The sequence below is a fragment of the Mycobacterium asiaticum DSM 44297 genome (genome assembly GCF_000613245.1).
Lineage (GTDB): Bacteria > Actinomycetota > Actinomycetes > Mycobacteriales > Mycobacteriaceae > Mycobacterium > Mycobacterium asiaticum.
Window position 1 is genome coordinate 553,055 of the sequence record NZ_HG964936.1, and the last position, 57,412, is coordinate 610,466.

Here is a 57,412-nt window from a genome sequence, read left to right on the forward strand (position 1 = left end):
CAAGGAGCTGGCCGACGCGGCTTCGGCGGGAGATGCGTTGGCGCTGCGCGCATTCGAGCGCGGGGCGCGAGCGCTGGCCGCGATGATCGCCTCAGTGGCGGCGGTATGCGACCTGGACTTAGTAGTGATCGGCGGGGGTGTGGCGAAGTCGGGGAACCTGCTCTTCGACCCGGTGCGGGCGGCGCTGGCCGACCATGCCCGGCTGGACTTTCTCGCCGGCCTGCGGGTAGAGCCGGCCCGGTTGGGCGGTGACGCGGGATTGGTCGGCGCGGCCCGGTTGGCCGGCTTCGGGTAGGCCCGGGCTAGGGGCGCAGGCCGTCCGCGCCCTGGTAACCGAGCAGTAGTCCGCCGACTCCGCCGAGTCCCGGGGTGCCGACGGGCACATTGGTCGCCACATTGCCGCCGTTGCCGCCGTTGCCGATCAGCACGGCGTTACCGCCGTTGCCGCCGTGACCGAGAGCGCCGAAGTGGCCGCCGGCGCCGCCGTTGCCTCCGTCGCCGATCAGGCCGGCGGTGCCGCCGGCACCGCCGTTGCCGCTGACGCCACCGCCGCCGACGCCGCTGCCTCCGTCACCGCCGGAACCGCCGAACCCGGCGAGCAGCCCGCCGTTGCCGCCCTGTCCGCCGTCGCCGCCGCGGGAGCTGCCTTGGCCGCCCGTGCCGCCGTCACCGCCGTCACCAAAGATTCCGGCTGCTCCACCGGCCCCGCCGGCACCGCCTTGGCCGGTGGTGCTGAACCCACCCGCGCCACCGGCGCCGCCGGAAGTGAACAGTCCGCCGTGGCCACCCGCGCCGCCGGCACCGGCGGTCGCTCCACCGTTGGCGGTTCCGCCGACCCCGCCCACACCCGCGGCGCCGAACAGACCACCAGTTCCACCAACCCCACCGGCGCCGCCGGTCACCGACGCGCCCAAGCCCCCGGCGCCACCGGCTCCGCCCAACCCGAACAGCAGGCCACCGGCGCCACCGTTTCCGCCCGCGCCGCCACTGGTCGCAACGCCGTTCAGCCCATATCCGCCGGTGCCTCCTGTGCCGCCATTGCCGAAGAGTCCCGCAGCGCCGCCGCTACCGCCGCGCCCGCCGGTTCCGGTGGTCGAGGTAGCCGAGCCGCCATTGCCCCCGTTGCCGATCAGCCATCCGCCGGGTGCACCGTTCTCCCCGGTTCCCGGACGACCATTGGCGCCGTTGCCGATCAGCGGACGTCCGGTCAGCGCCACGCTAGGGAAGTTGATGACGTCCAGAATTTCCTGCTGCAACGCTTGCAGGGGCGATACCGCCGCGGCCTCGGCATTGGCGTAGGACCTGGCGCCTGCGCCAAGAGCCTGGACGAACTCCTGATGAAAGGCCGCGATCTGATCGCCGAGTGCCTGGTACGCCTGGCCCGTCGAGTTGAAGAACGTCGCTATTGCCGCCGACACCTCGTCGGCGCCCGCAGCCACCAACTGAGTGGTCTGGGCCGCCGCCGCGGCATTGGCCGCCGTCAGCGCCGACCCGACACTGGACAGATCCGACACTGCTGTGACCATCGTCTCCGGCGCTGCGATCAGAAACGACACCCGACACCTCCCCGCGGATTGTTTCGCCCGGCGGAATCGGTCGCGCCGACCGCTAGGCAGGAGCTGAGCATATCCAGCTCTGCGGCCAACGGCCTGTTAGACGCGACCGTCGTTTTGGCTGATCGAACAGGCCCAAGCTATTGTGGTTGCCGATCCACCGAAGACCGTCGGTCACCGAGCAATCGGTTGAAGGTCCGGGAGCACTCCCGGCGGCCCACGCAGGAGGACGAGGCATTGCCGCCGGCGCGCGCGCCGGTATTCATCCGCCCCGGCCCATTCCTGCGCCGGGGCGTTCGTCGTTTCAGGTGGGTCTAGAAGCCAGACCAGACATCAGGAGGTAGGCATGGCCAGGGCTGACAAAGCCACCGCCGTTGCAGACATTGCAGAGCAGTTCAAGGCTTCGACGGCGACGGTCATCACCGAGTACCGCGGTCTGTCGGTGGCCAACCTCGCCGAGCTGCGCCGTTCGCTGGGAGACTCGACCACTTACGCGGTGGCCAAGAACACCCTGATCAAGCGGGCGGCGTCCGAAGCCGGCATCGAAGGGCTCGACGAACTGTTCGCCGGCCCGACGGCGATCGCGTTCGTCAACGGTGAGCCGGTCGACGCCGCCAAGGCCCTGAAGACGTTCGCCAAGGAGCACAAGGCGCTGGTCATCAAGGGCGGCTACATGGACGGTCACGCACTGACCGTCGCCGAGGTCGAGCGCATCGCCGACCTGGAATCCCGCGAGGTGCTGCTGGCCAAGCTGGCCGGCGCCATGAAGGGCAACCTCGCCAAGGCGGCCGGGCTGTTCAACGCGCCCGCGTCGCAGGTGGCCCGGTTGCTGGCCGCCCTGCAAGAGAAGAAGGGCTCCGACGCCCCCACCGAAGCTCCGGCTGCTGCCGAGGCAGAACCGGCACCGGCCGAATAACTCTAGAAAAACCCAAGTAACGAGAGAGGACCCACAATCATGGCAAAGCTGTCCAGCGACGAGCTGCTCGACGCATTCAAGGAAATGACCCTGCTGGAGCTCTCGGACTTCGTGAAGAAGTTCGAAGAGACCTTCGAGGTCACCGCGGCCGCTCCGGTCGCCGTCGCCGCGGCCGGCCCGGCCGGCGGTGGTGCGCCAGCCGAGGCTGCCGAGGAGCAGTCCGAGTTCGACGTCATCCTCGAGGCCGCCGGTGACAAGAAGATCGGCGTCATCAAGGTCGTCCGCGAGATCGTCTCCGGCCTGGGCCTCAAGGAGGCCAAGGACCTGGTCGACAGCGCCCCCAAGCCGCTGCTCGAGAAGGTCGCCAAGGAGGCCGCCGACGAGGCCAAGGCCAAGCTCGAGGCCGCCGGCGCCAGCGTCACCGTCAAGTAGTTCCTGCCGCGCTTCATTGCGCGAGCAGACGCAAGAGCCCCCGACACGCCACGTGTTCGGGGGCTTTTGCGTCTCCTCAGCGCAGTAGGGCGCGCTGTGACTCCCTGATCCGGTCGGGCGAATCGCCGAGAGCGACAAGCAGGTTCGTCGTCATCGCCCCGAGCACGGCCAGCACCGCCGATTCGTCGTCCCCATAGAACCCGGCCAGTTCGAGCATTACGAAACCGTGGATCAGCGCCCAGAATTGGGCCGCGGTCGCGACCACGGCGGTGTCGTCGTCCGCCGAACACGTCGTGATCCGGCCCTCGTGCATCGACCGGTGCACCGCGCGGACCACATGCGCGAAGCTCGGTTCGTGCTGCTCGATCTCGGCGAGCGTCAGCGTCAGCACGTTGCCGGCCGGCGCGTTGATGCCGTGGGCGCTGGTGCTGCCGAACATCAGCCGGTACATGTGGGGCCGCTCGATGGCGAATCGTCGGTAGGCGGCGCCGACGGCCATCAGGTCGGCCACCGGATCGTCGGTCGGATTCACCGTGAGCGCGGCGTCGAACTGCCGCAGCCCCTCCTCGGCGACCGCGGCTATCAGTTCACGCATCCCGCCGAAGTGGGTGTACACGGCCATCGTCGACGTTCCCGCCGCGCCGGCCACCTTGCGGGTTTGCAGCGCATCGGGCCCGTGCTCGTTGAGCAGCCCCACTGCAGCCTGCAGCAGCTCGTCGCGCACGCTGCGCTGAGTTTGGGAAGCAGTCATCCTTGCCATCTTCTCATCGAGGGCGTACGGTGCCAATAACGCTGAAATAACAATGTTATAGGAGCTCAGGGTGACCGCCGTACAATCTCTCGAAGTAAAGAATCCCTACCTGGACGGCTTCCTGGCGCCGGTGCGCGCCGAGGTGACCGCGACCGATCTCAAGGTCACCGGGCGCATCCCCGAGCACCTGACCGGACGCTATCTCCGCAACGGCCCGAACCCGGTCTCCGAGGTCGACCCCGCCATTTACCACTGGTTCAGCGGCGACGCCATGGTGCACGGCGTCGCGCTCGATGCCGGCCGGGCCAAGTGGTACCGCAATCGATGGGTCCGGACTCCGTCGGTCCGGGCCGCCCTCGGTGAGCCGGCCGCGACCGGCCTGAACCCCCGCGTGGGCATGTTGTCCGTCGGTCCCAACACCAACGCCCTGACCCACGCCGGACGGACCCTGGCGCTGGTCGAAGGCGGGGGCGCCAACTACGAGCTCACCGAAGACCTGGACACCGTTGGCCCCTGCGACTTCGACGGCACCCTGTTCGGCGGTTACACCGCGCACCCACACCGCGACCCGGCCACCGGGGAGCTGCACGCCCTGTCCTACGCCTTCACCCGCGGCCGCACGGTGCAGTACTCGGTGATCGACACGCAAGGACGGGCGCGCCGGACAGTGGACATCGAGGTGAGCGGGTCGCCGATGATGCACGACTTCTCCCTCACCGACAAGTACGTGGTCATCTACGACCTGCCGGTGACCTTCGACGCCCTGCAGATCATGCCCGTGGCCGTGCCGCGACGGCTGAGCGCGGCGGCCCGGCTGGTGCTGCAGTCGGTGCTGGGCCGCGTCCGCGTCCCCGGCCCGATCACCACGATGCTCAACCGCAACCAGCAGCCGATGCACCGGATGCCGTATCGATGGGACGCCGACTACCCCGCGCGCATCGGCGTCCTGCCCCGCGACGGCGACAACCAGGACGTGCGCTGGTTCGACATCGAACCCTGCTACGTCTTCCACCCGCTCAACGCCTACACCGAGACGCGGGACGGCGCCGAGGTACTGATCCTGGACGTGGTGCGCTACTCGCGCATGTTCGAACGCGACCTGCGCGGTCCCGGCGAGAGCCGGCCGACCCTCGATCGCTGGACCATCAACTTGAGCACGGGTGCGGTGAAAACCGAATGCCGCGACGACCGCTCGCAAGAGTTCCCCCGGATCAACGAGACCCTGACCGGTGCCCGGCACCGGTACGGCTACACCCTCGGCTTCGACGGCGGTTACCTGTCCGCCGGGCTCCACGAGATGTTCACCACGGTCTACAAGCACGACTACGCCACCGGATCCAGCACCGTGGCGGCCCTGGATCCCGAACTTTTGATCGGCGAGATGTCCTTTGTGCCCAACCCCAGTGCCGATCCCGCAAAACAGGCCGAGGACGACGGGATTCTGATGGGTCTGGGCACGCACCGCGGCCGCGACGAGGGCCAGTTGGTGCTGCTGGACGCCCAGACGCTGGAGACGGTCGCGACCGTGCATCTGCCGCAACGGGTGCCGATGGGTTTTCACGGCAACTGGGCTCCCGCACAGTAGGTCGCGGAACACAATCGCGCCCAGGATTGTTATCTTCCCAACCCTGATGCCGCGCCGTTGGCGTGCGCTACAGTGACTCAAGCCACAGAAGGCCTGGTGGCGAGTTCGCGCGTCGACGGAAGGGATCTCCCATGGGCGTCAGCATCGAGGTCAACGGACTCACGAAGTCCTTCGGATCCTCGAGGATCTGGGAAGACGTCACGCTCGAGATCCCCTCCGGGGAGGTCAGCGTGCTGCTTGGGCCGTCAGGTACCGGCAAGTCGGTGTTCCTCAAGTCCCTCATCGGTCTGCTGCGGCCCGAGCGCGGCTCGATCATCATCGACGGCACCGACATCATCGAGTGCTCCGCCAAGGAGCTGTACGAGATCCGCACCCTGTTCGGCGTGCTGTTCCAGGACGGCGCGCTGTTCGGCTCGATGAACCTTTACGACAACACCGCGTTCCCGCTGCGCGAGCACACCAAGAAAAAGGAAAGCGAGATCCGTGACATCGTCATGGAGAAGCTGGAAATGGTGGGTCTCGGCGGCGACGAGAAGAAGTTCCCCGGTGAGATCTCCGGTGGTATGCGCAAGCGTGCCGGCCTGGCCCGCGCCCTGGTGTTGGACCCGCAGATCATCCTCTGCGACGAGCCGGACTCCGGTCTGGACCCGGTGCGTACGGCCTACCTGAGCCAGCTGATCATGGACATCAACGCGCAGATCGACGCGACCATCCTGATCGTTACGCACAACATCAACATCGCCCGCACCGTGCCGGACAACATGGGCATGTTGTTCCGTAAGCACCTGGTCATGTTCGGGCCGCGCGAAGTGCTGCTGACCAGCGACGAGCCGGTGGTCCGCCAGTTCCTCAACGGCCGCCGTATCGGCCCGATCGGTATGTCCGAGGAGAAGGACGAAGCCACCATGGCCGAGGAGCAGGCCATGGTCGACGCCGGCCAGCACGCCGGCGGTGTGGAGGACATCGAGGGCGTGCCGCCGCAGATTCAGGCCACGCCCGGCATGCCCGAGCGCAAGGCCGTCGCCCGCCGTCAGGCCCGGGTACGTGCGATGCTGCACACCCTGCCCAAGAACGCCCAGGCCGCGATCCTCGACGACCTTGAGGGCACCCACAAGTACCAGTCGCACGACTACTGATCTCGGGGTTGATATCGGGCCGCATAGCGGCCTCGCGCTCGATTTTCGCTTGCCGGGATTCTGAACGGCTGCTGCACGCCTGCGGTCGGTCGTGGCCGCCGGTCTGCGCTGGCTCGACGTGAAAGTTTCCCGTTAACTTCCCACAACTTGCCGCATGCCCCCCTTGACGACGAGGCCCAAACGGGCCAATCTGTTGGGCAGCATGTGTCGTACCTGTCCAAGGCAATCTGAGGTGCCAGCCAGCGCCACTTCCCGCGGACAGCTATGACCGCTGATTTGTGTGGGTATTTGAGGAATGCGCCGTCCTGCGCTATTGTTGGACGTTGCGCTGGCTACTTCCTGCCCACCTCACCCGCCACTGACACCGTGGTCTTAGCCTGAGCCCCTTTTGCGGCTCAGCTATTCGGTTGCGTGCGTGAGACCCGGACAGTTCGTCCGCCAGCCGAACCGACACAATTATCTGCGGCGAACAGACCCTCGGCGGGCAAGGCCACTTCCCTTAGCGGGCAAGGCCACATCGCAAGGGCTCTCATAGTCGCACGAGGTGCTGGAAGGACGCATCTTGGCCGATTTCCGCCAGAGCTCAAACAACTCCGTACCTGGGGCGCCGAACCGGGTGTCCTTCGCCAAGCTCCGTGAACCGCTCGAGGTTCCGGGGCTGCTTGACGTTCAGACCGATTCCTTCGAATGGCTGATCGGCTCGCAGGACTGGCGCGACCGCGCGATCGAGCGTGGCGAGGTCAACCCCAAGGGCGGCCTCGAAGAGGTACTCGACGAGCTGTCGCCGATCGAGGACTTTTCCGGCTCGATGTCGCTGTCTTTCTCCGACCCGCGCTTCGACGAGGTCAAGGCGCCGGTCGACGAGTGCAAAGACAAGGACATGACGTACGCGGCGCCGCTGTTCGTCACGGCCGAGTTCATCAACAACAACACCGGCGAGATCAAGAGCCAGACGGTGTTCATGGGTGACTTCCCGATGATGACGGAGAAGGGCACCTTCATCATCAACGGCACCGAGCGTGTGGTGGTCAGCCAGCTGGTGCGGTCGCCCGGTGTGTACTTCGACGAGACCATCGACAAGTCCACCGAGAAGCTGCTGCACAGCGTCAAGGTGATCCCGAGCCGCGGCGCTTGGCTGGAGTTCGACGTCGACAAGCGCGACACCGTGGGTGTGCGCATCGACCGCAAGCGCCGCCAGCCCGTGACCGTGCTGCTCAAGGCCCTCGGCTGGACTAACGAGCAGATCCACGAGCGATTCGGCTTCTCCGAGATCATGATGGGCACGCTGGAGAAGGACAACACCGCGGGCACCGACGAGGCGCTGCTGGACATCTACCGCAAGCTGCGTCCGGGCGAACCGCCGACCAAGGAGTCGGCGCAGACCCTACTGGAGAACCTGTTCTTCAAGGAGAAGCGCTACGACCTGGCTCGCGTCGGCCGCTACAAGGTCAACAAGAAGCTCGGCCTGCACGCCGGCGAACCGATCACGAGCTCGACGCTGACCGAGGAAGACGTCGTCGCCACCATCGAGTACCTGGTCCGTCTGCACGAGGGTCAGCACACGATGACGGTGCCCGGCGGCTCCGAGGTGCCGGTGGAGACCGACGACATCGACCACTTCGGCAACCGCCGGTTGCGCACCGTGGGCGAGTTGATCCAGAACCAGATCCGGGTCGGCATGTCCCGGATGGAGCGCGTCGTCCGCGAGCGGATGACCACTCAGGACGTCGAGGCGATCACGCCGCAGACCCTGATCAACATCCGGCCGGTCGTTGCCGCGATCAAGGAGTTCTTCGGCACCAGCCAGCTCTCGCAGTTCATGGACCAGAACAACCCGCTTTCGGGTCTGACCCACAAGCGCCGCCTGTCGGCGCTGGGCCCCGGCGGTCTGTCCCGTGAGCGTGCCGGCCTGGAAGTGCGTGACGTGCACCCCTCGCACTACGGCCGGATGTGCCCGATCGAGACCCCCGAAGGACCGAACATCGGTCTGATCGGGTCGCTGTCGGTGTACGCCCGGGTCAACCCGTTCGGCTTCATCGAGACGCCTTACCGGAAGGTTGTGGACGGGGTTGTTTCTGACGAGATCCACTACCTGACCGCCGACGAGGAGGACCGCCACGTCGTGGCGCAGGCCAACTCGCCGATTGACGCCAACGGCCGGTTCGTCGAGCCGCGCGTGCTGGTCCGCCGGAAGGCGGGCGAGGTCGAGTACGTGCCCTCGTCCGAGGTGGACTACATGGACGTGTCCCCGCGCCAGATGGTGTCGGTGGCCACCGCGATGATTCCGTTCCTCGAGCACGACGACGCCAACCGTGCCCTGATGGGCGCCAACATGCAGCGCCAGGCGGTTCCGCTGGTGCGCAGCGAGGCGCCGCTGGTGGGTACCGGCATGGAGCTGCGTGCTGCCATCGACGCCGGCGACGTCGTCGTCGCCGAGGAGGCCGGGGTGATCGAGGAGGTGTCGGCCGACTACATCACCGTCATGCACGACGCCGGCACCCGGCGCACCTACCGGATGCGCAAGTTCGCCCGCTCCAACCACGGCACCTGCGCCAACCAGTCGCCGATCGTGGACGCGGGGGACCGGGTGGAAGCCGGCCAGGTGATTGCCGACGGCCCGTGCACCGAGAACGGTGAGATGGCCCTGGGCAAGAACCTGCTGGTGGCGGTCATGCCGTGGGAGGGCCACAACTACGAGGACGCCATCATCCTGTCCAACCGCCTCGTCGAGGAGGACGTGCTGACCTCGATCCACATCGAGGAGCACGAGATCGACGCCCGCGACACCAAGCTGGGCGCCGAGGAGATCACCCGGGACATCCCGAACGTCTCCGACGAGGTGCTGGCGGACCTGGACGAGCGCGGCATCGTGCGCATCGGCGCCGAGGTCCGCGACGGCGACATCCTGGTCGGCAAGGTCACCCCCAAGGGTGAAACCGAGCTGACCCCGGAAGAGCGGCTGCTGCGCGCGATCTTCGGTGAGAAGGCCCGCGAGGTCCGTGACACCTCCTTGAAGGTGCCGCACGGCGAATCCGGCAAGGTCATCGGCATCCGGGTGTTCTCTCGTGAGGACGACGACGAGCTGCCCGCCGGCGTCAACGAGCTGGTCCGCGTGTACGTGGCCCAGAAGCGCAAGATCTCCGACGGCGACAAGCTCGCCGGCCGGCACGGTAACAAGGGCGTCATCGGCAAGATCCTGCCGGTGGAGGACATGCCGTTCCTGCCGGACGGCACTCCGGTGGACATCATCCTGAACACCCACGGTGTACCGCGACGGATGAACATCGGCCAGATCTTGGAGACCCACCTGGGGTGGGTGGCCAAGGCCGGCTGGAACATCGAGGGCACTCCCGAGTGGGCGACCAACCTGCCCGAGGACCTGCGGCACGCCCAGCCGAACCAGATCGTCTCGACGCCAGTGTTCGACGGTGCCAAGGAGGAGGAGCTGCAGGGTCTGCTCGGCTCGACGCTGCCCAACCGCGACGGCGACGTGCTGGTCGACGCCGACGGCAAGGCGGTGCTGTTCGACGGGCGCAGCGGTGAGCCGTTCCCGTACCCGGTGACCGTTGGCTACATGTACATCATGAAGCTGCACCACCTGGTGGACGACAAGATCCACGCCCGCTCCACCGGCCCGTACTCGATGATCACCCAGCAGCCGCTGGGCGGTAAGGCGCAGTTCGGTGGTCAGCGGTTCGGTGAGATGGAGTGCTGGGCCATGCAGGCCTACGGCGCCGCGTACACGCTGCAGGAGCTCTTGACCATCAAGTCCGACGACACCGTCGGACGGGTCAAGGTCTACGAGGCGATCGTCAAGGGCGAGAACATCCCCGAGCCGGGCATCCCGGAGTCGTTCAAGGTGCTGCTCAAGGAGCTGCAGTCGTTGTGCCTCAACGTCGAGGTCCTCTCGAGTGACGGTGCGGCGATCGAGCTCCGCGAGGGCGAGGACGAAGACCTCGAGCGGGCCGCGGCCAACTTGGGAATCAACCTGTCGCGCAACGAATCCGCTTCCGTCGAGGATCTTGCCTGATCTTTCGGTCCGTTAGGGAAACCCAGTTTTAAGTAGTTACTAAACCCGCAAGGGGAAAGGGAGTTACGTGCTAGACGTCAACTTCTTCGATGAACTCCGCATCGGCCTGGCTACCGCGGAGGACATCCGTCAGTGGTCCTACGGCGAGGTCAAGAAGCCGGAGACCATCAACTACCGCACGCTCAAGCCGGAGAAGGACGGCCTGTTCTGCGAGAAGATCTTCGGACCGACTCGCGACTGGGAGTGCTACTGCGGCAAGTACAAGCGCGTGCGCTTCAAGGGCATCATCTGTGAGCGCTGCGGTGTCGAGGTGACTCGCGCCAAGGTGCGTCGTGAGCGGATGGGTCACATCGAGCTGGCCGCTCCGGTCACCCACATCTGGTACTTCAAGGGTGTGCCGTCGCGTCTGGGCTACCTGCTGGACCTGGCGCCGAAGGATCTCGAGAAGATCATCTACTTCGCCGCGTACGTGATCACCGCGGTCGACGAAGAGATGCGCCACAACGAGCTGTCCACGCTGGAAGCCGAGATGGTGGTGGAGCGCAAGGCCGTCGAGGACCAGCGTGACGCCGACCTGGAAGCCCGCGCGCAGAAGCTCGAGGCCGACCTGGCTGAGCTGGAGGCCGAGGGCGCCAAGGCCGACGCCAAGCGCAAGGTGCGCGACGGCGGCGAGCGGGAGATGCGCCAGCTGCGCGACCGCGCGCAGCGCGAGCTCGACCGGCTCGAGGACATCTGGAACACCTTCACCAAGCTGGCACCCAAGCAGCTGATCGTGGACGAGAACCTCTACCGCGAGCTGCAGGACCGCTACGGGGAGTACTTCACCGGCGCCATGGGTGCGGAGTCGATTCAGAAGCTGATCGAGAACTTCGACATCGACGCCGAGGCCGAGAACCTGCGTGAGGTCATCCGAAGTGGCAAGGGGCAGAAGAAACTTCGCGCGCTCAAGCGCCTGAAGGTGGTCGCCGCTTTCCAGCAGTCCGGTAACTCCCCGATGGGCATGGTGCTCGACGCGGTGCCGGTCATCCCGCCGGAACTGCGTCCGATGGTGCAGCTCGACGGTGGCCGGTTCGCCACCTCGGACCTCAACGACCTGTACCGCCGCGTGATCAACCGCAACAACCGGCTCAAGAGGCTGATCGATCTCGGCGCGCCCGAGATCATCGTCAACAACGAGAAGCGGATGCTGCAGGAGTCGGTGGACGCGCTGTTCGACAACGGCCGCCGCGGACGTCCGGTCACCGGGCCGGGTAACCGCCCGCTGAAGTCGCTGTCCGATCTACTCAAGGGCAAGCAGGGCCGGTTCCGCCAGAACCTGCTCGGTAAGCGTGTCGACTACTCGGGCCGTTCGGTGATCGTGGTCGGCCCGCAGCTCAAGCTGCACCAGTGTGGTCTGCCCAAGCTGATGGCGCTGGAGCTGTTCAAGCCGTTCGTGATGAAGCGACTCGTCGACCTCAACCACGCGCAGAACATCAAGAGCGCCAAGCGGATGGTGGAGCGCCAGCGCCCGCAGGTGTGGGACGTCCTCGAAGAGGTCATTTCCGAGCACCCGGTGTTGCTGAACCGCGCACCCACCCTGCACCGGTTGGGCATCCAGGCCTTCGAGCCGATGCTGGTGGAAGGCAAGGCAATTCAGCTGCACCCGTTGGTGTGTGAGGCGTTCAACGCCGACTTCGACGGTGACCAGATGGCCGTGCACCTGCCGCTGTCCGCGGAGGCGCAGGCCGAGGCCCGCATCCTGATGCTGTCGAGTAACAACATCCTGTCGCCGGCCTCTGGCCGCCCGCTGGCCATGCCTCGACTGGACATGGTGACCGGCCTGTACTTCCTGACCACCGAGGTGGCGGGGGACAAGGGCGAATACCAGCCGGCCGCCGCCGACCAGCCCGAGGTTGGTGTGTACTCCTCGCCGGCCGAGGCCATCATGGCAGCCGACCGCGGGGTGCTTTCGGTGCGCGCCAAGATCAAGGTGCGGCTGACCCAGCTGCGGCCGCCGGCCGAGGTGGAAGCCGAGCTGTTCGGCGCCAACGGTTGGCAGCCGGGCGATGCCTGGGTGGCCGAGACCACGCTGGGCCGGGTGCTGTTCAACGAGCTGCTGCCGCTGGGCTACCCGTTCGTGAACAAGCAGATGCACAAGAAGGTGCAGGCTTCGATCATCAACGACCTGGCCGAGCGCTACCCGATGATCGTCGTCGCACAGACCGTCGACAAGCTCAAGGACGCCGGCTTCTACTGGGCGACTCGGAGCGGCGTGACGGTCTCGATGGCCGACGTGCTGGTTCCACCGCGTAAGAAGGAGATCCTCGACCACTACGAGGAGCGTGCGGAGAAGGTCGAAAAGCAGTTCCAGCGTGGCGCATTGAACCATGACGAGCGCAACGAGGCACTGGTTGAGATCTGGAAGGAAGCCACCGACGAGGTCGGTCAGGCGCTCCGCGAGCACTACCCGTCGGACAACCCGATCATCACAATCGTCGACTCGGGCGCCACGGGTAACTTCACGCAGACTCGAACGCTGGCCGGCATGAAGGGCCTGGTGACCAACCCGAAGGGTGAGTTCATCCCGCGTCCGGTCAAGTCCTCCTTCCGTGAGGGCCTGACCGTGCTGGAGTACTTCATCAACACCCACGGTGCTCGAAAGGGTCTGGCGGACACCGCGTTGCGTACCGCCGACTCCGGCTACCTGACCCGTCGTCTGGTGGACGTCTCTCAGGACGTCATCGTGCGCGAGCACGACTGCCAGACCGAGCGCGGCATCGTCGTCGAACTGGCCGAGCGTCAGCCGGACGGCACGCTGATCCGTGACCCGTACATCGAAACCTCGGCGTACGCACGGACTTTGGGCACCGACGCGGTCGACGAGGCAGGCAACGTCGTCGTCGCGCGCGGCGAGGATCTGGGTGACCCGGAGATCGACGCCCTGCTGGCGGCCGGCATCACGTCGGTCAAGGTGCGTTCGGTGCTGACCTGCACCACCGGCACCGGCGTGTGCGCCACCTGCTACGGACGCTCGATGGCCACCGGCAAGTTGGTCGACATCGGCGAGGCCGTGGGTATCGTCGCCGCCCAGTCCATCGGTGAGCCGGGCACGCAGCTGACCATGCGTACCTTCCACCAGGGTGGTGTGGGTGAGGACATCACCGGCGGTCTGCCGCGTGTCCAGGAGCTGTTCGAGGCCCGCGTGCCGCGCGGCAAGGCCCCGATCGCCGATGTGACTGGCCGGGTCCGTCTCGAGGACGGCGAGCGCTTCTACAAGATCACCATCGTCCCCGACGACGGTGGCGAAGAAGTGGTCTACGACAAGCTGTCCAAGCGTCAGCGCCTGCGGGTGTTCAAGCACGAGGACGGCTCCGAGCGGGTGCTCTCCGACGGCGACCACGTGGAGGTGGGCCAGCAGCTGATGGAAGGCTCGGCCGACCCGCACGAGGTGCTGCGTGTGCAGGGCCCGCGCGAGGTGCAGATCCACCTGGTCCGCGAGGTCCAGGAGGTCTACCGCGCCCAGGGTGTGTCGATCCACGACAAGCACATCGAGGTCATCGTCCGCCAGATGCTGCGCCGCGTCACGATCATCGATTCGGGCGCGACGGAGTTCCTGCCCGGTTCACTGATCGACCGTGCGGAGTTCGAGGCGGAGAACCGTCGGGTGGTGGCCGAGGGCGGCGAGCCCGCCGCCGGTCGTCCGGTGCTGATGGGTATCACGAAGGCGTCGCTGGCCACCGACTCGTGGCTGAGTGCGGCGTCGTTCCAGGAGACCACGCGGGTCTTGACCGATGCGGCGATCAACTGCCGCAGCGACAAACTCAATGGTCTGAAGGAGAACGTGATCATCGGAAAGCTGATCCCGGCCGGTACCGGTATCAACCGGTACCGCAACATCCAGGTTCAGCCGACCGAAGAGGCCCGCGCCGCGGCGTACACCATCCCGTCGTACGAGGACCAGTACTACAGCCCGGACTTCGGTCAGGCCACCGGTGCTGCCGTTCCGCTGGACGACTACGGGTACAGCGACTATCGCTAGATAGCGCGTCCGCGCAAAAGCCCCCGCACGCAACGCGTGTCGGGGGCTTTTGCGGTCTGCTCGCGCAACCTAGGCGACCGTGAATTCGTGGGTCGTCGCCAGGAACGGCTGCAGCCGACGGTGACTGTCGCGCGCCATGCCGTGGTGCACAATGCGATACGTTCCCGGCGCAGCATCCGTCGGGATGTCCCAGGTGATCCTGACTCGCGACCCGCTGCGGCCGTCGCGCTGCCACCGGAACGTCGTGCACCAGTCCCCGTCATCGGCCACCCGCACCCACTGGTCACCGTCGAGGCGAAGCACCTCGACGTAGGTTCGGTTGCGGTGCAGGTCGTTGTTGGGGTGGGCGCTGACGAATACCGCTTCGGCGGTTGTGCCGCGCCGGCAGGTACCGGTCGGCTCGGCCAGGATCGAGCCGAATGAGCCGGTGTCGGCGCGAACGTCGCGTAACCAGCTGCGGGGCTTGTGGGGCTTGGGCCCGGGTCCGGGATCAATTGGGCGACCGTCGCGCATCGCTTCGGCCAGCCCGGCCACCGTCTGCATCAACGCCGGCAGCTCCCAGCGGCCGAACAAGGTGCTCCCACCCTCGTAGCGTTGTTCCAGATATTCCTCGGGCGTGGTCACGTAGTGGATGTAGGCGTTGCAATAACCCACGCACAGCACGTCATTGAGCTCGGCGCCGACGATCGAGGCCACCGTGCGACGCAGTCGGAGTCCCGAGACGATCGTTGGCTCGCCGGGGATACCGATCAGATAAAGCCGGCCGATCCGCACCAGATGTACCGGCACGATCTCCTGCACGAATGGCTGGAGCCGGTTGACCAGGTGAGCGGGCACCACGATGCCTTTCGGGGCGTGTGCCGCCCGCATTCGCTCCGACAACCGGTAGATTCCGCCGGAAAGCTTGTCCCAGAACGGGTTCCGCCCTTGCCGGAAGCCGCGGAAACCCTCGCCCTCGTCGGTGCCCGCCATCGTGGCGGCGGCGATCTGCGCACGTCCTGTGTAGTGCTCCTGCCCGTCGGGGGTGTATTCGCCGCGCACCCGCACCGCGCCCAGGTCGACGTAGGTGAATCGCGAGTCCACGCCGGTGCCGATCGGTGTGCCGTTGTCCAATTGCGAGAAGGCGTCCTGGAACTGGCACATCCCGATGCGCTGGGTGTTCGCCAGCTCGTCGGCCACCGTCGATGGGCCGTAGGCGATGGGTCCGTCGACATGGGGGCTCATGTCACCCGGATTGGTCTGTGCGAACGCGGCGATGAGGTCGGGCTGTCCGTCGAGGTAGTCGGCCGCGCCGACCGTGCGTTCCCAGTGGTAGGCCGCGAAGCCCTTGTTGTCACTGGACACCAGGACATTGCGGTTGGTCATGCTCGTGCCGTGTGTGGCGAAGAAGTGGACCGCGCCCACGGTGCGGTCGTCGCGATCGATGCGCACCAGTGTGGTGAGGGGATCGATGCGGCCGGGGAAGAAATCTCTGTCGTGCACGGGGTTCCGGTCGAACGACGACGGCGACCGGTTGATGCTGGCGTCGCGTAGCTCGCCGTGCGACAACGTCACATCGGCGGGCGCGACGTCGTCGTGCGCGTATCGCACCGACTCGACGATCCCGTCGACGATCGCCCCGAACGTCGCGGGCCGGAACCCGCTCGTCGACAGGTTGTAGAGCAGGTGCCCGCAATAGCCGCCCGGCCCCGAGTGGGTGTGCGTGGTCGTGATGATGGTGTTTTGAGCGGTATAGGTGCTGCCGTACGACGCGGACAACCGGCGCAGCACCTCGTCGGTGACGTTCTGCATGGGCAGCGGCAGCTCGGCGACCACCAGCAGCAGCCGCGACTTCCCGTCGTCGAAGACGAACGCGCGCGATCGCAACCGAAGGTGGATGCCGGCGGTGCGCTGCTCGGTCTTGCCGTAGCCGAGCATGCCGCATTCCGTGGCCTCTCCGGTGATGTCAGCGATGCCCCGTCCTACTGAAAGGCCCACAGACACCATCGCCCGTCCTCCATCCTGTTGGCTACGGACTCACACCCTATGCGCATCACTAAACTGGCCAAGTGCTTATTGGTTCGCATGTTCGTGGAGACGATCCCCTGGCCGCGGCCGCCGCGGACGGTGCCGACGCGGTGCAGTTTTTCCTGGGTAACCCGCAAAGCTGGAAAAAGCCCAAGCCGCGCGACGACGCCGAGACGCTGAAGGCGTCCAGCATCCCGCTGTACGTACATGCGCCCTATCTGATCAATGTGGCCTCGGCCAACAACCGCATCCGGATCCCGTCGCGCAAGATTTTGCAGGACACCTGCGACGCGGCCGCCGAAATCGATGCGACGGCGGTGATCGTGCACGGTGGCCACGCGGACGACAACGACATGGAAGCCGGTTTCGACCGGTGGGTGAAGGCGTTGAAGTACCTGGAAACCGATGTGCAGGTTTATCTGGAGAACACCGCGGGCGGGGACCACGCGATGGCCCGCTACTTCGACACCATCGGCCGGCTGTGGGACCACATCGGTGACACTGGCATCGGCTTTTGTCTGGACACCTGCCATGCATGGGCGGCGGGTGAGGCGTTGGTCGACGCCGTCGAGCGGATCAAGGCGTTGACCGGTCGCATCGACCTGGTGCACTGCAACGACTCTCGGGACGCGGCCGGGTCGGGCGCCGACCGGCACGCCAATTTCGGCACCGGCCAGATCGACCCGGAACTGTTGGTCGCCGTCGTAACCGCCGCCGACGCGCCGGTGATCTGCGAGACCGCCGACGAGGGCCGCAAGGACGACATTGCCTTCCTGCGCGAGCACACCGGCTAATCGCCCTCGCGGCCATTACATCCTCTTGTGCGGTTGTCGGGAAAATGTAACATGAGGGCTATGCCAGATACGCACGTCGTCACCAACCAGGTTCCGCCCCTCGAGAACCACAACCCGGCCACCTCGGCGGTCCTGATGGAAGCCCTGATCCGCGAAGGCGGCCAATGGGGCGTGGACGAGGTGACCGAACTCGGCGCCATCAACGGCAGCGCGCAGGCCCAGCGCTGGGGCGAACTGGCCGACCGCAATCGTCCGGTGCTGCACACCCACGACCGTGTCGGGCACCGCATCGACGAAGTGGAATACGACCCCGCCTATCACGAGCTGATGCGCACGGCCATCGTCCACGGCCTACACGCAGCACCCTGGGCCGACGATCGGCCGGGGTCGCACGTGGTGCGGGCCGCCAAGACATCGGTATGGACCGTGGAGCCGGGCCACATCTGCCCGATCTCGATGACATACGCCGTCGTCCCGGCGCTGCGATTCAATCCGGAACTCGCCGCGGTGTACGAGCCGCTGTTGACGAGTCGCGAATACGACCCGGAACTCAAGCTGGCCGCGACCAAAGCCGGCATCACCGCGGGCATGTCGATGACCGAGAAGCAGGGTGGCTCCGATGTGCGGGCCGGAACCACCGAGGCCACCCCCAATGGAGACGGCACCTACAGCCTGCGGGGCCACAAGTGGTTCACCTCCGCTCCGATGTGCGACATCTTCCTCGTGCTGGCTCAGGCGCCGGGTGGGCTGTCGTGCTTCATGCTGCCGCGCATCCTGCCCGACGGCACCCGCAACCGGATGTTCCTGCAACGACTCAAGGACAAGCTCGGCAACCACGCCAACGCGTCCAGCGAGGTCGAGTACGACGGCGCCACCGCCTGGCTGGTCGGCGAGGAGGGCCGCGGTGTCCCGACCATCATCGAGATGGTCAACCTCACCCGGCTGGACTGCACGCTGGGCAGTGCCACCAGCATGCGCACCGGCCTGACCCGCGCCATCTACCACGCGCAGCACCGAAAGGCCTTCGGCGCGTACCTGATCGACCAGCCGCTGATGCGCAACGTGCTGGCCGACCTGGCCGTCGAGGCCGAGGCCGCGACGATCGTGGCGATGCGGATGGCCGGTGCCACCGACAGGGCGGTTCGCGGCGACCAGCGCGAGGCGCTGCTGCGGCGCATCGGGCTGGCGGCCAGCAAGTACTGGGTGTGCAAACGCTCCACCCCGCATGCCGCCGAAGCCCTGGAGTGCCTGGGCGGCAACGGATACGTCGAAGATTCCGGTATGCCGCGGCTCTACCGTGAAGCCCCGTTGATGGGGATTTGGGAAGGTTCGGGCAACGTGAGCGCGCTGGACACCTTGCGCGCCATGGCCACTCGACCGGAGTCAGTCGAGGTGCTGTTCGACGAGTTGGCGCAGAGCGCCGGTCAGGATGCCCGGCAGGATGCGCACGTCGCGCGGTTGCGCGAGCAGCTCGCCGCTCTGGAAACGATCCAATACCGTGCCCGCAAGGTTGCCGAGGACATCTGCCTGGCGTTGCAGGGCTCGCTGCTGGTGCGGCACGGGCATCCGGCTGTTGCCGAGGCGTTCCTGGCCACCCGCCTCGGCGGGCAGTGGGGTGGAGCGTTCGGCACGATGCCGGCCGGTCTGGATCTCGCGCCGATTCTTGAGCGTGCTCTAGTTAAGGGATGACCCGCGCCGGCGACGACCAACCGCCCCGGCGACGATGCAGAGCGTCAGCGATGAGGAGGAGCGGCGCAATGACCCGCGCGGCGACGATGCAGAGCGTCAGCGATGAGGAGGAGCGGCGCCCATGACCCACGCGATCAGGCCGGTTGATTTCGACAACCTGAAAACGATGACCTACGAGGTCACCGACCGGGTAGCGCGTATCACCTTCAACCGGCCTGAAAAGGGCAACGCGATCGTGGCTGACACCCCGCTGGAGTTGTCGGCGCTGGTTGAGCGGGCCGATCTCGACCCCAACGTGCACGTCATCCTGGTCTCCGGTCGGGGCGAAGGGTTCTGCGCGGGCTTCGACCTGTCCGCCTACGCCGATCGGACCGGCTCGGCGGGCGGTGAGGGCAGCTACCGCGGCACGGTGCTGGACGGGAAGACCCAGGGTGTCAACCACTTGCCGAACCAGCCGTGGGACCCGATGATCGACTACCAGATGATGAGCCGGTTCGTGCGGGGTTTCTCGAGCCTGATGCATGCCGACAAACCCACTGTGGTCAAGATTCACGGCTATTGCGTGGCCGGCGGCACGGACATCGCGCTGCACGCCGACCAGGTGATTGCGGCCGCGGACGCCAAGATCGGTTACCCCCCGACCCGGGTCTGGGGCGTGCCGGCCGCTGGCCTATGGGCACACCGGCTCGGCGACCAGCGCGCCAAACGATTGCTGTTCACCGGCGACTGCATCACCGGAGCGCAGGCCGCGGAATGGGGATTGGCGGTTGAAGCCCCCGACCCGGAGGATCTCGACGAGCGCACCGAACGGCTGGTGGCCAGGATCGCGGCCCTGCCGGTGAACCAGCTGATCATGATCAAGCTCGCGTTGAACGCCCCTCTGCTGCAACAAGGTGTCGCCACCAGCCGGATGGTCAGCACCGTGTTCGACGGCGTCGCTCGGCACACTCCCGAGGGGCATGCGTTTGTCGCCGACGCGGTCGAACACGGGTTCCGTGAGGCGGTCCGGCACCGCGACGAGCCGTTCGGTGATTACGGCCGAAAAGCGTCCGAGGTGTAGCAGATGCCTAAATCGCTGGCCCGCATGACCGCACGGTCGGTGGTGCTCAGCGTGCTGCTGGGCGCCCACCCGGCCTGGGCCAGTGCGGCCGAATTGATCAGGCTGACTGCCGATTTCGGTATCAAGGAACCGACCCTGCGAGTGGCGCTGACCCGCATGGTCAGCGCCGGTGACCTGGTCCGGTCCGCCGACGGCTACCGCCTCTCGGATCGGCTGCTGGCTCGCCAGCGACGGCAGGACGAGGCGATGCGCCCGCCCACCCGGGTCTGGCACGGGTCCTGGCACGTCGTGGTCGTCACCAGCGTCGGCACCGACCCGCGCGCCCGCGCCAACCTGCGAAACCATATGCACAGCAAGCGGTTCGGTGAGCTACGGGAAGGCGTCTGGATGCGCCCGGACAACTTCGACCTCGTCCTGGACCCCGATGTGCTGGCCCGGGTGCGGGTACTGCACGCACGAGACGACGCCCCGACCGCGTTGGCCGGGCAACTGTGGGACCTGACCGAGTGGGCGCAGGTGGGGCACCGGCTGCTCGACGAAATTGCCGATGCGGCAAGCGTTCCGCAGCGATTCACGGTAGCCGCCGCCATGGTGCGCCACCTGCTCACCGACCCGATGCTCCCCGACGAACTGCTGCCGGCTGATTGGCCCGGCGCCCGGTTGCGCACGGCCTACCACGACTTCGCCACCGAACTCGCGGAACGCCGCGATGTGGCGGAACAACAATTACAGGAGGCGACATGAGTGATCTGGTGCGTGTCGAGCGCGACGGTCCGGTGACCACGGTGACCATCACCCGGCCGGAGGCGCGCAACGCGGTCAACGGCCCCACGGCCGCCGCGCTCTACGCCGCGTTCGACCAGTTCGACCGCGACGAATCCGCGTCGGTTGCGGTACTGTGCGGTGAGGGCGGAACCTTTTGCGCGGGAGCCGATTTGAAGGCCTTCGGCACCCCGCAGGCCAACGGCGTGCACCGCACCGGCCCGGGCCCGATGGGGCCGTCACGAATGATGTTGTCCAAACCGGTGATCGCCGCGGTCAGCGGCTACGCCGTCGCGGGCGGCCTGGAGCTGGCGCTGTGGTGCGACCTTCGGGTAGCCGAGGAGGACGCCGTGTTCGGGGTGTTCTGTCGCCGTTGGGGGGTACCGCTGATCGACGGCGGCACCGTCCGGTTGCCCCGGCTGATCGGGCACAGCCGCGCGATGGACCTGATCCTCACCGGCCGCGCGGTCAAGGCGGACGAGGCGTTGGCCATCGGACTGGCCAACCGGGTGGTAGCCAAAGGCCAAGCCCTTCAGGCGGCCCAAGAGTTGGCGGCCCAACTCGCGGCCCTGCCGCAACAGTGCCTGCGCTCTGACCGGCTGTCGGCGCTGCACCAGTGGGGGTTGCCCGAGTCCGCCGCGATGGACCTCGAATTCGCCAGCATCTCCCGGGTGGCCGGGGAGGCACTCGAGGGCGCGGGCCGGTTCGCTGCCGGCGCCGGCCGGCACGGCGCACCGGCCACCAACGGGAACGCTAACGGCAAGTAGGGGCGTCAGCCCTTCTTGATCTCGTTGCTCGAGCCGCCGACGTTGTCCACCTTCGGCTCGCCGTCCTTATAGGTGACGGTGTTGTCGAGGCCGAGGACGGTGATCTTGCTGGTGACCTTGTCGATGGTGATCTTGTTGCCCTTGCCCAGGACGCGCACCGATTCGCAACTGCCCGTCACTGTCAGCGTGTTGTCGGACCCGGCCACGTTCAGCGACTTGCCGTCCGCGCAATCCAGGGTGGCCGTCGTGCCCATCGAGCCGTAGGTCAGCGTGTTGCCGATCTCCACCGACGCGGTGGTGGTCGCGCTGCCCGACGACGACGGCTCGGCGGTGCCGCTGCTGGTCGCCGACGTCGACGACTTGGTCGAGGAGGTGGTGGAAGTGGAGCCCGCGGGCGGTCCGGCCGTCGAACTGCAACCGGTTAGCCCGAGCGTGGCCACGGCGACGGCCGCCGCAGCGATACGTAGTGCAGGGATATTGACACGCACGGTTTTGTTCCTCCCGGTTTTGCCTGCGGTGGTTTGCCGATCGACGGCTAGGTGGCTCAGGGTCCTACTCGTGCAATTCGGTTGGTCATGCCCAACTCTCGGCCGCGATCCCAGATGACCGGGTCGCCGTTGTGGAAGAACACCGTCCCGTCGTAGCCGTACACGGTGATGTCGTTGATGACGGTGTCTGCGATGACGGTGTTGGAGCTGCCCATCATGGTCACCGCCCAGCAGGTGCCCTTCGCGGTGACCGTGTTGTTGGTTCCGTTGACCAGCAGGGTGGCGTCGTTGCAGTCGATGACCGTGTCCAAGCCCTGCCCGGTGATATGCGTGTCCCCGTTTTTGGCCTGCGCCAACGGTGCCGGGGCCGCGGGTGCGGCACCGAGGGCGGCGACCAGAACAGCCAGCGTCCCTACAGCGGTTGTCCGTTTCACTGTGGCCCCCGTTCATTGGGCGGGTGACGGCTCCTGGCACTGATGGAGACCTCGACTGAGATTACGTGTATTTGCCCGTGGGAGGACAGTCCCTTGCACATTTTCCGCCGACACCGATCGGCCGTCGTTCCGGTTGCCACGCGCGCCGCGTCCGGTCCGCCGGAGCCAGTCAACTAGAGTCATTAGTTGACCCAGGCCGGTAATCCAACCGAAGGGCGAAGCGTCATGGCAGCTCAACCGGAACCACCGTCCGCCGGTGGCCGTCCGCGGGGAGCCAAAGCCGGCGTCCGGCAGGCCAAGCTGAGCCGCGAAGGCATCGTCGACGGCGCGCTGACATTCCTGGACCGCGAGGGCTGGGATTCGTTGACGATCAACGCGCTGGCGACGCAGCTCGGCACGAAGGGGCCATCGCTGTACAACCACGTCGACAGTCTCGAAGACCTGCGCCGCGCGGTGCGGATCCGGGTGATCGACGACATCATCACGATGCTCAACCGGGTGGGGGAGGGCCGTGCCCGAGACGACGCCGTGCTGGTGATGGCCGGCGCCTACCGCAGTTACGCGCACCACCACCCCGGCCGGTACTCGGCGTTCACCCGGATGCCGCTGGGCGGTGACGACCCCGAGTACGCGGAGGCGACCAGGGGAGCGGCCGCGCCCGTCATCGCGGTGTTGTCGTCCTACGGTCTCGACGGCGAAGAGGCGTTTTACGCCGCGCTGGAATTTTGGTCGGCCCTGCACGGGTTCGTGTTGCTCGAAATGACCGGAGTGATGGACGAAATCGACACCGACGCGGTGTTCACCGACATGGTGCTGCGGCTGGCGGCCGGGATGGACCGGCGCACCGCGCCGGCACCGGACCGGTCCTAGTCCGCGCCGCTGCTGCGGCCGCCGGTTGCGCCTCTCCGGGACCGGATTCCACCGCTTTGACCTGCCTGACCCGTGCCAGGTATTGTGGTACCTCGTGCCTGGCGGCCTACGGCGCCTGAACTTGGGGGCGTAAACAGCCGGGCGAATTCGCGTGTCCACGATGCAACGGATTCGGATCCGGGCAACCGCATGCGACACGCCCGACCTCGGGGTACTTCGGTTATTCCGGGGAGGGGCATAACTGCAGTACAGGAACTTTTGCCAGACCCATTTCGAACGCACAACACAGAAAGCCGGTAGATGCCAACCATTCAGCAGCTGGTCCGCAAGGGTCGCCGGGACAAGGTCGCCAAGGTCAAGACCGCGGCCCTGAAGGGCAGCCCGCAGCGCCGTGGCGTGTGCACCCGCGTGTACACCACCACTCCGAAGAAGCCGAACTCGGCGCTTCGGAAGGTCGCCCGTGTGAAGCTGACCAGCCAGGTTGAGGTCACGGCGTACATCCCGGGCGAGGGCCACAACCTGCAGGAGCACTCCATGGTGCTGGTGCGTGGCGGCCGGGTTAAGGACCTGCCCGGTGTGCGTTACAAGATCATCCGCGGTTCGCTCGACACCCAGGGCGTGAAGAACCGCAAGCAGGCTCGCAGCCGTTACGGCGCCAAGAAGGAGAAGAGCTAATGCCGCGCAAGGGGCCCGCGCCCAAGCGTCCGTTGGTCAACGACCCGGTCTACGGGTCGCAGCTGGTCACCCAGCTGGTGAACAAAGTTCTGCTGAAGGGGAAGAAATCGCTGGCTGAGCGCATTGTTTATGGTGCGCTAGAGCAGGCCCGCGACAAGACCGGCACCGATCCCGTCATCACCCTCAAGCGCGCCCTCGACAACGTCAAGCCCGCGCTGGAGGTGCGTAGCCGCCGCGTCGGTGGTGCGACTTACCAGGTGCCCGTCGAGGTGCGTCCGGACCGGTCCACCACGTTGGCACTGCGCTGGCTGGTCAGCTTCTCGCGGCAGCGCCGGGAGAAGACGATGGTCGAGCGTCTGGCCAACGAGATCCTGGACGCCAGCAACGGCCTGGGCGCCTCCGTCAAGCGGCGTGAGGACACCCACAAGATGGCCGAGGCAAACCGCGCCTTCGCGCACTACCGCTGGTGACGGGCACCAGCTGAACACGCTGGGCGCAAACACTTAGCGAACTGACAAGCAACGAAAGAGTGGGAAGACTTCTGTGGCACAGAAGGACGTTCTGACAGACCTGAGCAAGGTCCGCAACATCGGCATCATGGCGCACATCGATGCCGGCAAGACGACGACCACCGAGCGCATCCTCTACTACACCGGCATCAGCTACAAGATCGGTGAGGTGCACGACGGTGCCGCCACCATGGACTGGATGGAGCAGGAGCAGGAGCGTGGTATCACCATCACCTCCGCCGCTACCACGACGTTCTGGAAAGACCACCAGATCAACCTGATCGACACCCCCGGACACGTTGACTTCACCGTGGAAGTGGAGCGCTCGCTGCGTGTTCTGGACGGCGCGGTCGCGGTGTTCGACGGCAAGGAGGGTGTCGAGCCGCAGTCCGAGCAGGTCTGGCGGCAGGCCGACAAGTACGACGTGCCCCGCATCTGCTTCGTCAACAAGATGGACAAGATCGGTGCGGACTTCTACTTCTCGGTGCGCACCATGGAGGAGCGCCTCGGCGCCAACGTGATCCCGATCCAGCTGCCGATCGGCTCGGAGAGCGAGTTCGAGGGCATTGTCGACCTGGTCGAGATGAACGCCAAGGTGTGGCGTGGCGAGACCAAGCTTGGCGAGACCTACGACACCGTCGAGATCCCCGCCGACCTGGCCGACAAGGCCGAGGAGTACCGCACCAAGCTGATCGAAGCGGTCGCCGAGACCGACGAGGAACTGCTGGAAAAGTACCTCGGCGGTGAAGAGCTCACGATCGCCGAGATCAAGGGTGCGATCCGCAAGCTGACGATCAGCTCCGAGGCGTACCCGGTGCTGTGCGGCAGCGCGTTCAAGAACAAGGGCGTGCAGCCCATGCTGGACGCCGTCGTCGACTACCTGCCCTCGCCGCTGGACGTGCCGCCGGCCACCGGCCACGTTCCGGGCAACGAAGAGGAAGAGGTCACCCGCAAGCCGTCGACCGAGGAGCCGTTCTCGGCGCTGGCATTCAAGGTGGCCGCACACCCGTTCTTCGGCAAGCTGACCTATGTCCGGGTGTACTCGGGCAAGGTCGACTCCGGCTCACAGGTCATCAACGCGACCAAGGGCAAGAAGGAGCGTCTGGGCAAGCTGTTCCAGATGCACTCCAACAAGGAGAACCCGGTGGACACGGCGTCGGCCGGTCACATCTACGCGGTGATCGGGCTCAAGGACACCACCACCGGCGACACCCTCTGCGACCCGAACAACCAGGTCGTGCTGGAGTCGATGACGTTCCCCGATCCCGTCATCGAGGTCGCTATCGAGCCCAAGACCAAGAGCGACCAGGAGAAGCTGAGCCTGTCGATCCAGAAGCTCGCCGAGGAGGACCCCACCTTCAAGGTGCACCTGGATCAGGAGACCGGCCAGACCGTGATCGGCGGCATGGGCGAGCTGCACCTGGACATCCTGGTGGACCGCATGCGCCGCGAGTTCAAGGTCGAGGCCAACGTCGGCAAGCCGCAGGTTGCCTACAAGGAGACCATCAAGCGTCCGGTGCAGAACGTGGAGTTCACGCACAAGAAGCAGACGGGTGGCTCGGGTCAGTTCGCGAAGGTCATCATCAACCTCGAGCCGTTCACCAGCGAAGACGGCGCCACCTACGAGTTCGAGAGCAAGGTCACCGGTGGGCGGATCCCGCGGGAGTACATCCCGTCGGTGGATGCGGGTGCGCAGGACGCCATGCAGTACGGCGTGCTGGCCGGCTACCCCTTGGTGAACTTGAAGGTCACCCTGCTCGACGGCGCCTTCCACGAGGTCGACTCGTCGGAGATGGCGTTCAAGATCGCGGGTTCGCAGGTGCTGAAAAAGGCTGCCGCGCAAGCCCAGCCAGTGATCCTGGAACCGATCATGGCCGTCGAGGTCACCACACCCGAGGACTACATGGGTGACGTGATCGGCGACCTGAACTCTCGCCGTGGCCAGATCCAGGCCATGGAGGAGCGGGCCGGCGCGCGCGTGGTCAAAGCGCACGTGCCACTGTCGGAGATGTTCGGTTATGTCGGCGACCTACGGTCCAAGACACAAGGCCGGGCAAACTACTCCATGGTGTTCGACTCGTACGCCGAAGTGCCGGCGAACGTGTCGAAGGAGATCATCGCGAAGGCGACGGGCGAGTAGGCGTGAGCCTACGAGTGAGGAGCCGAGCAATGGACAACGCGAAGGCGACCGGCGAGTAGTCCGGCCCCTGCGAGTAGGCTGACGCGGTTAGTACCGCGGCAAAATTTCAGAAAAAATCAACACTGCTTTTATAAGCACCAACAGTCCAGGAGGACACAGAAGTGGCGAAGGCGAAGTTCCAGCGGACCAAGCCCCACGTCAACATCGGGACCATCGGTCACGTTGACCACGGCAAGACCACCCTGACCGCGGCTATCACCAAGGTCCTGCACGACAAGTACCCGGACCTGAACGAGTCCAAGGCGTTCGACCAGATCGACAACGCGCCTGAGGAGCGTCAGCGCGGTATCACGATCAACATCGCGCACGTCGAGTACCAGACCGAGAAGCGTCACTACGCGCACGTCGACGCCCCCGGCCACGCCGACTACATCAAGAACATGATCACCGGTGCCGCCCAGATGGACGGCGCGATCCTGGTGGTCGCCGCCACGGACGGCCCGATGCCTCAGACGCGTGAGCACGTGCTGCTCGCCCGTCAGGTCGGCGTGCCCTACATCCTGGTCGCGCTGAACAAGTCGGACGCGGTCGACGACGAGGAGCTGCTCGAGCTCGTCGAGCTGGAGGTCCGCGAGCTGCTGGCCGCCCAGGAGTTTGACGAGGAAGCCCCGGTCGTGCGGGTCTCGGCGCTCAAGGCGCTCGAGGGCGACGCGACCTGGGTCAAGTCGGTCGAGGACCTGATGGACGCGGTCGACGAGTCGATTCCGGACCCGGTCCGTGACACCGACAAGCCGTTCCTGATGCCCGTCGAAGACGTTTTCACCATCACCGGCCGTGGCACCGTTGTCACCGGTCGTGTGGAGCGCGGCGTGGTCAATGTGAACGAGGAAGTCGAGATCGTCGGCATCCGCCCGACCAGCACCAAGACCACGGTCACCGGTGTGGAGATGTTCCGCAAGCTGCTTGACCAGGGGCAGGCCGGTGACAACGTCGGTCTGCTGCTGCGTGGTGTCAAGCGTGAGGACGTCGAGCGCGGTCAGGTTGTCATCAAGCCCGGCACCACCACGCCGCACACCGAGTTCGAGGGCCAGGTCTACATCCTGTCCAAGGACGAGGGCGGCCGGCACACGCCGTTCTTCAACAACTACCGTCCGCAGTTCTACTTCCGCACCACGGACGTGACCGGTGTGGTGACGCTGCCGGAGGGCACCGAAATGGTGATGCCCGGTGACAACACCAACATCTCGGTGAAGCTGATCCAGCCCGTCGCCATGGACGACGGTCTGCGGTTTGCGATCCGTGAGGGTGGCCGCACCGTCGGCGCCGGCCGGGTCACCAAGATCATCAAGTAACTTCTGACAGCGTTCGCCGGGCCACGCCCGGCCGCCCAGACGCGAAAGCCCCCGCACGCCCGGCGTGTCGGGGGCTTTTGCGTCTGCTCGTCCATGGGCGGGCGGCCGCCGTCTGGTCGGCGATACGCGCAGGACCCGACGTAGCGGCCGCCGTCCGCCTTGCTGCGGCTGGAAAGTTGTTCGGTTTGCCCGGCCACGTGCGATTGTTGTGACCGGTAGCCGCCGCGTGCGGGCTAATGTGAATCAACTTTCGTCCTACACGAGGAGAGAATCACATGCTGGCGCGGTACATCAAAATGCAGCTGCTGGTGCTGTTGTGCGGCGGTTTGGTCGGGCCGATCTTCCTGATCGTGTACTTCACGCTGGGGTTCGGCGAGTTGCTGTCGTGGATGTTCTATGTCGGCCTGCTTGTCACCGTCGTCGACGTGCTGGTTGCGATCGGGTTGACCTACTGGAGCGTCAACACCTCGGCCAAGAACGAGCAGCTCGAACAGTCCGGAGTACTGGCGCTGGCGCAGATCACCGGCCTCACCGAGACCGGTACCCGGATCAACGATCAGCCGATGGTGAAAGTGCACCTGCACATCTCCGGCCCCGGCATCGCACCGTTCGACACTGAGGACCGGGTCATTGCCAGCGTGACGAGGCTGGGCAACCTCACCGCCCGGAAAGTGGTGGTCGTGGTCGATCCCACCACGAACCAGTACCGAATCGACTGGGAGCGAAGCGCATTGGTCAACGGGCTGGTGCCGGCCCAGTTCACCCTCGCCGAGGACAACCAGACCTACGATCTGAGTGGCCAGGCCGAACCGTTGATGGAGATCCTGCAGATCCTCAAGGCCAACAACATCCCGCTCAACCGCATGGTGGACATCCGGTCGAACCCGGCGCTGCGCCAACAGATCCAGGCCGTCGTCCGACGGGCAGCCGAGCGGCAGCAGGCCGGCGCCGGCGCCGCGCCGGCCGCCCCGCAGGCCTCGATCGGGGACCGGTTGCAGGAGTTGGAGTCACTGCGCGCCAGCGGTGCGCTCAACGACCAGGAATATGCCAGCCGGCGGGCACAGATAATCGCCGAAATCTAGCCGCGGGCATAGCCCGGCCGGAGCTGACCGAGCCAACCGAACCAGGCTGCGAGATTCGACGCGAAATATCGCAGCCCGGTTCGGTTCGCGAGGCTCGCGGCGGGGCTGGCGCACAGCCCCGCGGGGCAACTAGAACACGTTTCAGTTTCGCTGCTAGCCTGACAGCGGCGAAAGGACAGCACGTGGTTGGATCACTGCAGGGACGGGTGGCATTCATTACCGGCGCCGCACGCGCACAGGGGCGGTCGCATGCGGTGCGGCTTGCCCGGGAAGGCGCCGACATCGTCGCGTCGGACATCTGCGCACCGGTCTCGGACACCGTGACCTACCCGCCTGCCACTCCGGAAGACCTCGCCGAGACAGTCCGAGCCGTGGAGGCCGAGGGCCGCAAGGTGTTGGCCCGCGAGGTGGACATCCGCGACGACGCGGCACAGCGCGGGCTGGTGGCCGACGCCGTGGAACAGTTCGGCCGGCTGGACATCGTGGTGGCCAATGCCGGCGTACTGGGTTGGGGCCGGGTCTGGGAGTTGTCCGACGAACAGTGGGACACCGTCATCGGGGTCAACCTGACCGGCACCTGGCGCACCCTGCGGGCGACGATCCCGGCGATGATCGAGGCCGGTAACGGCGGCTCGATTGTGGTGGTCAGCTCCTCGGCCGGGCTGAAAGCCACGCCGGGTAACGGACACTACGCCGCCAGCAAATTCGGACTGACCGCGCTTACCAACACGCTGGCCATCGAGCTCGGCGAATACGGCATCAGGGTCAATTCCATCCACCCCTACTCGGTCGAAACACCGATGATCGAACCGGAGGCGATGATGGAGATATTCGCCAAGCATCCTCGCTTCGTGCACAGCTTCCCGCCAATGCCGATGCAGTACAAGGGTTTTATGTCGCCCGAAGAGGTGTCCGACGTTGTCGTCTGGCTGGCCGGTGACGGGTCGGGCACCCTGTCCGGCCAGCAGATCCACGTCGACAAGGGCGCCTTGAAGTACTGATTGTCTACCGTGCTATGAACGACCACGTGACCACCACGGACGGTAGCAACAACGGAATCGTGATCGTGGGCGGCGGCCTGGCCGCGGCCCGGACTGCCGAGCAGTTGCGCCGGGCCGAGTACGCCGGCCCCATCACCATCGTCAGCGATGAAGTGCACCTCCCTTACGACCGGCCGCCGCTGTCCAAGGAAGTGCTGCGCGCCGAGGTCGACGACGTCGCCCTCAAACCGCGCGAATGGTACGACGAGAAAAACATCACCCTGCGGCTGGGGGCCGCGGCCACCGGCATCGACACCGCGGCGAAAACCGTGACACTTGCCGACGGAACCTCGTTGGGTTACGACGAGCTCGTCATCGCCACCGGCCTGGTGCCGCGGCGCATCCCGAGTTTCCCGGATCTGGACGGCATCCGGGTGCTGCGGTCGTTCGACGAGTGCATGGCGCTGCGCACCCATGCGAGCTCGGCGAAGAAGGCCGTGGTCGTCGGCGCCGGTTTCATCGGCTGCGAGGTGGCGGCGAGCCTACGCGGTCTGGGTGTGGAGGTGACCCTGGTCGAACCGCAGCCCACACCGCTGGCATCGGTACTGGGCGAACAGATCGGCGAACTGGTGACACGGCTGCACCGCGACGAGGGTGTCGACGTGCGTACCGGGCTCGGAGTCGCCGAGGTGCGCGGTACCGGACACGTCGACTCAGTGGTGCTCAGCGACGGCACCGAGATCAGTGCGGACCTCGTCGTCGTGGGTATCGGTTCACATCCGGCGACCGACTGGCTGACCGGCAGCGGCATCGAGGTCGCCAACGGCGTCGTCTGTGACGAGGCGGGGCGGACGAGCGCACCGAATGTTTGGGCGCTCGGCGACGTGGCCTCCTGGCGGGATGCAACGGGACATCAAGCGCGCGTTGAACATTGGAGTAACGTGGCCGATCAGGCTCGGGTCGTGGTGCCAGCGATGCTGGGTCGCGAAGTACCGACCAGTGTCGTCGTTCCCTATTTCTGGAGCGACCAGTACGACATCAAGATCCAGTGCCTCGGCGAGCCGGAAGCGACGGACACCGTGCACCTGATCGAGGACGACGGGCGCAAATTCCTGGCCTACTACGAGCGCGACGGTGTGCTGGTCGGCGTGGTCGGTGGCGGACTGCCCGGCAAGGTGATGAAGGTGCGCGGCAAGATCGCCGCCGCCACCCCAATCACGGAGATGCTGGCTTAACCGGGTGAGCAGACGCGCAATCCACGCAACCGTCAGAACTGGCCCAAGTAGAACCGGGCACCCTGATCGTCGGTGCATTCGGCGGTCAGTCCGTACGGCTGCCGTGACGGTTCGGCCAGCACGATGCCACCGGCCTCCCGGACCCGAGAGACGGCCGCGTCGATATCGGCAACAGTCCACATCGGGACCGTCGTGGCGTGCGAGCTGCCACCGGCGGCACCCGACATCGGATGCGCCTCCCGCACCTGCCAGCCGTCCTCGACCCGGCCGGGCTCGAACGTCCACCGCAGCACTCGGCCGTAGAAGTCACGGAACGCGCCGGAATCTGGCACCTCGTATGTCACATATGCAAGCTCGCCTGGGCCAGAGCCGTTGAGCTCCGGTCGTTTTGAGGCCGCTGCCGCGTCGAAGACCGCGAACGCCATGCCGTGGACATCGGTCGCGTCCACCGTGGTCCCATGTGGGGTTTGCTGCGCCTCGTCCGCGGCCCCACCGGCCTCGGCGATCGCCGCTCGGGCCGCCTCGATGTCCTCGACGGCGTAGCAGCAGAACAGGGTCGGGTGATCCTCGGTGGCGTGAATGCCAGTGGGTAGGTCGGTGTTCGTGACGCGGCGGGAGGCCGCGTCATAGGTCCAGCCCAGGACGTGCTGGTAGAACGCCGCGGCACGCTCGGGATCGGGAGTCGCGAGCGAGATGAAGCCGATGTCACCATGACGGATGCCCTCGACCGGCGCACCCAACGGGCCGCTGAGCATCCAGCGATGGCCGAACGGATCGATGATGGTCGCGTTGCGGGAGCCATGGGCCTCGTAGATGTCACGCGTGACGGTCGCGCCCTGCGACCGCGCGCGCCCCAGTGCCGCATCGGTGTTGGTGACGTGCAGCATCAGGCTGACCGAAACGGCCTCGGGCGAAGGAGCTTTCAAGCCGAGCTCGGGGAACTCGTCGGCCAGATACAGGACGCCGCCGGCAATTTCGAGCTCCGCGTGCCCTATTCGCCCGTCCTCCATTACGATCGGTTCGCCGACCACCGCCGCGCCGAAAGCGTCGGTATACCAGGCGATTGCGGCTCGCGCATCGGCGACGCACAGATACGGCTGGGCGGCCGGTCGCGGGATCTCCCTGGTGTCGGGTTCGGCTACCGTTTGGCTGGTCATATCGATCCTTCCGAGGGTCTGGGGAGGTAGCGACAGCATCGCCTCCAGGCGGCGCCGCAGTCGCGCGGCGAACGCCGGATCGGGATGTACCGGAAGGTCGTCGGCGTGCAGCACGCTGAGCGGATCGCGCTCACTCATGGCTGCCTCCTTCCGGATACTCTTTTCTGAACGCCTTTTTCGCACGGATCAGCAGGGCCTCGGTGGCGTGCACGGTGCGCCCGAGCAACTCCGCGCATTCGCCCACACTGCAGTCGTCCATGTACCGCAGCACCAGCACCGCCCGGTGCGGTTCGCTCAGCTTTGCCAACACGTTCTCGGCCATCAGCCGATCCAGCTCGGTATCCCAGTCGTCGGCTCCGCCGAGCGGCTCGGGCGGTTCTGCCACCGGCACCGGATCCTGGCGGCCCCGGTAGTGGTCGGCCAGTTTGTGCCGCGCCACCCCGAGCAGCCACGGCACCCCGATCGGCGGCGGATCGTCCCTTTGCGCACCGGCGGTTTGGAACGCCGCAAGGAACGTCTCCGACGTCAGATCCTCGGCGGTCCCGCGATCCGCGCACCGGCGAGCGAAATAGCCGTACACCGTCGGCAGCGCCTCGTCATACAGCGCCAACAGCGTGCGCTGCATGTCGCGATGGCGGTCCGGTTGGGCGCTCACACTTCTATCGTCGTTGCGGCGGATCATTTTCCAACGGGCTGCGCCGAAAAAGTTGCCAACCGTGACGTCAGTGCCAGTTCACCGGCGGCCCGTGGGCATGGCATTCGCCCAGCACCTGCAGCTCGCCGCCCGGCCAGCAGGCGACGCGCACCAGGAATCTCAACGGGCTCCCGGGCCCGTCTTGAGCCGGCTCCATAGTCAGGTGCGCGAAGGGAGAGTCGGCGCCTGCCCGCGCGCCCAACTCGTCGATCCGGGAAGCAACGACGGTGCGCTCGTTGCGGGACAGGTACTGCCAGGTGATCGAATGCCACAGCACCGTCAGAGCACCCTCGGACAGGGTCAGTCCCGCGACGGCCTCGGCCGCGGTCCGGCGCTCCAGCTGGGCCGGTACGTCGCGGGCGATCGCGATGGCGCCGCGCAGTCGATGCAGCCGGGCATGTTGGTCCGGCCAGACAAAGCTCAACAGGCTCAGTTCCCCGTCGGCCCCGGTGATATCGATCGGCGCGATGTCGTAGCCACACCGCTCGACGATGTGCACCGCGCCGCCCAGTGGCAGGTGCCCATGCCAGGCGTCGTCGATGAGGACCGGAGAGTCGGCCGGTCCCCACTCGCCGCCCGCATATCCGAAGCGGTAGTGGTCCGCCCGCAGATTCAATCCCGCGCTCGAGCCGATCTCGAAAAGCCGCACCGGCAAGTTAATTTCAGCATTGAGTCGCAACAGGCCGCCGATCAGCGCGGCCGACCGGCCCACCTCGTTGGTCTGCGGGGGCAGTTCCAGCGCCGCGCGCAGCACCTCGGCGTGGCGGCCCGCAACCAGAAGAATTTCTGGCCAGCCCGAGGCGTCCCAGCTGCCGCCCACGCTGGGGTACCACCGGTGCAGTTGCGGTGCTCGGCCGTCGAGCACCATCCGGTGCAGCCCGCCGACCAGGCGCAGCGGCACCGCTTGGCCCGCGGGGGCGTCTCGGTGGCCGGCCAGGATGTGCGCGAAGACGCCGCCGGATTGCACGTCCTCGGCGATCAGTTCGAACAGCTCGCCGTACATTGGCGACCCCGACCCCGCGCAGAACCGTCCCTGTGCGCGAAGGGTATGCAGCAAATGGTCGATATCGCTCAATGCGGCTCGCCAAGGTGGTCCAGCCCGGAACCGGCGACGTCGAATGCATTGCCGATTGCTTCGGTCAGCGCGACCGACTCGTCGCCGAGCCAGTGCTCGTACGCGCTCAACGCCACCCCGAGCATCGTCCACGCGACCGTCTGCGGCAGCAGGTCGGTGACCTTCACGCCCGATCGACGAGCCACGAATCCGGCGATCACCTCCCGCCAACCGGCGTACATTGTCATCGAATAAGCTTGCAGCTCAGCAGTTTCGAGGATCACCCGCATCCGTTTCCGGTGCCGCAGCGATTCACACTCGTCAAAGGTGTTGAATGCCAGCAGCGCTCCGCGCAGCGCTTCCCGCAGCGGCACCTGCGGGTCGACGTGGTCGAGCAGGTCGCGCAGCTGGGCGAGGTGAGTGTCGAAATCGCCCCAGGGAATGGCGTTCTTGGAGGCGTAGTACCGGAACAGCGTCCGCCGGGCGATGCCGGCCGCCTGGGCGACGTCGTCGACGCTGACGTCGGCAAAACCCCGGGCGGCGAATAGGTCGATGGCGACGTCGGTGATGTGGTGCGGCGTCGTCGAGCGGCGCCGACCCACTCGCGACTCGTGCAGCATCAGAACCCGCCCCTTCCATTTCGGCACTCGATGCCATATTCTGACCCAGACTACGAGATGTGACCAGCACCACCCATCATTGTCGAGCCCGTTTCACGAAAGGCAATCCGCATGGACAACGAAAACCAGACCGAGACCGAGCTCGTCACCGAGACGCTGGTGGAAGAGGTTTCCATCGACGGCATGTGCGGGGTCTACTGAGCTTGACCACGCCTGCGACCGTGCCGGTTGAACCTGCCGTGTTCGATCCGGACCGCGGCTGGCGACTGCATCCACAAGTGGCGGTTCGCCCGGAACCGTTCGGGGCGCTGCTGTATCACTTCGGCACTCGCAAGCTGTCGTTTCTGAAGAACCGCGCCATCCTGGCCGTGGTGCAGTCGCTGGATGACCACCCCGATGTCCGCTCGGCGTGCCGCGCCGCGGGTATCGCCGATCCCGACCAGGGGCCGTACCTGCACGCGCTGGGCGTGCTGGCCGGCTCGAGCATGTTGGTACCTCAGGAGGGTGCATGAGCGCAGCAGTACCGTCGCTGATCGAGCAGTTCGAGCACGGGCTCGACGCGCCGATCTGTCTGACCTGGGAGCTGACGTACGCCTGCAACCTGGCCTGCGTGCACTGCTTGTCGTCGTCGGGCAAACGGGATCCGGGCGAGTTGTCCACCCGTCAGTGCAAGGACATCATCGACGAGCTGGAACGCATGCAGGTGTTCTATGTGAACATCGGCGGCGGCGAACCGACTGTGCGCCCGGACTTTTGGGAGCTGGTGGATTACGCCACCGCACACCACGTCGGGGTCAAGTTCTCGACCAACGGTGTCCGCATCACCCCGGAGGTCGCCGTGCGGCTGGCCGCCAGCGACTACGTCGACGTGCAGATCTCACTGGACGGTGCCACGGCGGAAGTCAATGACGCCGTGCGTGGTGTCGGGTCTTTCGACATGGCGCTGCGCGCGCTGGAGAACCTGGCCGAGGCGGGCTTCACCGACGCCAAGATCTCGGTCGTGGTCACGCGCCACAACGTCGGTCAACTCGACGACTTCGCCGCATTGGCCAACCGCTACGGCGCCACGCTGCGCATCACTCGGCTGCGTCCGTCCGGGCGCGGGGCGGACACCTGGGAGGAGTTGCACCCCACCGCCGCCCAACAGGTCGAGCTCTACAACTGGCTGGTCGCCAAGGGCGAGCGGGTGCTCACGGGCGACTCCTTCTTTCACCTGGCGCCGCTGGGCTCCTCCGGCGCGCTGGCCGGGCTGAACATGTGCGGCGCCGGCCGGGTGGTTTGCCTGATCGACCCGGTCGGTGACGTCTACGCCTGCCCGTTCGCCATCCACGACCGGTTTCTGGCCGGAAATGTGTTGTCCGACGGCGGATTCGACAATGTCTGGAAGAATGCCCCGCTCTTCCGCGAATTGCGTGAGCCGCAGTCCGCTGGGGCCTGTGGTAGCTGCGGCCACTACGACAGCTGTCGTGGCGGCTGCATGGCGGCGAAATTCTTCACCGGGCTGCCGATGGACGGTCCGGACCCGGAGTGCGTTCAGGGTCACGGTGCGCCCGCCTTGGCGGACGAGCGTGACACACCCCGGCCCCGCGTCGACCACTCGCGCGGCAAGCGGATCAGCACGCCGGTGCCGCTGACCCTGTCAATGAGGCCGCCGGCGCACCCACCGGCCAGGCTGTGCAACGAGAGCCCCGTATAGCCATGGCCGACGATTGGTTCGAAACCGTCGCCATCGCTCAGCAACGCGCGAAGCGGCGCCTGCCGAAGTCCGTTTATTCATCGCTGATTTCGGCGAGTGAGAAGGGCATCACCGTCGCCGACAATGTCGCCGCGTTCAGCGAACTGGGCTTCGCGCCGCACGTCGTCGGCGCCAGCGAAAAGCGGGACCTGTCCACCACCGTGCTGGGGCAGGATATTTCTTTCCCCGTTCTGATCTCGCCGACCGGCGTCCAGGCGGTTGATCCGGACGGCGAGGTCGCCGTGGCGCGGGCCGCGGCCGCCCGGGGCACGGCGATGGGGCTGTCCTCGTTTGCTAGCAAGCCCATCGAAGAGGTCATCGCCGCCAATCCGAAGCTCTTTTTCCAGGTTTACTGGCTGGGGGGCCGGGACGCGATCGCCGAACGGGTCGAGCGGGCGCGGCAGGCCGGGGCGGTCGGCATCATCGTGACTACCGACTGGACGTTCTCGCACGGGCGCGACTGGGGCAGCCCCAAGATCCCCGAAGAGATGAACCTGAAAACCATTTTGCGGCTGTCCCCGGAGGCGATCACCAAGCCCCGGTGGCTGTGGAAGTTCGGCAAGACGATGCGACCACCGGACCTGCGGGTGCCTAACCAAGGCCGCCGCGGTGAGCCCGGTCCGCCCTTCTTCGCCGCCTACGGCGAGTGGATGGGGACGCCCCCGCCCACCTGGGAAGACATCGCCTGGCTGGCCGAACTCTGGGGTGGCCCCCTGATGCTCAAGGGCGTGATGCGCGTTGATGACGCCAAAAGAGCTGTGGATGCCGGTGTTTCGGCTATCTCGGTGTCCAACCACGGCGGCAACAACCTGGACGGGACGCCCGCCTCGATTCGCGCCCTGCCGGCGATCGCGGCGGCCGTCGGCGAGCAGGTCGAGGTTTTGCTCGACGGTGGCATCCGCCGGGGCAGCGACGTGGTGAAGGCGGTGGCGCTGGGGGCGCGCGCGGTGATGATCGGCCGCGCCTACCTGTGGGGCCTGGCCGCAGCCGGACAGGCCGGGGTCGAAAACGTTCTGGACATTCTGCGCGGCGGCATCGACTCGGCACTGATGGGGCTGGGCCATTCGTCGATTCACGATTTGCGCCCGGACGACATTCTCATTCCCGACGGGTTCACCCGCGAATTGGGTGTGGGCTGAGCGTCCGTCGGGTAGCCGCGGGACATACCACATATACGTTGTTCCGGGAATGAGCTATTCGCCGAGTTTGGTACGGGCGGTGCAGCCGTGGCAAACGAGCAATGTTTTTTGCTCGCGCTCCGACGACGCGAAAAATAATTTCAATTGGTAGGGCAACAATTGGTGCACGCCAGGTGAATTCGTCTTACCATCGGCGGGTGCCCGTACTCGGCGAACTGGGTTGTGTGACGTCGAGGCAACTTTCGATATCCACCGCCGCGTCAATATTGATTCCGCTCGGGTCCACCGAACAGCACGGCCCGCACCTGCCGTTGGACACCGACACCAGGATCGCGACGGCAGTGGCCCGGGCCGTGGCCGCGCGATTGGACACGCAATCCCAGCAGGATTGGCTGGTCGCGCCGGCCATCGCCTACGGTGCCAGCGGCGAGCACCAGAGCTTCCCGGGAACGATCTCCATCGGGGCGGCGGCGTTGACGACATTGCTGGTGGAGTATGGTCGCTCGGCTGCCTGCTGGGCGAATCGACTGGTATTCGTCAACGGTCATGGCGGCAACGTGGAGGCGTTGAGCCGCGCCACGGCGCTGCTTCGATCGGAAGGTCGCGACGCCGCGTGGAGTCCATGCTCCACAGCCGGCGCGGACGCCCATGCGGGCCATACCGAAACATCCGTGTTGCTGCACCTTTCGCCCGGCGATGTGCAAAGCGACCGATTTCTCGTGGGCAATGCTGCGCCGCTGCACGAGTTGCTACCGTCGATGCGCCGCGGCGGGATCGCGGCGGTAAGCGAGATTGGCGTGCTGGGGGATCCGACCACGGCCACCGCGGCCGAGGGGAGTCGGATTTTTGCGGAGATGGTCGACGATTGTTTTGGTCGAATTTGCCGGTGGGTACCCGGACCCGGGGGGGTCCTGTCATGACGAGCGCATCGAGGAGGAGCGGCGTTGACCACCCAGACCCGACTTCCTGACGGGTTTGCGGTGCAGGTCGATCGTCGAGTGCGGGTGCTCGGCGATGGCAGGGCTTTGCTCGGTGGTTCGCCGACCAGGCTGCTGCGGCTGGCCCCGGCGGCGCAAAGCATGCTCTCCGACGGTCGCCTGAAAGTCCGTGACGAGGTCAGCGCCGAGCTTGCTCGCACCCTGCTGGACGCGACGGTGGCCCATCCACGCCCGGCAACAGGCCCGTCATACCGCGACGTCACCGTCGTTATACCGGTGCGCGACAACCTGATTGGTTTGCGGCGCCTGGTGTCTTCGCTGCGCGGCCTGCGGGTAATCGTGGTCGACGACGGCTCGTCGCCACCCGTCGAACTGGAAGACTTCGCCGGCGCCCACTGCGACATCGAAGTGCTGCATCACGTCCGCAGCAAAGGTCCGGCCGCCGCGCGCAACACCGGCCTGGCCGCCTGTACCACTGACTACGTCGCGTTCCTGGACTCCGACGTCGCACCTCGGCGGGGTTGGCTGGAGGCTTTGCTCGGGCACTTCTGCGATCCGACGGTCGCGCTGGTGGCGCCGCGCATCGTCGGCCTCGCCCAGAGCGAGAACGTGATCGCCCGCTACGAGGCCGTGCACTCGTCGCTGGACCTAGGTCTGCGGGAGGCGCCGGTGTTGCCACACAGTTCGGTGTCCTACGTGCCCAGCGCCGCGATCGTGTGCCGAACGGCGGCCATCCGAGAGGTCGGCGGTTTCGACGAGACCTTGCAGTCGGGTGAGGACGTCGACCTGTGCTGGCGGCTGGTGGAAGCCGGCGCCCGACTGCGGTATGAGCCGATTGCCCTCGTCGCCCACGATCACCGCACCGAGCTCCGGGACTGGATCGCCCGCAAGGCGTTCTACGGGGGCTCGGCGGCGCCGCTGTCGGTGCGGCACCCCGACAAGACCGCGCCGGTGGTGATCTCGGGTTGGGCGCTGGCGGCCTGGATCCTGGTGTCGCTGGGCTCCGGCCTGGCCCAGCTGGCCTCGATCGTGATTGCCCTGGCGACCGGCCGCCGGGTCGCCAAGGCGATGGACGGGGCCGAAACGTCGCTGTGGGACGTGGCGGTGGTGGCGACTCGGGGGTTGTGGTCGGCGGCCCTGCAACTGGCGTCGGCGATCTGTCGGCACTATTGGCCACTGGCGCTGCTGGCCGCCATCTTTTTTCGGCAATTCCGGCGGGTCGTGGTGATCGCCGCCATTGTGGACGGGGTGGCCGACTGGCTGCGCCGCCGCGACGCGGTGGACGGCGATGCCGAACCGATCGGGTTGTTCACCTTCCTGCTGCTCAAGCGCGTCGACGACCTGGCCTACGGAATCGGGCTCTGGTACGGAGTGCTGCGGGAACGCAACATCTCTGCGCTCAAGCCACAGATTCGGACATAACGGCTCGCCTTGTCCGCAGCCGAACGGCATTGCGATGTCTTGATCATCGGCGCCGGCAGTGCCGGTTCGGTTGTGGCCGAACGCCTTTCCGCCGACTTACGGTGCCGGGTGACGGTTCTGGAAGCCGGCCCTGGTCTCGAGGATGCCGAGCTGCTGTCCCGTACCCGCAACGGTTTCCAGCTGCCGATCGGGGCGGGCAGCAGTCTGGCCGAGCGCTATCTGACTACGCTGACCGACCATCCGGCGCGGCAGCTGCCGCTGGTGCGAGGCGCGACGCTGGGCGGTTCGGGGGCTGTCAACGGCGGCTATTTCTGCCGCGGTCTGCCCGCCGACTTCGACCGGCTGGCGCTGCCAGGGTGGGCCTGGTCCGACGTCGTGCCCCACTTCCGGGCCATCGAAACGGACCTCGATTTCGACACCCCGGCGCACGGTGGGGCGGGGCCGATCCCGGTGCGGCGCGCACCGGACATGACCGGTGCCAGCGCCGCGTTCCTCGAGGCCACTCAGCGCGCCGGGTTCGATTGGATCGCCGACTTGAACGACGTGGGTCCCGACCTGCCGTCGGGTGTGGGTCCCGTGCCCCTCAACATCGTCGACGGCGTACGCACCGGCCCCGGGGCGGCCTTCCTGTTGCCCGCGCTGGGCCGGCCGAACCTGACCATGATGGCACGCACCCGGGCACTGCGGCTGCGTTTCGACAAAGCGAGAGCCACCGGGGTCGATGCAACCGGACCCAGCGGCCCGGTTACCCTGACCGCAGACCGAATAGTCTTGTGCGCCGGTGCGATAGCGTCGGCCCATCTGCTGATGTTGTCGGGCGTCGGGGACGAGGCGGTGTTGACCGCCGCCGGCGTGAAAGTTGTTGCGGCGCTGCCGGTCGGGAGGAACTGCAGTGACCACCCGGAATGGGTGATGCCCACCGACTGGGACGTGGCCGTGAACCGACCGGTGCTGGAGTTGGTGCTCAGCACCAGCGATGGCGTCGAAATTCGGCCATACACAGGTGGTTTCGTGGCAATGACGGGAGACGGAACGCCGGGTCACCGGGACTGGCCGCACATCGGTGTGGCGCTCATGCGGCCTACGGCGCGCGGCTGCATCACCCTGGTGTCTCCCGAACCCGGTGTGCCGCCGCGGATCCAGCACCACTACGACAGTGCGCCAGGCGATGTCGCTGCCCTGCGCGCAGGTAGCGATCTGGCGCGCGAATTGTGCACTACGGCAACCCATATCGGGCCAGCCGTGTGGTCGACATCCCAACATCTATGCGGCAGCGCGCCAATGGGTCTCGACGGTGACGCGCACGCCGTCGTCGACTGCCGCTGTCGGGTAAAGGGTTTGGAAAGCCTGTGGGTGATCGACGGTTCGATCCTGCCGCTGGTTCCCAGCCGGGGACCGCACGCCACCATCGTGATGCTCGGACATCGAGCGGCCGAGTTCGTCGGGTGAGCCCCTCAGCCGGCGGCCGCGGCCGACTCGCCGGTCGCTTCGAACCGGGGAGCCGCCGGAGCTGCCGGGGCCGCCGCAGCCGCGGCTCGCGCCGCGAGCGGCGCCGGCAGCGCGGACACCGCTGCCGTCTGTACTTCAGTTGACTCAGGAGGGCTCGTCGGTAGCGACGGGATTGGCTGACGCTTAGCCGACCCCGCCGATCCCGCCGCTACTGCCGACCCCACCGATCCCACCGGCGTAGCCGCCGGTGCGATCGCTGAGCCTACCGGTCCAGCTGCCGCCGGACTGATAGTCATTGTTGGCGCCGCTGCCGCGGCCGCCGGCGCCGCATGGGCGCCTTCGCCCAGGACCGAATGTCCGAGCGTCTGCTGGGGCAAGTTGGTCGTGCCGCTCTGAATGCTCGAGACGTTTGCGGCCTCGCTGAGGGCGTACTGCTGCGACCCGAGGTTCATCAGATGCACGAACTGGTCGTGGAACGACGCCGCCTGCGCCGCGATCTGTTGAAAAGCCTGGGCGTGCGCACCGAACAACGCGGCCATCTCCGCCGACACCGCGTCGGCACCCGCCGGGATCAGCACGCCGGATGTCGGGCTGGCCGCCGCCGCGCTCGCGTCACTGATCGCTGAGCCGATATTGGCCAAATCCATTGCTGCGGCGGCAACATACTCCGTTGCAGCGATTACGTAAGACATACCGCCCCCCGGCTAGCGTGGATTGCGTTCGTCTCCCCACGAACTCGCCCCTCAGTCGGATGTTAATTCAGGGGCGCTTCGGCCGAGGCGTTTTTGCTCAAGTCAGACAATTTTCTCGACCGCGGATGCGACGGGCCAGCGGCAACTGGCGTCCGTCGCGGCCCGGTGCCCAAAAACCGACCAGCAACGCGGCGACACCGACGATGACAGCCATCGTGATCATCGAGGTGTGCATGGCCGTCATGAAGGCGGTCTGACTTAAGGTGGTCAGCTGATCACCTTGCGGTCCAATCCTTTCCGCTACCTCGACCGCCTTCGGCAAGGAGTCGGACGCCGGGCCGCGCACCGGTTCGGGGAACGCCGTCAGGTGTGGGGCCAGCTCGCGGCTGTATCGACCGGCCAGGATCGAGCCCGCCACGGCGATGCCCAGTGCTCCGCCCAACTCGCGCGCGGTGTCGTTGACCGCGGAGGCGACTCCCTGTTTCTCGTCGGGGACGGCGGCCATGATGGCCGACGTGGTGGGCGCCGTGCAGAATCCGATGCCGGTGCTCAGGATCAGAGTCGGCCAGGCCAGCTCGAGATAGGACGAGTTCAGATCCAGGACCAGCATGCACAGGAAGCCGACCGCCATCAGCAAGGTGCCGGCGAAGAGCACCAGACGAAGCCCGAGTTTCGGCACATACCAGAACGACAGCGCCGAACAGATGCCCAAAGGCACCATGAACGGCCCGAATGCGACCGCCGTCATCAGGGGCGAGTAGCCCATGATCTGCTGGACATACTGCATGCCCAGATAGAAGAAGCCGAAGGTTGCGCCGAAGAGCACGACGATCGTCGCGGTCCCGGTCGCGAAACCCTCGTCGGCGAAGAGGCGGACATCCAGAAGTGGCTGCCGCTTGCGGAATTCGACTAGGCCGAAGGCCGCGGCGATAACCGTCCCGGCGACAAGTCCGCCCCACACCTGCGGGTCACTCCACCCGCGCGACGGGGCCTGCAGGATCGCGAACACTCCGCTCGCGACCGCCGTGCCGATGAGCAGTGCGCCCAGCCAGTCGAGACGCGGAGCCTCGGCATCCCGGGACGACGAAATGGTGCACGCCATGGCGAAGATCACCAATCCGGCGGCGCCCATTGCCCAGAAGATGGCATGCCAGTCCCAAAAACGAAGTAACAGGCCAGAACCCAGCATGCCGACCACCCCGCCTGATCCGGCCGTACCGGCCCAGATGCCAACGGCCTTGATGCGCTGATCTCTTGGATAGGCCACCGTGAGCAGTGACAGCGTCGCGGGCATCACGAACGCAGCGCCGATACCGGCCAGTGTCCGCCCTGCGATGATCTGGGTCGGCGAATGCAGCAGCGCCGGAGCCATCGAGGCCACAGAGAAGATTGTCAGGCCGGCGAGCAGGGCCCCGCGCCTGCCGTAGCGGTCCCCGATCGCCCCGGCCGGCAGCAGCAGGCAGGCTAACGCCACCGTGTAGCCGTCGACGATCCAGGTCAGCTGGGTCTGGGTCGCCGACGTTGCCACCGCGATGTCACCCAGGGCGGTGTTCAGTGCCGTCATCGACGCGACAACCAGTGAGACCCCGAGGCAGGCGACGGCCAGGGTCCACCTGCGCGCGCTATTGCCGGTGCCTGGCGCCTCAGTACGCTGATCGGGCAGGGAAAGACGTTCATCGGGTCGGAACAGGGTTGCGACCATGCTCGCGCCTCCTTTCGGCGGCGAAGTAGTTGCCGAGACTAATGGTCTCGTGCATAGACGGTTAACCTCGGACCCAAACAGGGAGGTGCGTCACAATCAGCAACGGGAGTAGTCAGGATCCCCGTCCGGCGCGATCTCGGGCGCGGTTGCTCGAGGCCGCCGCGGGACTGCTTCGTGCCGGGGGTCCCAGCGCGGTCACCGTCGACGCGGTCACCCGCGCCGCCAACGTGGCGCGGGCCACGCTGTATCGCCACTTTCCGAGTGGAAACGACTTGCTGGCGGCGACTTTCACCAGCCTGATGCCGACTGCCCCGGAGCCTCCGACGGAAGGGTCGCTGCGGGACCGGTTGCTGGCCATTGTGTTGGGGCAGGCCGAAGCCATCGCCGAGGCCCCCGCCGTTCTGACCGCGATGGCGTGGCTGGCGTTGGGCTCGGACCTGCAGGAAATGCCGGAGCCTCGGCACACCGAGGGCGCTCAGAGCGCAATCAGCTCGCTGCGCGAACGCATCGCCCAACAGTATGCGGCGCCGTTCGACAGCTTGTTCGACAGTCCGCAGGCCGCCGAGCTGGGCGAGGTGGACCGCTCGCGAGCGATTGCGCTGCTGATCGGCCCGCTGGTGCTCGGCCGGTTGAGTACCTTGCCGGACTTCGACTACCGCGAATGCGCGCGCGCCGCCGTCGACGGGTTCCTGCACGTGCAGCGCAACCAGGCCGGCGGTGAGGGCGTGGCGAGTTCTGTTGCCGCGCAGTGATTCCCACTCGCTACTAGAGGCCCGTTCGATCCTTGATGCGTTGCCGCACCGCGGCCTTGCCCGTGGCCAGCGTCGCCACCCCCAAACGCGTCGCACTCCACCTGAACTCGTTGTCGGCGATCCAGCGCACGTACAACAGCTCGGAATGCTCGAGCAGTTGCAGGGCCTCCAGAATGGATTCCCGGACGGGTCTGGCGCGCAGGACGAGACCGGTCCGTTCGGGGAATCCGCGAAACATCCACTCGCTGAAATGTGACAGCGCCAGTACTTCCGTACTCCTGGGATTCTCCGGGTCGAATACCCCCAGGAGTTCGACCGCCAGTTCGGCCGGTGGCGCCCCGTTGATCCAGTCGATCATCGGCTGTGCGGGGTCAGGTTCTCCCGGATTCGGCCCGAACACGGTTGGAAGCGTACGGGCCGGGCCCGGCGGCCGCCCGCTACGGCGCAAAAGCCCTGCTAGGGTCGGTGTCGACCCGAGCCGGGAAGCATCCTGGGCATCCCGCGCATCGTCACCACCCGGGATTTGGCCCAAGCGCTGATCTGGGGCATACTGTTCAGGTTGCCTTGCGCCAGGTTCAGGCCTGGCCCGGGCATACGACCAGCGCCCACCAGGGGCGCGTCCGGTCCCCACCTTGGAGCGCGACTATTTTGGCCGCCTACGAGGCTGCGTGCGGGTGACACACCCGAGCGCGGGGAGCGGTTGAACCAAGACAGGTAAACAGCGGCGCAGTATCCGGCGCAACGCTAGACCGGCCCTCGCAGGGCGGCCGGTCCGCGCGCCGGGGGGCACTGAGGTCGAATAACGGCTGAGGTCCGGACACGGGCTCGAAGTGTGGGAGAAGAGGTAGGAGAAGCGTGGCGGGACAAAAGATCCGCATCAGGCTTAAGGCCTACGACCATGAGGCTATTGACGCGTCGGCGCGCAAGATCGTCGAGACCGTCGTCCGTACAGGAGCCAGCGTCGTGGGACCGGTGCCGCTGCCGACGGAAAAGAATGTGTACTGCGTCATCCGCTCTCCGCATAAGTACAAGGACTCGCGGGAGCACTTCGAGATGCGTACTCATAAGCGGCTGATCGACATCCTCGACCCGACGCCGAAGACCGTTGACGCTCTGATGCGCATCGATCTTCCGGCCAGTGTCGACGTCAACATCCAGTAGGGGATCGGCGAGCAATGGCGAGAAAAGGCATTCTGGGCACGAAGCTGGGCATGACGCAGGTGTTCGACGAGAACAACCGCGTCGTGCCGGTGACTGTCGTCAAGGCCGGCCCGAACGTGGTGACCCGCGTCCGGACCCCGGAGCGTGACGGATACAGCGCAGTACAGGTCGCTTACGGCGAGATCAGCCCCCGCAAGGTCAACAAGCCGGTCACCGGCCAGTACGCGGCGGCGGGCGTCAACCCGCGCCGGCACCTGGCCGAGTTGCGGCTGGACGACGAGGCGGCGGCGGCCGAGTACGAGGTCGGTCAGGAGCTGACGGCGGAGATCTTCGCCGACGGCGCCTACGTCGACGTGACCGGCACGTCCAAGGGTAAGGGCTTCGCCGGCACGATGAAGCGGCACGGCTTCCGCGGACAAGGCGCCAGTCACGGAGCCCAGGCGGTGCATCGCCGCCCAGGTTCCATCGGCGGTTGTGCCACTCCGGCTCGGGTGTTCAAGGGCACCCGGATGTCCGGCCGGATGGGCAACGACCGGGTGACCGTGCAGAACCTGGTGGTGCACAAGGTCGACGCCGAGAACGGCGTGCTGCTGATCAAGGGTGCGGTCCCGGGCCGCACCGGTGGACTCGTGGTGGTCCGCAGTGCCATCAAACGAGGTGAGAAGTAATGGCGGACAAGACATTAAAGATTGACGTCAAGACTCCGGCCGGCAAGACGGACGGTTCCATCGACCTGCCGGCCGAGTTGTTCGACGCGCCGGCCAACATCGCGTTGATGCACCAGGTGGTTACCGCGCAGCAGGCCGCGAAACGTCAAGGTACGCACTCGACCAAGACGCGCGGCGACGTCAGCGGCGGTGGCCGCAAACCGTACCGGCAGAAGGGAACCGGCCGGGCCCGTCAGGGTTCGACGCGGGCTCCGCAGTTCACCGGTGGTGGCACCGTGCACGGCCCGCAACCGCGGGACTACAGCCAGCGCACGCCCAAGAAGATGATCGCCGCGGCATTGCGCGGTGCGCTCTCCGACCGGGCACGCAACGGGCGCATCCATGCCGTCACCGAGTTCGTTGAGGGCCAGACTCCTTCGACGAAGAGCGCCAAGGCGTTTCTGTCCACCCTGACCGACCGCAAGCAGGTGCTGGTGGTTATCGGGCGCAGCGACGAGGCGGGCGTCAAGAGCGTGCGCAACCTGCCCGGTGTGCACATCCTGCCGCCGGACCAACTCAACACCTACGACGTGCTGCGCGCCGATGATGTGGTGTTCAGCGTCGAGGCCCTGAACGCCTACATCTCAGCTAACACAGCCAACACCGCATCTTCCGAGGAGGTTTCGGCCTGATGGCGACCATCGCTGACCCGCGGGACATCATCCTGGCGCCGGTCATCTCCGAAAAGTCCTACGGACTGCTCGACGACAACGTGTACACCTTCGTCGTGCACCCCGACTCCAACAAGACGCAGATCAAGATCGCCATCGAGAAGATCTTCTCCGTCAAGGTCGCCTCGGTGAACACCGCCAATCGGCAGGGCAAGCGCAAGCGCACCAGGTCCGGATACGGCACGCGCAAGAGCACCAAGCGCGCGATCGTCACGCTGGCCCCGGGCAGCAAGCCGATCGACCTGTTCGGAGCACCGGCCTAGTCCGGGCGACGAGAGAAAGACCTGATTAGACATGGCAATTCGCAAGTACAAGCCGACGACTCCCGGTCGCCGCGGCGCCAGCGTGTCGGACTTCTCCGAGATCACCCGTTCGACCCCGGAGAAGTCGCTGGTTCGGCCGCTGCACGGCCACGGCGGACGTAACGCGCACGGCCGCATCACCACCCGGCACAAGGGCGGTGGCCACAAGCGCGCCTACCGGGTGATCGACTTCCGTCGCAACGACAAGGACGGCGTCAACGCCAAGGTTGCGCACATCGAGTACGACCCGAACCGCACCGCGCGCATCGCGCTCCTGCACTTCCTGGACGGCGAGAAGCGCTACATCATTGCGCCGAACGGTCTTTCGCAGGGCGACATCGTCGAGTCGGGCGCCAACGCCGACATCAAGCCCGGCAACAACCTGCCGCTGCGCAACATCCCGGCCGGCACCCTGGTGCACGCCGTGGAATTGCGGCCCGGTGGCGGTGCCAAGCTAGCCCGGTCCGCCGGGTCCAGCATCCAGTTGCTCGGTAAGGAAGCCACCTACGCCTCGCTGCGCATGCCCAGCGGCGAAATCCGCCGCGTAGACGTCCGCTGTCGCGCCACTGTCGGTGAGGTGGGTAACGCCGAGCAGGCGAACATCAACTGGGGCAAGGCCGGCCGGATGCGGTGGAAGGGCAAGCGCCCCTCCGTGCGTGGTGTCGTGATGAACCCGGTCGACCACCCGCACGGCGGTGGTGAGGGCAAGACCTCCGGTGGTCGTCACCCCGTGAGCCCGTGGGGCAAGCCCGAGGGCCGCACCCGCAACCCGAACAAAGCCAGCAACAAGCTCATCGTCCGACGCCGGCGCACCGGCAAGAAGCACGGGCGTTAGGACAGGGGAGTAGCGAACTATGCCACGCAGCCTCAAGAAGGGCCCGTTCGTCGACGACCATCTGCTCAAGAAGGTCGACGTACAGAACGAGAAAAACACCAAGCAGGTCATCAAGACCTGGTCGCGACGCTCGACCATCATTCCCGATTTCATCGGGCACACCTTCGCGGTGCACGACGGCCGCAAGCACGTCCCGGTGTTTGTCACCGAATCGATGGTGGGGCACAAGCTTGGTGAATTCGCGCCCACCCGCACCTTCAAGGGGCACATCAAGGACGACCGAAAGAGCAAACGGCGATGAGTACCACCACGATCGAATATCCCTCGGCGACCGCCAAGGCGCGGTTCGTGCGGGTGTCGCCGCGGAAGGCGCGCCGGGTCATCGACCTGGTCCGCGGCAAGTCGGTGACCGACGCCCTCGATATCCTGCGCTGGGCGCCGCAGGCCGCCAGTGAGCCGGTGGCCAAGGTGATCGCGAGTGCCGCGGCCAACGCCCAGAACAACAACGGTCTGGACCCGTCCACTCTCGTGGTGGCCACGGTGTACGCCGATGAAGGGCCGACCGCCAAGCGGATCCGTCCCCGCGCCCAGGGCCGTGCGTTCCGAATTCGCAAGCGCACCAGCCACATCACGGTGATCGTGGAGAGCCGGCCGCCCAAGGACCAGCGCGCGGCGAAGTCGTCGCGGGCCCGGCGGGCCGAGGGCAGCAAGGCCGCCGCGAAGGGCGCACCTGCCAAGAAGGCGGCAACCAAAGCTCCCGCCAAGAAGGCACCCGCCAAGAAAGCGCCCGCGAAGAAAGCGGAGCCCAAGACCGAAGCCAAGACGTCTGAGACTTCTGATGCGAAGGGAGGCTCAGACTAGTGGGCCAGAAGATCAATCCGCACGGCTTCCGGCTGGGCATCACCACCGACTGGAAGTCGCGCTGGTACGCCGACAAGCAGTACGCCGACTACGTCAAGGAAGACGTCGCGATCCGACGGCTGCTGTCCAGCGGCCTCGAGCGCGCCGGCATCGCCGACGTGGAGATCGAGCGGACCCGCGACCGGGTTCGCGTTGATATCCACACCGCCCGCCCGGGCATTGTGATCGGGCGCCGGGGCACCGAGGCCGACCGCATTCGCGCCGACCTGGAGAAGCTGACCAAAAAGCAGGTGCAGCTCAACATCCTCGAGGTGAAAAACCCTGAGTCGCAGGCACAGTTGGTTGCCCAGGGCGTTGCGGAGCAGCTGAGCAATCGCGTGGCATTCCGCCGGGCGATGCGCAAGGCCATTCAGTCAGCCATGCGTCAGCCCAACGTCAAGGGCATCCGGGTGCAGTGCTCGGGCCGACTGGGCGGCGCGGAAATGAGCCGTTCGGAGTTCTATCGCGAGGGTCGGGTGCCGCTGCACACGCTGCGGGCCGACATCGACTACGGCCTGTATGAGGCCAAGACCACCTTTGGCCGCATCGGCGTGAAGGTGTGGATCTACAAGGGCGACATCGTCGGCGGCAAGCGTGAGCTGGCCGCTGCCGCCCCGGCCGCCGACCGTCCGCGCCGCGAGCGGCCGTCGGGCACCCGTCCGCGTCGTAGCGGTGCTTCGGGCACCACGGCGACCGGCACCGACGCCGGCCGCGCGGCGGGTGGCGAAGAGGGCTCGGCCCCTGCTGCGGCCGAGGCCGCGGCGGCGCCGGCAGTTGAAGCGCAGAGCACGGAGAGCTGAATCATGTTGATTCCCCGCAAGGTTAAACACCGCAAGCAGCACCACCCGCGCCAACGTGGCATCGCCAGCGGCGGCACGTCGGTGAACTTCGGCGACTACGGCATCCAGGCTTTGGAGCACGCGTACGTCACCAACCGGCAGATCGAATCCGCTCGTATCGCCATCAACCGGCACATCAAGCGTGGCGGCAAGGTGTGGATCAACATCTTCCCAGACCGCCCGCTGACCAAGAAGCCCGCTGAGACCCGGATGGGTTCGGGTAAGGGTTCGCCGGAATGGTGGGTGGTCAACGTCAAGCCGGGACGGGTGCTGTTCGAGTTGAGCTACCCGAACGAGCAGATCGCCCGCGCGGCGCTCACCCGAGCGATCCACAAGCTGCCGATCAAGGCACGCATCGTTACCCGAGAGGAGCAGTTCTGATGGCAGTGGGAGTTTCCCCTGGCGAACTGCGCGAGCTCACCGACGAGGAGTTGCACGAGCGCGTACGTGAGTCCAAGGAAGAGCTGTTCAATCTGCGCTTCCAGATGGCCACCGGCCAGCTCAGCAACAACCGCCGGCTCCGCACCGTGCGTCAGGAGATCGCGCGCGTCTACACGGTGCTGCGCGAACGCGAACTGGGTCTGGCTTCCGGCCCCGATGGGTCCGACGAGAAGGAATCGTGATGGCAGAAGCGAAGAAGGCACCGGCCAAGGCCGCTACCAAAGCCGCTCCGAAGGCCGCCGCCAAGGACGCCGGCTCGAAGGAGAAGGGTCCCAAGCACACTCCGGCCACGCCGAAGCCGCGCGGGCGTCGTAAGACGCGCATCGGCTACGTGGTGAGTGACAAGATGCAGAAGACCATCGTGGTCGAGCTCGAAGACCGCGTGCGGCACCCGTTGTACGGCAAGATCATTCGTACCACCAAGAAGGTCAAGGCGCACGACGAGAACAGCATCGCCGGTATCGGCGACCGTGTGTCGCTGATGGAGACGCGGCCGCTGTCGGCCACCAAGCGTTGGCGCCTGGTGGAGATTTTGGAAAAGGCGAAGTAAAGGGCAAGTAGCCCCCGCGAGCAGACGTAAAAGCCCCCGCACGCACGGCGTGTCGGGGGCTTTACGTCTGCTCGCGCAAACTGGCGCGCAGCCCGTGCACAAAAGTGCGCAGCCGTTCCGGCGTCGCGGTGTCCGGGTCGCTGAGTCGAAGCTGGAGCAATTCGCGACCGGCAGCGTAAAGGATCCGCGCCGTGTACTCCGGATCCTGCAACTTGGGGTTCAGGCGCAGCAGTTCTCCCTGCAAAAAATCCCGCACCACGGTCTGGGATTGAGCCAGCCGTTCATGTAATTCCGGCGGCGCGCCCTGCGGCGGAAACAGGAACAGTCGCCACGTCGCGGTGTGCGCGTCGACGGCGGCAAGAACTCCGTCGAACGCGCGCACCAGCGGTTGGTTGTCCTCGCTGGGTTCGCCCAACCCACTGATCGCCTCGACGAACTGCTCGCCGGCCCGTCCCGCCTCACGGTCGATCAGGGCGACGAAAAGCTTTGCGGGATCCCCGAACAACTGATAGATCAACGAACGGTTGATGCCGGCTTCCCGGGCGATGCGGTTCGGCGTCGCCGCATGAAACCCCTCGACGTCGACGATGGCGTGCGTGACATCCAGGATTTGCTCGCGCCGCTGTTCGGCGGTCATTCGCCGTTTGGGGGCTGCCCTGGTGGCTTGCGTCACGCTTGACAGCATAACTAACACTTTGTGAGTATTACTCACAACTTGTTAGTTATCGAGAGGTCTGCATGGTCACCTACTACCCGGAACTCGCGCAGCGGGTCGCAAGCCAACGGCAGCTGCAGCCAGATCTCTACGGCGACATCGACTTTGACGAGCGGCCGTACCGGCTGACCAGGCGGCCCGGCGACAAGTCGTCGTTGCCGGCGTGGGCCGCCGACCGCGACCAGATCCTCACTGACGACCGCGTCCTGGAGCTGATGGAGACGGCCACCATGCTCGGCGACGTGGTGGCGGACCCCTATGCGGCGTTGATGAGCCGCTACAGCGTCACCGAGCTGATCGACATGCTCAAGACGGCTTGCCGCGATGGCATCGACGCCGTTCCCGACGCGCCCGAAGAGCTGGTCGCGTTCATCGACGCGATGGAGGTCAGGCCGGATTGGATCAACTTCGATCTGATCGAGGAGGGCGCGCGGCAGGCGCGCGCCGCCGCGGCGTTGCTGGCCCACTTCATCACACGCGGCGCGTTCATCGCGACCTTCACCAACACCTACGCAGCGTTGCCGATGGGCCTGACCGGTGCGCTCTCGGGCCGCCGCGCCGCGCGCCGGGTCAACGAGACGGCGAGCTTCTTCGCCGTCACCACCCTGCCGGGTGCGTTGCAGCGTTACGGCCCGGGGTTCGAAGCGGCCGCGATGGTTCGATTGATGCATTCGATGGTCCGCTACAACGCGCTGAAGAAATCCGACAAGTGGGATGTCGATGTGTACGGCGTGCCGGTGCCGCAGGTCGACCAGATGCCGGCGGGCATGATCGGCCAGTACATGACGTCGCAACAGGTGCTTCGTCAGGGCCGGGACCAGTTCAACGAGCAGGAGCGAGCGCTCGTCGAATTCGGGCGTTACCGCTGTTTCCTACTTGGCCTACCCGAGGAACTGTTGCCCACCACACCCGCCGAGACGGTTCACGTCATGCACGCCCGTGCAGCGCTGTTGCGCGACGGATTCGACTCCGTCTGCCGTGAACTCGTCGACTCTACGATGGCCGCCTATCTGCGTCCGGGAACCTCGTGGTTCGATCGCGCCGCAGAGGCAGTGGAGAAGAGCTACAGCAAGGAGACCTTCGTCCGGGCGTTCTGCAACGGCCACCGCGCCACCGCCGAGGCCATGGGCGTGTCGATCGGGGTGGCCGACCGCATCCGCATCGCCCTGACCGGGCCGTTCATCGCCGGGCGCTTTGTTGCCGTTCAGCGCGCCAGTAACATTCCCGCGCTGCGTCAGCTGGTCGACCGATATGTCATCCGGCTGCTCAAGCTGCGACTGAGAACCTATGGAAAGCCCGAATTCACCAGCGATTCTGCGCATTACACGCCGATACCGCACTGAGCAGGATCAGGCGGGCATCGACAAACCTAGACAAACCGTCTAGCCGCCGCGAAATCTCAGCTGATTGCTATGCGGCCCGTGTAATGTCCACGGACATTCGGGAGGTCGGCGAACGCGTCGACAAGACAGAGTGAGGCTGGCGAATATGACTGGGCAGTCGGGGTTCAACGTACCGGGTCAATTTCAAGGCAAGATCGAGCTGGACATTCGGGATTCGGAGCCGGACTGGGGCCCGTACGCGGCGCCGACCGCTCCCGACAATTCGCCGAACATCCTCTACCTGGTATGGGACGACACCGGCATCGCGACCTGGGACTGCTTCGGCGGTCTGGTGGAGATGCCCGCCATGAGCAGGATTGCCGAACGCGGGGTGCGCCTCACGCAGTTTCACACCACCGCGCTGTGCTCTCCGACCCGGGCCTCGCTGCTGACCGGCCGCAACGCCACCACCGTCGGCATGGCCACCATTGAAGAGTTCACCGACGGGTTCCCCAACTGCAACGGCCGCATTCCGGCCGATACCGCACTGCTCTCTGAGGTGCTCAACGAGCGTGGGTACAACACCTACTGCATCGGCAAGTGGCACCTGACGCCGTTGGAAGAGTCCAGCATGGCCGCGACAAAACGGCATTGGCCGACGTCGCGTGGCTTCGAACGCTTCTACGGGTTCCTGGGCGGTGAAACCGACCAGTGGTATCCAGACCTGGTGTACGACAACCACCCGGTGAACCCGCCGGGCACCCCCGAGGACGGTTACCACCTGTCAAAAGACCTGGCCGACAAGACGATTCAATTCATCCGTGACGCCAAGGTGATCGCGCCGGACAAACCGTGGTTCAGTTACGTCTGCCCCGGAGCCGGCCACGCGCCGCACCATGTGTTCAAAGAATGGGCCGACAAGTACAACGGCGTCTTCGACATGGGTTACGAGAAATACCGCGAAATCGCTCTGGAAAAGCAGAAGGCGATGGGGATCGTTCCGCCGGACACCGAGTTGTCTCCGGTCAACCCCTACCTCGACGTCAAGGGACCGCAGGGAGAGGCGTGGCCGCTGCAGGACACCGTGCGCCCTTGGGACAGCCTCACCGACGACGAGAAGCGACTGTTCAGCCGGATGGCTGAGGTATTCGCCGGCTTCCTGAGCTACACCGATGCCCAGATCGGCCGGATCCTGGATTACCTGGAAGAGTCGGGTCAGCTGGACGACACCATCATCGTGGTCATCTCCGACAACGGCGCCAGCGGCGAAGGCGGCCCGAACGGGTCGGTCAACGAGGGCAAGTTCTTCAACGGCTACATCGACACCGTCGAGGAGAGCATGCGGCTCTTCGACCACCTGGGCGGACCGGAGACCTACAACCACTACCCGATCGGCTGGGCGATGGCCTTCAACACGCCCTATAAGTTGTTCAAGCGCTACGCCTCTCACGAGGGCGGTATCGCCGACACCGCGATCATCTCCTGGCCCAACGGCATCGCCGCGCACGGCGAGGTCCGCGATAACTACGTCAACGTCAGTGACATCACCCCGACCGTCTACGACCTCCTCGGCATGACCCCGCCGGACACCGTCAAGGGCATTGCGCAAAAGCCGCTGGACGGTGTGAGTTTCAAGACCGCCCTTGAGGATTCGAGCGCTGACACCGGTAAGACGACGCAGTTCTACACCATGCTCGGCACCCGTGGAATATGGCACCAGGGATGGTTCGCCAACACCGTGCATGCGGCCACACCCGCGGGCTGGTCACACTTCGAACAGGACCGCTGGGAGCTGTTCCACATCGAGCGGGACCGCAGCCAGTGCCACGACCTGGCGACGGAGCACCCTGACAAGCTCGAAGAACTCAAACAGCTGTGGTTCTCCGAGGCTGCCAAGTACAACGGGCTGCCGTTGGCCGACCTGAACATCTTCGAGACGTTGTCGCGGTCGCGGCCGTACCTGGTCAGCGAGCGGGACAGCTACATCTACTACCCCGACTGCGCCGACGTCGGCATCGGCGCCGCCCCCGAGATCCGCGGCCGGTCCTTCGCGGTGGTGGCCGACGTGACCTTGGATTCGACCGGCGCCGAAGGGGTGCTGTTCAAACAGGGTGGGGCGCACGGCGGGCATGTACTGTTCATCCAGGATGGGCGGTTGCAGTACGTCTACAACTTCCTCGGCGAACGGCAGCAGTTGATTCAGTCAGCCGGGCCGGTCCCGTTGGGTCGCCACCTGCTGGGCGCGCGTTACGAACGCACCGGAACCGTGCCGAACAGCCACACCCCGGTCGGCGTCGTCACGCTGTATTTCGACGAGCATCCGGTCGGGACGCTGCCCGACGTGATCACCCACCCCGGAACATTTGGATTGGCCGGTGCCGGCATCACCATCGGACGCAACGGCGGCTCGGGAGTGTCCAGCCGGTACAAGGCGCCGTTCGCGTTCACCGGCGGCACCATCACCCAAGTCGCCATGGACCTGTCGGGTCGGCCTTACGAGGATGTGGAAAAGGATCTGGCGCTTGCCTTTTCGCGCGACTGAGCGGTTTGCGCGGTTGGCGGCGCTGGTCGCGGCGGGCCTGTTTGCGACAGGCACGGCCGGCTGCGAGTCGCACACCGGGGGATCGGCCGCGCCGACCCGCCATCCGGATCCCGCCGAGCCGGTACCGGGCATCGCCGCCACGCTGCCGGACCACATTCCGCCGAATGCACTCGCCTGCGTCGTGACCCCGACGGGCGGCGGCGAGCCCACCGAAGTGACCGTGTCCGACCCGGCCGCCCCCCGTATCACCATTGCCGTTCCCGAGGGCTGGACGTCGACCGCCGGTTCCGGTGACACGCCATTGAGGCTCAGTGGCCCCGACACGTTGGCCGCGACGGTGTCCATAGCCGCCACAGACCAGCCGCCCGAGAGCGCGTTCCTGCGCTACACGGCCGGGGTCGGCGGCAGCCTGCCGCGAATCAAGTTCTCCGTCACTGGGTCGCCGTTCTGCGGTTACAGCAGCCAGCGACTGGCCGGCACGCTGCAAGCGCCCTCCGGCGGGATCGACTTCGCCGACCGGATCGCCCACATCTGGACGAACACCACGCAGTACCTGGTCGCGATCCATCTCGAGGCCCACGCGGGCGCCCCCGGTTTCGACGCTGCCAAATCCCTGTTGACTCAGGATTTCGCGGTCGTCATACCCTGAACTGGTGTTGACGGAGCTGGTGGAGCTGCCGGGCGGATCGTTCCGGATGGGGTCGACCAGCTTCTATCCCGAAGAGGCGCCGATCCATACCGTGACCGTGGCCGGGTTTGCGGTGGAACGCCACCCGGTGACCAACGCCCAGTTCGCCGAATTCGTCGCGGCGACAGGCTATGTGACCGTTGCCGAGCAGCCCCTGGATGCAACGCTCTATCCGGGGGCCGATCCCGCCGACCTATGTCCCGGCGCCATGGTGTTCCGCCCCACGCGGGGACCGGTCGACCTGCGCGACTGGCGGCAGTGGTGGGACTGGGCGCCCGGAGCGAGCTGGCGCCAGCCCTTCGGTCCCGACAGCGACGTCGCGGATCGACCCGATCACCCGGTCGTGCAAGTGGCGTATTCCGACGCCGCGGCCTACGCACGATGGGCGGGACGGCGCTTACCGACGGAAGCCGAGTGGGAGTACGCCGCCCGCGCCGGCACGACCGGCCGATACGCGTGGGGCGACGAGGAAAGGCCCGACGGCCAGTTGATGGCGAACACCTGGCAGGGCCGGTTCCCGTACCGAAACGACGGCGCGCTTGGCTGGTTCGGCACGTCGCCGGTCGGCGCCTTTCCACCCAACGGTTTCGGCCTGTCCGACATGATCGGCAACGTCTGGGAATGGACGACAACGGAGTTCAGCTCACACCACCGCCTGGACCAGCCGCCGAAGGCATGCTGCGCCCCGGCCAATCCGGCCGACCCGTCGATCAGTCAGACCCTCAAGGGCGGTTCCCATCTGTGCGCGCCGGAATACTGCCATCGCTACCGGCCGTCGGCCCGCTCGCCGCAGTCTCAGGACACCGCGACCACTCATATCGGATTCCGTTGCGTGGTGGATTCAACCCGGGTCGAATAAATTTGCCGCCGAACGCCGCGCCGCATTGCGGGCGGAAAATCTATGAGTTTCAATAACCTTTCGCCAGCGAACCTCCCGCGCTTCCACCGAAAGGCCGCGTCCGATGAGCCATCAGGCCCCGCCGCCCGCCCCGCCCGCGCCGCCACAGAGTCAGCCGGCCGGGCCACCGAAGCAGCCGTCACGAGCGCGGCGGTTGCTGGTGGATCTCGGTGTGGTCCTAGCCGTCGTGGCCGTGTACGTGATCTCGTTGGTCGGTGTCCA

At 66.3% G+C, this 57,412-nt stretch carries 57 protein-coding genes (1 of these 57 only partly in view); 44 read left to right on the plus strand and 13 right to left on the minus strand.

Features of this window, described 5'->3' with window-relative positions; genetic code table 11:
* Nucleotides 1-295: ROK family protein (locus BN972_RS30105; RefSeq protein ID WP_036352569.1), on the plus strand; the 295-nt coding region annotated here is incomplete at its 5' end.
* 7 nt (nucleotides 296-302) lie between these two features.
* Here BN972_RS30105 and BN972_RS02655 read toward each other — a convergent pair.
* On the minus strand, nucleotides 303-1,556 hold the full coding sequence (locus BN972_RS02655; RefSeq protein WP_036352572.1) for a PE family protein: 1,254 nt from the start codon (nucleotides 1,554-1,556) through the stop codon (nucleotides 303-305).
* Between the two features lie 343 nt (nucleotides 1,557-1,899).
* On the opposite strand from BN972_RS02655, the gene rplJ reads away from it, so the two are divergent.
* The gene (gene rplJ / locus BN972_RS02660; protein WP_036352575.1) at nucleotides 1,900-2,469 is read left to right on the plus strand and encodes a 50S ribosomal protein L10; all 570 of its coding nucleotides are present in this window, start codon (nucleotides 1,900-1,902) and stop codon (nucleotides 2,467-2,469) included.
* Between the two features lie 39 nt (nucleotides 2,470-2,508).
* Entirely contained in the window at nucleotides 2,509-2,901 is a 393-nt protein-coding gene (rplL, locus tag BN972_RS02665; protein ID WP_036352578.1) for a 50S ribosomal protein L7/L12, read from the plus strand.
* 76 nt (nucleotides 2,902-2,977) lie between these two features.
* Here the strand turns inward: rplL and BN972_RS02670 are convergent, their stop codons facing one another.
* Entirely contained in the window at nucleotides 2,978-3,661 is a 684-nt protein-coding gene (locus BN972_RS02670) for a TetR/AcrR family transcriptional regulator (protein ID WP_099050980.1), read from the minus strand.
* Between the two features lie 61 nt (nucleotides 3,662-3,722).
* On the opposite strand from BN972_RS02670, the gene BN972_RS02675 reads away from it, so the two are divergent.
* The 4 genes from BN972_RS02675 to BN972_RS02690 all read left to right on the plus strand — a co-directional run bounded on the left by BN972_RS02675 (nucleotide 3,723) and on the right by BN972_RS02690 (nucleotide 14,421).
* Entirely contained in the window at nucleotides 3,723-5,237 is a 1,515-nt protein-coding gene (locus BN972_RS02675; protein WP_036352583.1) for a carotenoid oxygenase family protein, read from the plus strand.
* Between the two features lie 131 nt (nucleotides 5,238-5,368).
* Entirely contained in the window at nucleotides 5,369-6,373 is a 1,005-nt protein-coding gene (locus BN972_RS02680) for an ABC transporter ATP-binding protein (RefSeq protein WP_036352586.1), read from the plus strand.
* 544 nt (nucleotides 6,374-6,917) lie between these two features.
* The gene (rpoB, locus tag BN972_RS02685) at nucleotides 6,918-10,403 is read left to right on the plus strand and encodes a DNA-directed RNA polymerase subunit beta (RefSeq protein WP_051544984.1); all 3,486 of its coding nucleotides are present in this window, start codon (nucleotides 6,918-6,920) and stop codon (nucleotides 10,401-10,403) included.
* Nucleotides 10,404-10,470: 67 nt separating this feature from the next.
* Entirely contained in the window at nucleotides 10,471-14,421 is a 3,951-nt protein-coding gene (locus BN972_RS02690) for a DNA-directed RNA polymerase subunit beta' (RefSeq protein WP_036352589.1), read from the plus strand.
* 69 nt (nucleotides 14,422-14,490) lie between these two features.
* On the opposite strand, the gene BN972_RS02695 is transcribed toward BN972_RS02690, so the two are convergent.
* The gene (locus BN972_RS02695; RefSeq protein WP_261785862.1) at nucleotides 14,491-16,398 is read right to left on the minus strand and encodes a neutral ceramidase; all 1,908 of its coding nucleotides are present in this window, start codon (nucleotides 16,396-16,398) and stop codon (nucleotides 14,491-14,493) included.
* Nucleotides 16,399-16,469: 71 nt separating this feature from the next.
* On the opposite strand from BN972_RS02695, the gene BN972_RS02700 reads away from it, so the two are divergent.
* The 5 genes from BN972_RS02700 to BN972_RS02720 all read left to right on the plus strand — a co-directional run bounded on the left by BN972_RS02700 (nucleotide 16,470) and on the right by BN972_RS02720 (nucleotide 21,500).
* Nucleotides 16,470-17,222: a deoxyribonuclease IV gene (locus BN972_RS02700; RefSeq protein ID WP_036352593.1), complete on the plus strand. Its 753-nt coding sequence runs from the start codon at nucleotides 16,470-16,472 to the stop codon at nucleotides 17,220-17,222.
* Between the two features lie 60 nt (nucleotides 17,223-17,282).
* The gene (locus BN972_RS02705) at nucleotides 17,283-18,911 is read left to right on the plus strand and encodes an acyl-CoA dehydrogenase family protein (protein WP_036352596.1); all 1,629 of its coding nucleotides are present in this window, start codon (nucleotides 17,283-17,285) and stop codon (nucleotides 18,909-18,911) included.
* A gap of 121 nt (nucleotides 18,912-19,032) precedes the next feature.
* Entirely contained in the window at nucleotides 19,033-19,971 is a 939-nt protein-coding gene (locus tag BN972_RS02710; RefSeq protein WP_036352597.1) for a crotonase/enoyl-CoA hydratase family protein, read from the plus strand.
* Nucleotides 19,972-19,986: 15 nt separating this feature from the next.
* The gene (locus BN972_RS02715; RefSeq protein WP_099051043.1) at nucleotides 19,987-20,715 is read left to right on the plus strand and encodes a PaaX family transcriptional regulator C-terminal domain-containing protein; all 729 of its coding nucleotides are present in this window, start codon (nucleotides 19,987-19,989) and stop codon (nucleotides 20,713-20,715) included.
* Entirely contained in the window at nucleotides 20,712-21,500 is a 789-nt protein-coding gene (locus BN972_RS02720) for a crotonase/enoyl-CoA hydratase family protein (RefSeq protein ID WP_036352600.1), read from the plus strand. The genes BN972_RS02715 and BN972_RS02720 overlap by 4 nt, the downstream gene beginning before the upstream one ends.
* Before the next feature lie 5 nt (nucleotides 21,501-21,505).
* On the opposite strand, the gene BN972_RS02725 is transcribed toward BN972_RS02720, so the two are convergent.
* Nucleotides 21,506-21,988, minus strand: a complete 483-nt coding sequence (locus BN972_RS02725) for a DUF3060 domain-containing protein (protein WP_036352602.1) — start codon at nucleotides 21,986-21,988, stop codon at nucleotides 21,506-21,508.
* A gap of 56 nt (nucleotides 21,989-22,044) precedes the next feature.
* On the minus strand, nucleotides 22,045-22,422 hold the full coding sequence (locus BN972_RS02730) for a DUF3060 domain-containing protein (RefSeq protein ID WP_036352605.1): 378 nt from the start codon (nucleotides 22,420-22,422) through the stop codon (nucleotides 22,045-22,047).
* 225 nt (nucleotides 22,423-22,647) lie between these two features.
* Here BN972_RS02730 and BN972_RS02735 point away from each other — a divergent pair, with 225 nt between their 5' ends.
* From BN972_RS02735 to BN972_RS02770, 8 genes are all read left to right on the plus strand, one after another.
* Complete coding sequence (locus BN972_RS02735; RefSeq protein ID WP_036352608.1) at nucleotides 22,648-23,292, plus strand: TetR/AcrR family transcriptional regulator; 645 nt, start codon at nucleotides 22,648-22,650, stop codon at nucleotides 23,290-23,292.
* 300 nt (nucleotides 23,293-23,592) lie between these two features.
* Nucleotides 23,593-23,967 carry a 30S ribosomal protein S12 gene (gene rpsL / locus BN972_RS02740; RefSeq protein ID WP_007767794.1) on the plus strand — a complete coding sequence of 125 codons (375 nt, stop codon included), beginning with the start codon at nucleotides 23,593-23,595 and terminating at the stop codon, nucleotides 23,965-23,967.
* A complete protein-coding gene (rpsG, locus tag BN972_RS02745; RefSeq protein ID WP_036352615.1) occupies nucleotides 23,967-24,437 on the plus strand; it encodes a 30S ribosomal protein S7 in 471 nt (156 codons plus the stop codon). Before rpsL ends, rpsG begins: the two co-directional genes overlap by 1 nt.
* A gap of 73 nt (nucleotides 24,438-24,510) precedes the next feature.
* Nucleotides 24,511-26,616 (plus strand): elongation factor G, encoded by a 2,106-nt coding sequence (gene fusA, locus BN972_RS02750; RefSeq protein WP_036352618.1) that lies wholly within the window; start codon nucleotides 24,511-24,513, stop codon nucleotides 26,614-26,616.
* Nucleotides 26,617-26,777: 161 nt separating this feature from the next.
* Complete coding sequence (gene tuf, locus BN972_RS02755; protein WP_036352621.1) at nucleotides 26,778-27,968, plus strand: elongation factor Tu; 1,191 nt, start codon at nucleotides 26,778-26,780, stop codon at nucleotides 27,966-27,968.
* Nucleotides 27,969-28,243: 275 nt separating this feature from the next.
* Nucleotides 28,244-29,050, plus strand: a complete 807-nt coding sequence (locus tag BN972_RS02760; RefSeq protein ID WP_036352624.1) for an SHOCT domain-containing protein — start codon at nucleotides 28,244-28,246, stop codon at nucleotides 29,048-29,050.
* 182 nt (nucleotides 29,051-29,232) lie between these two features.
* Nucleotides 29,233-30,051 (plus strand): mycofactocin-coupled SDR family oxidoreductase, encoded by an 819-nt coding sequence (locus BN972_RS02765; protein WP_036352627.1) that lies wholly within the window; start codon nucleotides 29,233-29,235, stop codon nucleotides 30,049-30,051.
* A gap of 14 nt (nucleotides 30,052-30,065) precedes the next feature.
* On the plus strand, nucleotides 30,066-31,265 hold the full coding sequence (locus BN972_RS02770) for an NAD(P)/FAD-dependent oxidoreductase (RefSeq protein WP_080696667.1): 1,200 nt from the start codon (nucleotides 30,066-30,068) through the stop codon (nucleotides 31,263-31,265).
* A 32-nt stretch (nucleotides 31,266-31,297) separates the two neighbouring features.
* Here the strand turns inward: BN972_RS02770 and BN972_RS02775 are convergent, their stop codons facing one another.
* From BN972_RS02775 to mftR, 4 genes are read right to left on the minus strand one after another with little or no spacing between them, the layout of a single operon-like run.
* Complete coding sequence (locus BN972_RS02775) at nucleotides 31,298-32,560, minus strand: VOC family protein (protein WP_036352631.1); 1,263 nt, start codon at nucleotides 32,558-32,560, stop codon at nucleotides 31,298-31,300.
* Nucleotides 32,553-33,104 carry an RNA polymerase sigma factor gene (locus BN972_RS02780; RefSeq protein ID WP_080696668.1) on the minus strand — a complete coding sequence of 184 codons (552 nt, stop codon included), beginning with the start codon at nucleotides 33,102-33,104 and terminating at the stop codon, nucleotides 32,553-32,555. Before BN972_RS02780 ends, BN972_RS02775 begins: the two co-directional genes overlap by 8 nt.
* A gap of 40 nt (nucleotides 33,105-33,144) precedes the next feature.
* The gene (locus BN972_RS02785; protein WP_036352634.1) at nucleotides 33,145-34,191 is read right to left on the minus strand and encodes a DUF2332 domain-containing protein; all 1,047 of its coding nucleotides are present in this window, start codon (nucleotides 34,189-34,191) and stop codon (nucleotides 33,145-33,147) included.
* Entirely contained in the window at nucleotides 34,188-34,790 is a 603-nt protein-coding gene (gene mftR / locus BN972_RS02790) for a mycofactocin system transcriptional regulator (RefSeq protein ID WP_080696669.1), read from the minus strand. Before mftR ends, BN972_RS02785 begins: the two co-directional genes overlap by 4 nt.
* A gap of 111 nt (nucleotides 34,791-34,901) precedes the next feature.
* Here mftR and mftA point away from each other — a divergent pair, with 111 nt between their 5' ends.
* From mftA to mftG, 7 genes are all read left to right on the plus strand, one after another.
* A complete protein-coding gene (gene mftA, locus BN972_RS02795) occupies nucleotides 34,902-34,991 on the plus strand; it encodes a mycofactocin precursor MftA (RefSeq protein WP_036352637.1) in 90 nt (29 codons plus the stop codon).
* Entirely contained in the window at nucleotides 34,976-35,302 is a 327-nt protein-coding gene (mftB, locus tag BN972_RS02800) for a mycofactocin biosynthesis chaperone MftB (RefSeq protein WP_036352639.1), read from the plus strand. Before mftA ends, mftB begins: the two co-directional genes overlap by 16 nt.
* Nucleotides 35,299-36,486 (plus strand): mycofactocin radical SAM maturase, encoded by a 1,188-nt coding sequence (mftC, locus tag BN972_RS02805; protein ID WP_036352642.1) that lies wholly within the window; start codon nucleotides 35,299-35,301, stop codon nucleotides 36,484-36,486. Before mftB ends, mftC begins: the two co-directional genes overlap by 4 nt.
* A 2-nt stretch (nucleotides 36,487-36,488) precedes the next feature.
* Nucleotides 36,489-37,664: a pre-mycofactocin synthase MftD gene (gene mftD, locus BN972_RS02810; protein WP_036352644.1), complete on the plus strand. Its 1,176-nt coding sequence runs from the start codon at nucleotides 36,489-36,491 to the stop codon at nucleotides 37,662-37,664.
* A 173-nt stretch (nucleotides 37,665-37,837) separates the two neighbouring features.
* Nucleotides 37,838-38,584: a mycofactocin biosynthesis peptidyl-dipeptidase MftE gene (mftE, locus tag BN972_RS02815; RefSeq protein WP_036352647.1), complete on the plus strand. Its 747-nt coding sequence runs from the start codon at nucleotides 37,838-37,840 to the stop codon at nucleotides 38,582-38,584.
* Between the two features lie 24 nt (nucleotides 38,585-38,608).
* On the plus strand, nucleotides 38,609-40,024 hold the full coding sequence (mftF, locus tag BN972_RS02820; RefSeq protein ID WP_036352650.1) for a mycofactocin biosynthesis glycosyltransferase MftF: 1,416 nt from the start codon (nucleotides 38,609-38,611) through the stop codon (nucleotides 40,022-40,024).
* Between the two features lie 9 nt (nucleotides 40,025-40,033).
* Nucleotides 40,034-41,473 (plus strand): mycofactocin dehydrogenase MftG, encoded by a 1,440-nt coding sequence (mftG, locus tag BN972_RS02825; RefSeq protein ID WP_036352653.1) that lies wholly within the window; start codon nucleotides 40,034-40,036, stop codon nucleotides 41,471-41,473.
* 5 nt (nucleotides 41,474-41,478) lie between these two features.
* On the opposite strand, the gene BN972_RS02830 is transcribed toward mftG, so the two are convergent.
* Nucleotides 41,479-42,165, minus strand: coding sequence for a PE family protein (locus BN972_RS02830; protein ID WP_051544992.1), 687 nt, complete (start codon nucleotides 42,163-42,165; stop codon nucleotides 41,479-41,481).
* A 97-nt stretch (nucleotides 42,166-42,262) separates the two neighbouring features.
* Nucleotides 42,263-43,867: an MFS transporter gene (locus BN972_RS02835; protein WP_036352656.1), complete on the minus strand. Its 1,605-nt coding sequence runs from the start codon at nucleotides 43,865-43,867 to the stop codon at nucleotides 42,263-42,265.
* Between the two features lie 146 nt (nucleotides 43,868-44,013).
* Here BN972_RS02835 and BN972_RS02840 point away from each other — a divergent pair, with 146 nt between their 5' ends.
* On the plus strand, nucleotides 44,014-44,619 hold the full coding sequence (locus BN972_RS02840; protein ID WP_051544994.1) for a TetR/AcrR family transcriptional regulator: 606 nt from the start codon (nucleotides 44,014-44,016) through the stop codon (nucleotides 44,617-44,619).
* 13 nt (nucleotides 44,620-44,632) lie between these two features.
* On the opposite strand, the gene BN972_RS02845 is transcribed toward BN972_RS02840, so the two are convergent.
* A complete protein-coding gene (locus BN972_RS02845) occupies nucleotides 44,633-45,019 on the minus strand; it encodes a hypothetical protein (RefSeq protein ID WP_142277037.1) in 387 nt (128 codons plus the stop codon).
* Nucleotides 45,020-45,474: 455 nt separating this feature from the next.
* On the opposite strand from BN972_RS02845, the gene rpsJ reads away from it, so the two are divergent.
* Genes rpsJ through rpsQ form a run of 11 tightly spaced genes read left to right on the plus strand, consistent with a single transcriptional unit; the run spans nucleotide 45,475 to nucleotide 51,025 of the window.
* On the plus strand, nucleotides 45,475-45,780 hold the full coding sequence (gene rpsJ, locus BN972_RS02850) for a 30S ribosomal protein S10 (protein WP_003873519.1): 306 nt from the start codon (nucleotides 45,475-45,477) through the stop codon (nucleotides 45,778-45,780).
* A 14-nt stretch (nucleotides 45,781-45,794) separates the two neighbouring features.
* The gene (gene rplC, locus BN972_RS02855) at nucleotides 45,795-46,448 is read left to right on the plus strand and encodes a 50S ribosomal protein L3 (RefSeq protein ID WP_036352668.1); all 654 of its coding nucleotides are present in this window, start codon (nucleotides 45,795-45,797) and stop codon (nucleotides 46,446-46,448) included.
* On the plus strand, nucleotides 46,448-47,119 hold the full coding sequence (gene rplD / locus BN972_RS02860; RefSeq protein ID WP_036352671.1) for a 50S ribosomal protein L4: 672 nt from the start codon (nucleotides 46,448-46,450) through the stop codon (nucleotides 47,117-47,119). The genes rplC and rplD overlap by 1 nt, the downstream gene beginning before the upstream one ends.
* The gene (gene rplW, locus BN972_RS02865) at nucleotides 47,119-47,421 is read left to right on the plus strand and encodes a 50S ribosomal protein L23 (protein WP_036352674.1); all 303 of its coding nucleotides are present in this window, start codon (nucleotides 47,119-47,121) and stop codon (nucleotides 47,419-47,421) included. Before rplD ends, rplW begins: the two co-directional genes overlap by 1 nt.
* 31 nt (nucleotides 47,422-47,452) lie before the next feature.
* Nucleotides 47,453-48,295, plus strand: coding sequence for a 50S ribosomal protein L2 (gene rplB / locus BN972_RS02870; RefSeq protein ID WP_036352677.1), 843 nt, complete (start codon nucleotides 47,453-47,455; stop codon nucleotides 48,293-48,295).
* A gap of 19 nt (nucleotides 48,296-48,314) precedes the next feature.
* Entirely contained in the window at nucleotides 48,315-48,596 is a 282-nt protein-coding gene (rpsS, locus tag BN972_RS02875; protein ID WP_011739061.1) for a 30S ribosomal protein S19, read from the plus strand.
* A complete protein-coding gene (gene rplV, locus BN972_RS02880) occupies nucleotides 48,593-49,156 on the plus strand; it encodes a 50S ribosomal protein L22 (RefSeq protein ID WP_036352680.1) in 564 nt (187 codons plus the stop codon). The genes rpsS and rplV overlap by 4 nt, the downstream gene beginning before the upstream one ends.
* Nucleotides 49,156-49,995 (plus strand): 30S ribosomal protein S3, encoded by an 840-nt coding sequence (rpsC, locus tag BN972_RS02885; RefSeq protein ID WP_036352683.1) that lies wholly within the window; start codon nucleotides 49,156-49,158, stop codon nucleotides 49,993-49,995. The genes rplV and rpsC overlap by 1 nt, the downstream gene beginning before the upstream one ends.
* Before the next feature lie 3 nt (nucleotides 49,996-49,998).
* Entirely contained in the window at nucleotides 49,999-50,415 is a 417-nt protein-coding gene (gene rplP, locus BN972_RS02890) for a 50S ribosomal protein L16 (protein ID WP_036352685.1), read from the plus strand.
* On the plus strand, nucleotides 50,415-50,657 hold the full coding sequence (rpmC, locus tag BN972_RS02895; protein ID WP_036352688.1) for a 50S ribosomal protein L29: 243 nt from the start codon (nucleotides 50,415-50,417) through the stop codon (nucleotides 50,655-50,657). The genes rplP and rpmC overlap by 1 nt, the downstream gene beginning before the upstream one ends.
* Complete coding sequence (gene rpsQ / locus BN972_RS02900; RefSeq protein WP_036352691.1) at nucleotides 50,657-51,025, plus strand: 30S ribosomal protein S17; 369 nt, start codon at nucleotides 50,657-50,659, stop codon at nucleotides 51,023-51,025. The genes rpmC and rpsQ overlap by 1 nt, the downstream gene beginning before the upstream one ends.
* A 61-nt stretch (nucleotides 51,026-51,086) precedes the next feature.
* On the opposite strand, the gene BN972_RS02905 is transcribed toward rpsQ, so the two are convergent.
* Nucleotides 51,087-51,662, minus strand: coding sequence for a TetR/AcrR family transcriptional regulator (locus BN972_RS02905; protein WP_036352695.1), 576 nt, complete (start codon nucleotides 51,660-51,662; stop codon nucleotides 51,087-51,089).
* A gap of 101 nt (nucleotides 51,663-51,763) precedes the next feature.
* On the opposite strand from BN972_RS02905, the gene BN972_RS02910 reads away from it, so the two are divergent.
* From BN972_RS02910 to BN972_RS02930, 5 genes are all read left to right on the plus strand, one after another.
* Entirely contained in the window at nucleotides 51,764-53,083 is a 1,320-nt protein-coding gene (locus tag BN972_RS02910; RefSeq protein WP_036352698.1) for an oxygenase MpaB family protein, read from the plus strand.
* 145 nt (nucleotides 53,084-53,228) lie between these two features.
* On the plus strand, nucleotides 53,229-55,604 hold the full coding sequence (locus BN972_RS02915; protein ID WP_036352700.1) for an arylsulfatase: 2,376 nt from the start codon (nucleotides 53,229-53,231) through the stop codon (nucleotides 55,602-55,604).
* Complete coding sequence (locus BN972_RS30110; RefSeq protein WP_235192351.1) at nucleotides 55,585-56,253, plus strand: hypothetical protein; 669 nt, start codon at nucleotides 55,585-55,587, stop codon at nucleotides 56,251-56,253. The genes BN972_RS02915 and BN972_RS30110 overlap by 20 nt, the downstream gene beginning before the upstream one ends.
* A gap of 4 nt (nucleotides 56,254-56,257) precedes the next feature.
* Nucleotides 56,258-57,151 (plus strand): formylglycine-generating enzyme family protein, encoded by an 894-nt coding sequence (locus tag BN972_RS02925; protein ID WP_036352703.1) that lies wholly within the window; start codon nucleotides 56,258-56,260, stop codon nucleotides 57,149-57,151.
* Between the two features lie 103 nt (nucleotides 57,152-57,254).
* Nucleotides 57,255-57,412 carry the 5' end (the start) of a DUF4436 domain-containing protein gene (locus BN972_RS02930; RefSeq protein ID WP_036352705.1) on the plus strand. It continues 775 nt past the right edge of the window, so the window shows 158 of its 933 coding nt (coding positions 1-158); the start codon lies at nucleotides 57,255-57,257; its stop codon lies beyond the right edge, outside the window.

Bases quoted from the DNA above. Each gene is read 5' to 3' on its own strand.
- BN972_RS02760 (WP_036352624.1), top strand. From the start codon at position 28,244: ATGCTGGCGCGGTACATCAAAATGCAGCTGCTGGTGCTGTTGTGCGGC.
- BN972_RS02770 (WP_080696667.1), top strand. From the start codon at position 30,066: ATGAACGACCACGTGACCACCACGGACGGTAGCAACAACGGAATCGTG.
- mftD (WP_036352644.1), top strand. From the start codon at position 36,489: ATGGCCGACGATTGGTTCGAAACCGTCGCCATCGCTCAGCAACGCGCG.
- BN972_RS02670 (WP_099050980.1), bottom strand. From the start codon at position 3,661: ATGGCAAGGATGACTGCTTCCCAAACTCAGCGCAGCGTGCGCGACGAG.
- BN972_RS02705 (WP_036352596.1), top strand. From the start codon at position 17,283: ATGCCAGATACGCACGTCGTCACCAACCAGGTTCCGCCCCTCGAGAAC.
- BN972_RS02720 (WP_036352600.1), top strand. From the start codon at position 20,712: ATGAGTGATCTGGTGCGTGTCGAGCGCGACGGTCCGGTGACCACGGTG.
- rplJ (WP_036352575.1), top strand. From the start codon at position 1,900: ATGGCCAGGGCTGACAAAGCCACCGCCGTTGCAGACATTGCAGAGCAG.
- rpsL (WP_007767794.1), top strand. From the start codon at position 23,593: ATGCCAACCATTCAGCAGCTGGTCCGCAAGGGTCGCCGGGACAAGGTC.
- rplC (WP_036352668.1), top strand. From the start codon at position 45,795: ATGGCGAGAAAAGGCATTCTGGGCACGAAGCTGGGCATGACGCAGGTG.
- rplW (WP_036352674.1), top strand. From the start codon at position 47,119: ATGGCGACCATCGCTGACCCGCGGGACATCATCCTGGCGCCGGTCATC.
- BN972_RS02780 (WP_080696668.1), bottom strand. From the start codon at position 33,104: ATGATCCGCCGCAACGACGATAGAAGTGTGAGCGCCCAACCGGACCGC.
- rplL (WP_036352578.1), top strand. From the start codon at position 2,509: ATGGCAAAGCTGTCCAGCGACGAGCTGCTCGACGCATTCAAGGAAATG.
- BN972_RS02830 (WP_051544992.1), bottom strand. From the start codon at position 42,165: ATGTCTTACGTAATCGCTGCAACGGAGTATGTTGCCGCCGCAGCAATG.
- rpsS (WP_011739061.1), top strand. From the start codon at position 48,315: ATGCCACGCAGCCTCAAGAAGGGCCCGTTCGTCGACGACCATCTGCTC.
- rplD (WP_036352671.1), top strand. From the start codon at position 46,448: ATGGCGGACAAGACATTAAAGATTGACGTCAAGACTCCGGCCGGCAAG.
- mftC (WP_036352642.1), top strand. From the start codon at position 35,299: ATGAGCGCAGCAGTACCGTCGCTGATCGAGCAGTTCGAGCACGGGCTC.
- BN972_RS02735 (WP_036352608.1), top strand. From the start codon at position 22,648: ATGGCAGCTCAACCGGAACCACCGTCCGCCGGTGGCCGTCCGCGGGGA.
- BN972_RS02680 (WP_036352586.1), top strand. From the start codon at position 5,369: ATGGGCGTCAGCATCGAGGTCAACGGACTCACGAAGTCCTTCGGATCC.
- rpmC (WP_036352688.1), top strand. From the start codon at position 50,415: ATGGCAGTGGGAGTTTCCCCTGGCGAACTGCGCGAGCTCACCGACGAG.
- rpsQ (WP_036352691.1), top strand. From the start codon at position 50,657: ATGGCAGAAGCGAAGAAGGCACCGGCCAAGGCCGCTACCAAAGCCGCT.
- BN972_RS02835 (WP_036352656.1), bottom strand. From the start codon at position 43,867: ATGGTCGCAACCCTGTTCCGACCCGATGAACGTCTTTCCCTGCCCGAT.
- rplP (WP_036352685.1), top strand. From the start codon at position 49,999: ATGTTGATTCCCCGCAAGGTTAAACACCGCAAGCAGCACCACCCGCGC.
- BN972_RS02910 (WP_036352698.1), top strand. From the start codon at position 51,764: ATGGTCACCTACTACCCGGAACTCGCGCAGCGGGTCGCAAGCCAACGG.
- BN972_RS02775 (WP_036352631.1), bottom strand. From the start codon at position 32,560: ATGAGTGAGCGCGATCCGCTCAGCGTGCTGCACGCCGACGACCTTCCG.
- rplV (WP_036352680.1), top strand. From the start codon at position 48,593: ATGAGTACCACCACGATCGAATATCCCTCGGCGACCGCCAAGGCGCGG.
- mftR (WP_080696669.1), bottom strand. From the start codon at position 34,790: ATGCTGCACGAGTCGCGAGTGGGTCGGCGCCGCTCGACGACGCCGCAC.
- BN972_RS02915 (WP_036352700.1), top strand. From the start codon at position 53,229: ATGACTGGGCAGTCGGGGTTCAACGTACCGGGTCAATTTCAAGGCAAG.
- rplB (WP_036352677.1), top strand. From the start codon at position 47,453: ATGGCAATTCGCAAGTACAAGCCGACGACTCCCGGTCGCCGCGGCGCC.
- mftA (WP_036352637.1), top strand. From the start codon at position 34,902: ATGGACAACGAAAACCAGACCGAGACCGAGCTCGTCACCGAGACGCTG.
- BN972_RS02905 (WP_036352695.1), bottom strand. From the start codon at position 51,662: ATGACCGCCGAACAGCGGCGCGAGCAAATCCTGGATGTCACGCACGCC.
- rpsG (WP_036352615.1), top strand. From the start codon at position 23,967: ATGCCGCGCAAGGGGCCCGCGCCCAAGCGTCCGTTGGTCAACGACCCG.
- BN972_RS02710 (WP_036352597.1), top strand. From the start codon at position 19,033: ATGACCCACGCGATCAGGCCGGTTGATTTCGACAACCTGAAAACGATG.